The sequence below is a fragment of the Rhizobium sp. WYCCWR 11146 genome (genome assembly GCF_013591995.1).
GTDB lineage: Bacteria > Pseudomonadota > Alphaproteobacteria > Rhizobiales > Rhizobiaceae > Rhizobium > Rhizobium indicum.
Window position 1 is genome coordinate 1 of the sequence record NZ_JACCEY010000038.1, and the last position, 56363, is coordinate 56363.

A 56363-nucleotide genomic window follows, 5' to 3' on the forward strand; every position below is an offset into this window, starting at 1 on the left:
TGTCGCCGGTGGCGACCCCGATCACCGCGCCTTCGTCATTGTAGAGCACTTCGGTTGCGGCAAAGCCCGGATAGATCTCGACGCCGAGTTCTTCGGCCTTGGTCGCCAGCCAGCGACAGACGAGCCCGAGCGAGACGATGTAGTTGCCGTGATTGTTCATCAGCGGCGGCATCAGCACATTCGGCAGGCGAACAGAGCCGGCCGGACCGAGCAGCAGGAAGTGATCGGCGGTGACCTTGGTCTTGAACGGATGATCGGCCTCGTCGCGCCAGCCGGGCAGCAGCCGGTCGATGCCGATCGGGTCGACGACGGCGCCAGAGAGAATATGCGCGCCGACTTCCGCGCCCTTCTCCAGCACGACGACGGAGAGTTCCGGATTGACTTGTTTCAGACGGATCGCCGCCGCAAGACCAGCCGGACCGGCGCCTACGATAACAACGTCGAATTCCATGCTCTCGCGTTCGGGCAGCTCAGTCGTCTCGGTCATTCACTCGTCTCCGCTTGGCGGCACGCGGCCGTCATCCCGTCACGGCACTTTCTTGTCAAAACGAGAAAGCATTGTCGAGCCGGGATACGACAGCCAATCTTCCAATTCGCACAATGATGACGCCTCGCGAGACAGAATTACATAACGCTTACGTCAACGTCAATTATCAAACGCTGCCAAACCGGTTACATGCCCTTTCCTTTTCCGCCGCTTGCGCCTTATACATCGCTCAAAGCTATCGGAGGACAATCATGGATCTCGGCATCAAGGGCAAACGGGCACTCGTCCTCGCCTCCTCGCGTGGTCTCGGCCTCGGCATCGCCGTGGCGCTGGCGCGGGAGGGCGCAAACGTGCTGCTCTGCGGGCGCAGTGGCGAACAGCTGGAGGCCAATTGCCAGGCGATCAATGGCGAAGGCAACGGCCGGGCCGACTGGATCTGGGCCGATCTCGGGGACGAACGCTTCGTCGAGATGGTGACGACGGCGGTGAAGGAGAAGTTCGGCGGGCTCGATATCCTCGTCAACAATACCGGCGGACCGACGCCCGGCACGACCGAGGACATGACGGGCGAAAAGCTCGAAAGCTATTTCCTCTCCATGGTCGCGCGCGTGATCACGCTCACCAATGCGCTGCTGCCCGGCATGAAGGCGCAGGGCTGGGGCCGCATCCTGACGGTTGCCTCATCCGGCGTGATCGAACCAATCGCCAATCTGGCGCTGTCGAATACGTTGCGCCCGGCCCTTGCCGGCTGGAGCAAGACGCTTGCCTCCGAAGTGGCGGGCTTCGGCGTCACCACCAACCTGCTCCTGCCGGGCAGTATCCTGACGGCGCGCCTCGACGATCTCGACGGGGCTGCGGCAAAGCGGACTGGCAAGAGCCTCGAGGAGATCCGCACCGACAAGGAAGCGCGCATTCCGGTCGGCCGCTACGGCAGGGTCGAGGAATTTGCCGCAACGGCTGCCTTCCTCTGCAGCCAGCCGGCAAGCTATATCACCGGCTCGCTCATCCGCTGCGACGGCGGCGCGGCACGATCCGTCTGAGATTCCCTCTCAGCCGACGCGGGCTGCCGCCGCCCATGTCGCCACACTTCGGATCATCTGTTCGACGTTAGCCGGATCGTCAGCAAGTTCGGCGAGCTCGGACAGACGATGGAAGCCGGTCAGGATCGCAATGCGCCGCCGATCGAGCCTGCGTCCGGTCAGCATTTCATAGGCCGATACGATGCGTGCGGTCAGGTCGGGCGAGATGAAGTTCGAGTAGATGAACTCCTGGTGCAGCGGGCCGAAGCCTGAATCGGCGAAATCGTAAATGCCGTTCAGCCTCCTTTGCGCATGGTCGAAGGCCATGTTCCAGCCATGACCGTCGAAGAAGCCATAGATGTTGCCGTAGGGATCGGGCGGCAAGGCTTCGAAATCGGAAATAATGGCCTGCGCAAAGCTCTTGATCTCAGGCGGCAGCAGCGGCAAAGCCTTGGTTCGTACCGTCTCGGGCGATTGCCATGGCTGGATAGCCCCGGCACCGGCCGATCGTATGCGATCGGCATCGAGCACATGCAGCTCGGCGTAAAACCGCGCGAGATCTTCCGCGAGGCGCTGACGATCGCCTTCGCCAAGCGCATCGTAATCTTCGGCAATGAGATGTTCGCCGTCGAGCTTGGCATGACTGGAGAAGATCGGCGGCCCGTCGTGAATGCGCATGTCGGGAACCGCCATCGACAGCGACGGCCGAACGATGTCGAGCAAGGCAGCTTCCTTCACAAGCGCTCTTTCCGCACTTGAATGGCGGGGGAACTTGAAGATCAGCGTGTCATCGACGTCGACGGCAAGCGAATCCCAGCCCTTCGCCGCCAGCTTGAAGACGGAGGCCGTGAGTTCAGGAAATATGCTTGTTATGAGAGAGCGAAACTCGCTGGCGTCCAACTCAGTCATGACGACCTGCCTTCTCTTGTTTTTCCGTGTTCTTCCCGCGCAATGGACGGCATACGGGTCGGCATCGTCGCCTTGCGAACCGCCTTCGCCGCCGCCGCCGAACGGCATCGGATTACACTGGCTCTATATTAGTATAGTTTGAATATTACGGAATATTCATTACAAAATTTTAAGCCGTTATAACCACTTAGTGATCGCGCGCCGGGAATTATGTCTTTTTTGCGCCGCAATATAAGCAGCTCAATCAGAGCATAAATTTTGCAACCTTGCTCAAGACCGGTTCTCGCCCATGAAGAAATTTTGGATCACCGTCAGCGTTATCGCAATTGCGGCCATCGGCGTCTGGCAATTCGGGAATCTGATCCCTTATGCCTCGCGAATTCCCTACCTTTCGCAGGTCATCAAACAGCCGGCCGGCGGCAATGGCGGCGGGCAGCAGGCACAGGCCGATCAGCAGGCCAATCAGGCGCAAGACGGTGGCCAACATCAGGGCGGCGGGCGCAGACGCGGCGGCGGCGGCCCGACCGTCGTCAAAACCGTTGCAGCCGTGAAAACGACGCTGCCGATGGATGTGACGGCGACCGGCTGGGCCGATGCCGATGACAACACGACGATTGCCGCACAGGAACAGGGCCTGATCGTCAGCATCGATGCGCAGGATGGGGCGACCGTCAAAGCCGGCGACCTGATCGCCAAGCTGGACGACCGGACGGCCAAGGCGACCGTTGATAAGGACAATGCGATGATCGTGCGCGACGCGGCAACCCTTTCGGAAGCCGAGACCGCATTGACGCGCGCGCAGGATCTCTTCAACCAGAAGGCTGGCACCCAGCAGAGCCTCGACCAAGCGGTGGCCGCCCGCGATACCGCTGCAGCCACGGTCGATGCCGACAAGGCGTCGCTTGCCTCCGATCAGATCATCCTCGAGAACACCGACATCCGCGCTCCTTTCGACGGCCGGCTCGGCGATATCGCGATCAGCAAGGGCGCTTTCCTCAGTGCCGGCTCGGCAATCGTCACCATCGCGAAATACGATCCGATCTATGTGAAATTCCACCTGCAGGAGCGCTATCTGCGCGAGTTGAAGAGCGCTCTGGCAAGCGGTCCGGTCGAAGTCAGCACCGCTCCCAATTCCACCAAGGGGCAAGTGCGGAAGGGTGAGATCAGCTTCTACGACAACACGGTCGACACCGCCTCGGGCACGATCCTCGCCAAGGCGAAATTCGAGAATGCCTCCGGTGCGCTCTGGCCCGGCCAGTCGGTCAACATCGTCGTGCATTTCAACAATGACGAACAGCAGGTGGTGGTGCCGACGGTCGCCGTCAGCCCCGGCCCGGAGGGTTTCTTCGCCTTCGTCGCCAAGGACGGCAAATCGCATCTGACGCCCGTCACCATTGCCCGCGCAAATGGCGGCTTCACCGCCATAGAATCAGGTCTTCAGGCAGGCGATCACGTCGTCGTCGAGGGTCAGGGCCAGCTCAGCGACCAGCAGGCGATCAACGAGCAGTTCGACGAAAAGGCGCTTGATGTCGCCTCCGCCGAAGAGCCTCGGCAACAGCAGCCCTCCGAGACAATCGCGGTGGGAGCTCAGCAATGATCCCGAATTTCTGTATCCAGCGCCCCGTCGCGACGACGCTGCTTGCGATCGGCGTCATTCTGGCCGGTCTTGCCGGTTATCAGCTGGTACCCGTCGCAGCGCTACCGCAGGTCGACTTTCCCACCATCAACGTTTCGGCGCAGTTGAGCGGCGCCTCGCCTCAGACGATGGCGACCTCGGTTTCGACGCCGCTGATCAAGCAGTTCGAGACCATTCCAGGGATCACCGAAATCAGCGCCTCCAGTTCGCTCGGCAGCACCAGCATCGTGCTGCAGTTCGACCTCAGTCGTAATATCGATGCGGCCGCAGCCGACGTGCAGGCCGCGATTTCGCATGCCACCCGGCAACTGCCCGACAATCTGACGACGCCGCCCAGTTATCGCAAGACGAACCCGGCCGATGCGCCTGTCATGCTGCTCTCGGTGCAGAGCAACACCATGCCGCGCAGCAAGCTTGACGACATCGCCGAGAACATCATCTCGCCGTCGCTTTCGACGCTTCCCGGCGTTGCCCAGGTCAGCGTCTACGGTGCGCAGACCTATGCCGTGCGCGTCGAGGTCGATCCCAACAAGCTTTTGACCCGCGGCATCGGCATCGACACCGTCAACAAGGCGCTTGCTGCCGCCAACAGCCAGCAGCCTGTGGGAACGCTGCAGAACAATTCGCAGAGCATGACCATCACGGCGAACACGCAGCGCACCAGCGCCGAACAATTCCGTTCGCTCGTCATTGCCAATCCGAACGGCGCGCCGATCCACCTCGGCGATATTGCCGACGTGCAAGACAGTGTCGAGAATCAGTACACCGGCAGCTGGTATGACGGCCAGCGCGGCATCATCCTCGCCATCCAGCGTCAGCCGGATGCCAATACGGTCGATGTCGTCGATGCGATCAACGCCAAGCTGCCGCAGCTTCACGCCGAAATCCCGCCCTCCGTCAACACGGTCGTCATGAATGACGCCGCAAAGCCGATTCGCGATGCCATCTCCGATGTGAAGTTCACGCTGCTGCTCACGATCGGCCTCGTCGTTCTCGTCATCTACCTCTTTACCGGCCATGCGACCGCAACGATCATTCCCGGGCTTGCCGTTCCACTGTCGCTGATCTCGACCTTCGGCATGATGTATGTGCTGGGCTACAGTATCGACAACATCTCGCTGCTCGGGCTAACGCTCGCGGTGGGGCTCGTGGTGGATGACGCCATCGTCATGCTCGAGAACATTCTGCGCCATGTCGAGGAAGGCATGCCCGTGCGGGAAGCGGCGATCAAGGGTGCGGGCGAAGTCAGCTACACCATCATTTCCATGTCGGTTTCGTTGATCGCGGTCTTCATCCCGATCCTGCTGATGGGCGGCGTTGTCGGCCGCGTGTTCAACGAATTCGGCATGGTGGTTGCGATTGCGATCATCTCCTCGGCAATCGTCTCGTTAACCGTGACGCCGATGCTCGCCTCGCGTCTGTCCAACCACCAGAGCCGCCCGCCGCTCATCATCCGCATCTTCGATGCCGGCTTCGAACGGACGCTGCGCGGCTATGACAGGGCTGTCGGCTGGTGCCTTCGCCACCGCCCCACGATCCTCGGCGTTTTCCTCGCCTCGGTCGCACTGACGATCTACTTCTTCATGACGCTGCCGACGAGCTTCTTCCCACAGGAGGATATCGGCCGCCTGACGATCAGCACGCAGGCCCGGCAGGACATTTCCTATTCCGCCATGGCGGCGCTGCAGCAGCAGGCGGCAGCCGTCGTCAAGGCGAACCCGGCGGTCAACCATGTGATGTCGACGATCGGCGGCAACCCGAACAAACCGCAGAACAACGGCTCGATGTTCGTCGAACTCAAGGACAAGAAGGAACGTGCACCGCTTGACCAGACGCTGCGCGAGCTGCGCACGGCGATCAACAAGATCCCCGGCCTGCAGGCCTTCGTGACACCGAACCAGAGCCTGCGCTTCGGCGGTCGCCAGACGGCCAGCCAATATCAGCTGGTGGTGCAGGCGCTGAGTGCTGATCAGACCAACCTCTGGGCCGGCAAGATCCAGGCGGCTATGCGCAAGGATCGGCTGTTCACCGACGTGACCTCGGACGCCCAGAACAACGCGCTGCAGGCCAATATCGTCATCGATACCGAGCGGGCAGCCGCCTACGGGATCGACAACGATACGCTGCGCACGACGCTGCAAGAATCCTTCAGCGGATATGCAGCGGCGGAAATCCAGTCGACCGGCGACAGCTACGACGTCATCGTCGAATATGACACCAGCAAACCCTGGGATGACCAGAAGCTCTCGGAGATCCGTGTCGCCTCGGCCAATGGCAGCCTGGTGCCGCTTTCCAACTTCGCGCATGTCGAGCGCACGGTCGGCCCTGTGACAATCAACCAGACGGGCCAGCTCGTCTCGACCACCGTTTCCTTCAACCTGCCGGAAGGCGTCTCGCTCAGCGACGCGACCGCGGCAATCGACCAGATCAAGACGGAAATGAGCATGCCGGCCGACGTCTTCACCTCCTATGGCGGTACAGCGCAGATCTTCGAGCAGTCTCAGGGCAATACGCCATACCTCATCCTGGCGGCGGTGCTGACCATCTATGTCGTGCTCGGCGTGCTCTATGAAAGCTTCATCCATCCGCTCACCATTCTCTCCGGCCTGCCTGCGGCGGCATTCGGTGCGCTGCTGGCGCTTGATATTATGGGCTTCGATCTGTCGATCATCGCCCTGATCGGCCTGCTGATGCTGATCGGCATCGTCAAGAAGAACGCGATCATGATGATCGACGTGGCGGTGGAGACCATGCGCACGACGGGCGAAAAGGCGACGGTGGCGATCCACGAGGCCTGCGTGCGACGATTCCGGCCGATCATGATGACGACCTTCTGCGCCCTGCTCGGCGCCCTGCCGATCGCGCTCGGCACCGGCGCAAGCTCGGAACTGCGCCAGCCGCTCGGCATTGCCGTCGTCGGCGGCCTGATCGTCTCGCAGATGCTGACGCTGTTCATCACCCCGGTCATCTTCGTCGAGATGGACCGCTTCGGCAATTTCCTCGGCCGCCTCATCGGCCACAAGAAGGTCGAGGAGCCGGAGGTGCAGGAGGCAAGGGCAATGGCTGCCGAGTGATGACGGCCCTCTGAGTTCGGCATTGCCGATTGACCCTTGCGGCGCACTTCTTCTTCCAACCGGGAGAAGAAGTGCGCCCGTGATCACATCAACTTCCGCTCCTCTTGAATGTGTCACGCCTCTGTGGCATCACCCGCCCTCCTTGATCCGGGCGTTCGCACGCCCTTGCGGAGCAACGCTCCGTCTCCAATAACAATCGGCATGAAGAGGTGCGGGCATGGCTCAGGCGCTGGGTTTCGACTTCGGCACGACGAATACGGTTCTCGCCATGGCGGATGGCGGGGCGACACGCTCGATGGCGTTCACGAGCACGGAGGGTACGGCAGACAGCATGCGCACGGCGCTTTCCTTCATGAAGGATGCCCAGCTCGGCGCTTCGGCGCTAAAGGTGGAAGCGGGCCATGCGGCGATCCGCCAATTCATCGACAATCCCGGCGAATGTCGCTTCCTGCAGTCGATCAAGACCTTTGCCGCCAGCGCGCTGTTCCAGGGCACGCTGATCTTTGCCAAGCGGCATAATTTCGAAGATTTGATGGAGATCTTCGTGCGGCGCCTGCGCAACTATGCCGGCGACCACTGGCCTTCGGATGTCAGCCGCATCGTCACCGGCCGGCCGGTGCATTTTGCCGGCGCCAGCCCCGATCCGGCGCTGGCGACCGAGCGCTACAATGAAGCGCTGTCGCGCTTCGGCTTTCCCGAAATCCACTATGTCTACGAGCCGGTCGCCGCCGCCTTCTATTTCGCGCAGAACCTGAAGCAGGATGCCACCGTGCTGGTCGCCGATTTCGGCGGCGGCACCACCGACTATTCGCTGATCCGCTTCGAGACCGTCGCCGGCAAGCTGACGGCAACGCCGATCGGCCATTCCGGCGTCGGTGTCGCCGGCGACCATTTCGACTACAGGATGATCGACAACATCGTCGCGCCGCTGATCGGCAAGGGCAGCCATTTCAAAAGCTTCGACAAGATCCTTGAAGTGCCGTCCAACTACTATTCCAGCTTCGGCCGCTGGAACCAGCTGTCGATCTTCAAGACGACGCGCGAATTCGAGGATCTGAAGAAGCTGGTGCGCACCAGCCTGGAACCGGAAAAGCTCGAAATCTTCATCGACCTGATCGATCATGACGAGGGCTACCCGCTCTATCAGGCGGTGTCGGCGACGAAGATGGCGCTCTCGGCCTCCGAGGAAGCGGCTTTCGATTTCGCGCCGCTTGGCCGCAGCGGACATCGCAGCATCAAGCGCAGCGACTTCGAAGGCTGGATCGCCGATGATCTCGCCCGCATCGAAGGCGCGCTCGACGACGTGCTCGACAAGACCGAGACGAAACCATCGGAGATCGACAAGGTGTTCCTGACCGGCGGCACCTCCTTCGTGCCGGCGGTGCGCCGCATCTTTACCGAACGCTTCGAGCGCGACCGGATCGAAAGCGGCGGCGAGCTGCTGTCGATTGCCCATGGCCTGGCGCTGATCGGCGAACGCGACGACATCGCACAATGGACTGTGCAATAGAGCCGGCAAGGGCGGGCAATCGGTCGCCCGCCCTTTCAATGCCACTGTCACTCCGCTAAGCTTGCCCGCATGATCTCCGCCAACGACCTTTCCCCAGCCGAGCTCGCAGCGCTTCTGCATTTCCATGCGGATGCCGGCGTGGAATGGCTCTTGGAGGAAGAGGCGATCGACCGCTTCGCCGAGTTCGAGGCGATGAAGGCCGCCCGCCGCCCGGCAGCGGCACCGGCGCAGCAGCAACGTCCCGCCGCTGGGGAACGCTCTGCCCCAGGCCAGGCACAGGTGCGCCCGAATGCAGCGGCACGCCCAGCGCCTGCCGAACGCGCAGCGTCCGGCCCGCAACCGGCAATCCCGGATGGCGAGGCGGTGCAGCAGGCGCGCTTCGTCGCCGAAACCGCGCGATCGCTCGTCGAGCTCAAGACCGCGATCGAAGCCTTCAACGGCTGCAACCTCAAGCACAGCGCCCGCTCGACCATCTTTGCCAGCGGCGATGCCGAAAGCGGGATCATGGTGATCGGCTCGGCGCCGAGCGCCGAAGACGATCGCGAGGGCATGCCCTTCTCGGGAAAATCCGGCCAGCTGTTCGACAAGATGCTGGCGGCGATCGGGCTGACGCGCTCAGCCATTCTGTTGACGCAGGTCATCCCCTGGCGACCACCTGGCAATCGTGCGCCCTCGGCCGCGGAAATGGACATCTGCCGCCCCTTCATCGAGCGGCAGATCGCGCTTGCCGAACCGAAGGCGATCCTGCTGCTCGGCAATTTTTCGGCGCGTTTCTTCTTCGGCGAAAACGATACGATTCACGGGTTACGCGGCCGTTGGAAGGAGATTGCGGCTGCGGACTGTGTCATTCCTGCCATAGCCAGCCTGCATCCGCAGGATCTGTTAACCGCACCTGTAAACAAGCGGCTGGCCTGGAACGACCTGCTCGCCTTTCAAGCGAAGCTTAAGTCCCTCTCTTTGCTTAGAAATTAGCCAAAGTTGAATAATTTGTGAATCAACCTATGCGATTTTCGCATGGCTGCATCCCGCCGTGACGCATTGCGGAATCTATGCTGCATCGCAATATCAGCTGTGTCTTGGGAGGAATCACAGGAACCAAGGCCATGAACAAGCGTTTTCGTCCTATCCATAGCGGGTTTGAAACCCTTCGCCTCGCCGGCGACCAGGTTCGTTCCACTCAAGGCTACAGCCGTTTCGGCTTTGTCACGAACGAACAGATGATTGCCCGCGGCACCGGCATCAACAGCCGCACGGCGCGCCCGAACGCCATTTTTTCGGACTTCCAGCAATATTGAGCAGAGACTCAAAGTGTTGCAGCGTCCTTTGCGCGTCTGAAAAGACGCGCGGCGCTGCAAGCGCTTCGCCTGCCCTTTCGTGTGAAGAGTACCCAACATGTCGACGATCCTGATATCGCTTCTGCGCAACATCGAAACCTTCGAGCACATCCGCGTCGCGGTCTGCGCCGCGCGGGAATATGAACGCGAGCTTTCGATCAAGCCAGCCGATACCGGCGCGCCCATTAGAGCAGACGCTACAGCCATCGTTCTCTGATCACACGGCCATTTCTTCGATCTGGGCCTTCGCCCATTCGAAGGCTTCGTCGACATAGGCGAACTTGACCGCCTGCCAGGCGCAATATTCCTCGACGAAATTCCGCGATATCCAAAGGTGCGTCTTGCGCGGCTCGTCATGCCAGCCGACGCAGCCGCGCTGCGCCGCCTTTGCCAGCACCCGCTGCAGATGGGTGCGCGACATCATGAAATCGGCTGCGAGCGCACGGGTTTCGACCCGGCCGACGGAAAACCTGTCCGGCTCGCTGCTGTCCATATCCATCCGGGCGATGAAATTGTCGACGACGAGGCCGCCAGCTTCCGTCCAGAGGAACAACGCCACCTGCTCCGGCGGCTCGCGCCAGGCGGCATCTTCCAGGCAATGGCGGGCAATGCGCGGCTGAACGAGCCGCATCAAGGATGGATTTGCCTGGAAAAATGCTGCCCTTTGACCGCCGTCGAGCAGGTCGAGCGCACCGAGATTGCCGAGAATCCAGGCAAACATCGCCTGATGGCTGACATCGGCCGGCTCGAAATGACGTGGCCGCCGCCGCTCGTCGCCGGGCGTGTGGGTTATGAAGCGGTAGGTAAAGAGCTCTTCGATGAAGGCGAGCACTGTGTTGCGGCTCGCCACCTTGTGCGCGGTGATGCGCCCAGTCAGCCGCACGGCGGTGAAACCCGATGTCGGGTCGCGCGGGTCATATTCCAGGTTGAGGGCATAGGCAGTCTGGGTCAGAAGCCAGCGCTGATGCGAGGCGAGCAATCGTGCCAATCGTGGGCCGGCATCGAACATGCCGCGCATCTGCCCGGCCAAAAAGCGAATGCTCATCAGGAAGGAAGAGTTCCCCACCAATTGCTCCGCTGTGAATGCCATTATGCTTTTCTCCACCCCCGCTCGCCGGCCAGCGTTCGGAGCAACGACACCGAGAGCTCCTCCGGCATCAGCGGCCATTCAGACATGCACAGCTTGGAATAAATGATACTCTCTCATGTTCAACAATCATATTCCACAGGCCGGCGGTATCCCAAGAATTCACCATTCTTTTCACTCTTTGAGCGCAAGTTTCAAGCCGCCGCAATCCCTGCGTTAAAACCTTGATAAATATGCGCTTGCAGGCGTCAGGCTTGCGGCGTCGTGGCCTTGCGCGCCTCTCTCTGCTCGATGCCCAGCTGATGCTCGCGATAGATGATGAAGATGCCGGCGGCGACGACGATGACGGTGCCGATCAGCATGGTCACGCTCGGCACGTCGCCGAAGACGAAGTAGGCGACAATGCCGCCGAGCAGGATCGACGTATATTCGAACGGCGCGATAGTGGAGACGTCGGCATGGCGATAACTTTCCGTCAGCAGGATCTGTGCGACGCCGCCGCAAAAACCGGCGGCGATCAGATAAAGCGCCGTCGGCCATGCCAGGATGAGCCAGCCGAAGGGAAGAGAAGCCAGCGAGAAGACCGAGGCGGTGATCGAGAAATACAGCACGATCGTCGCCGTCTTCTCTTCCTCGACGAGGCGGCGCACCTGGATCATCGCCACGCCGCCGAGAACGGCCGAGAGCAGCACGCAGAGCGCGCCGACGGCCTGTTCTGCTTCCATGCCGCCGTCGCGAAACAGCGTGAGTTTCGGCCAGGAAACGATGGCGACGCCGACGATGCCGACCAGGACGGCGCTCCAGCGATAGATGCGTACGGTCTCGCCGAGAAAAACGGCAGCGAAGATGACGGCGACGAGTGGCAACGCATAGCCGAGCGCAATCGCCTCGGGCAGCGGCAGATGCAGCAGGCCGTAGAAACCGAAAGCCATCGACATGATGCCGATCGTGCCGCGCTTCAGGTGACCGATTGGATTGGCCGTGTAGAAGGCGGCGCGCAGCTGCCTGTTATAGGCGAGATAGGCCATGATCGGGAAGAGCGCGAAGAACGACCTGCAGAAGGTAACCTGACCCGGCGGGATGTCCGAGCCCGCCAGCTTGATGAAGGTCTGCATGGCCAGGAAGACCACGACCGACGAGACTTTCAGCGCGATGCCTCTCATCGGGTTTCTGAGAACCGAGTGCATGATCCTGGCTCTTAATACTGACTTAACCGAAACGGGGAGACGCGTTCGACTCGGGAACGCAGCAGGTGACGTCACCCATCGTAGCGAAAGAAAAACCCTATTGGCGAAAAAACCGCAAGCAACATCAGAGAATCACAGAATCGCCTCAGCGGCAGGCTCAACCGTGCTGCTTATGCGCCACGGCTGTGAAATTTCTCTTTTTGAGCCATTCACCCCGAAAATGTTCATCTCCCGGTCCTCGGCGTTAACCAATTGAAAACCATAGGCAAGCATCGTTTTTTTTCGCTGATCTCGAAATTTTCTTCACCGCACAAACAATTGCCCGCTCCTTCCAGGATCCATTTGATGAAGCCGCTTAGCGCCGAAACCATTGCCCAGTCGCAGAATGCGACACCGCGCTCCATGCGCGTCGTCACCGACGGCATCAGCACCGACCTCGAGCGCTTCAGCGCCGACAACACCCATATCGTCAAGCAGATCAAGCTGCTGGCGATCAATGCGCTGATCGAGGCGGCCAGAGCCGGCGAGACCGGAAAGGGCTTTGCGGTCGTTGCCAACGAGGTGCAGCGACTGGCGCAGATCGCGACCGACATCACCGGCAGGTTCGAAAGCAACGTGCTCGGCCGCATCGGCCTCAGCCGCGCGATGGCCGATTCGCTGGTCGAGGAGATGGAGGGCGTTCGCCTCACCGATCTGGCGCAGACGCTGGTGCAGCTCATCGTCCGCAATCTTTTCGAGCGTACGGCCGATGTGCGCTGGTGGGCGACGGATCCGGCGCTCTGGCAGTCGCTGCAGAACCCGGGCCGGGAAACCGTCGCCTTTGCGGCGGAGCGTCTCGGCGCCATCAACCGCTTCTACACCGTCTACCTCGATCTCGTCATGACCGATCTCTCGGGCAAGGTGATCGCATCCGCCAATCCCAAGTTTCAGCGCAAGATCGTCGGCACGAGCCTTGCCGGCGATCCGTGGTTCCGCGCAGCGTCGGCCTGCTCCTCCGGCGACGCTTATATCGTCGACGACGTCAAATCGAGCCCGCTCCACGACGCCAGGCATGCGCTCGTTTATGCCACAGGCATCCGCGAAGAGGGTAAGCTCGACGGACGGCTGGTCGGCACGCTCGGCGTCTATTTCGACTGGCAGAACCAGGGCCAGGCGATCGTCGAGAAAGAGGCAAACCTGCCGCCGCAGCTGGCAGAAAAAACGACGGTCATGCTGCTCGACGGCAAGAGCCGGGTGATCGCCACCACCAATCCCGCCTTGCGCTTTTCGCATTTCGCGCTCGCCAATCCGTCCGGTCAGGCGAAAGGCAGCTACTACGACAATAACGGCTCGATCGTCGCCTTCGCGCGCACTCTCGGCTACGAGGATTACGACGGGCTCGGCTGGTACGGCGTCGTCGTGCAGCAGACGGAAAACGACGCGACGATCAAGGCTGTGCTCAACCTTAAGTAGCACCCATCGCCCCACAGTGGCGCTCATCCGTTTCCAATAAGATATTTTGCCCGCGAACTTGGTGTTCGCGGGCAATTTGCTTTAAGTTTAGTTCAGACTTTAATGTAATCATCCCCGGCAAAATTTATGGCAGAGTGCGCCCGCCTCTGTATTCCGCGGTTATCAAATAACGGTCTTCAGGAAACACCATGCGAACAGATACCGGCCAGGTCATTCATCTGGCAGATTACCGTCCCACCGACTTCGTGCTGGAACGTGTGGACCTGACCTTCGAACTCGACCCGACGGAGACAAAGGTCGAGGCACGTCTGATCTTTCATCGTCGCCCGGGCACCGATCCGGCAGCGCCGATCGTTCTCGACGGCGACGAACTGACGCTGTCTGGGATGCTGTTAGACCAGGTGGAATTGGACCCTTCGCGTTACGACGCAACACCGGAAAGCCTGACGGTGCGCGACCTGCCGGAGAGCGCGCCCTTCGAACTGACGATCACCACCGTCATCAACCCTGAGGCCAACACCAAGCTGATGGGCCTTTACCGCACCGGCGGCATCTACTGCACGCAATGCGAGGCGGAGGGTTTCCGCCGCATCACCTATTTCCCCGACCGGCCCGACGTGCTTGCGCCGTTCACGGTCAACATCATCGCCGACAAGGACGCCAACCCGCTGCTTTTGTCGAACGGCAACTTCCTCGGCGGCGCCGGCTACGGCCCCGGCAAGCATTTCGCCGCCTGGTTCGATCCGCATCCGAAGCCGAGCTATCTCTTTGCGCTCGTCGCCGGCGATCTCGGCGTCGTCGAAGATACGTTCACGACCATGTCCGGCCGTGAGGTGGTGCTGAAGATCTATGTCGAGCACGGCAAGGAGCCGCGCGCAGCCTATGCCATGGACGCCCTGAAACGCTCGATGAAGTGGGACGAAGAGAGGTTCGGCCGCGAATACGATCTCGACATCTTCATGATCGTCGCCGTCTCCGACTTCAACATGGGCGCGATGGAGAACAAGGGCCTCAACGTCTTCAACGACAAATACGTGCTTGCCGATCCCGAGATCGCCACCGATGCCGATTATGCCAATATCGAAACGATCATCGCGCATGAATATTTCCACAACTGGACCGGCAACCGTATCACCTGCCGCGACTGGTTCCAGCTGTGCCTCAAGGAAGGCCTGACGGTCTATCGCGACCACGAATTCTCTTCCGACCAACGCTCGCGCGCCGTCAAGCGCATCGCCGAAGTGCGCCACCTGAAATCGGAGCAGTTCCCGGAGGACGGCGGCCCGCTCGCCCATCCGGTGCGGCCGACGACATATCGTGAGATCAATAATTTCTACACGACGACCGTCTATGAAAAGGGCAGCGAAGTCACGCGGATGATCGCGACGCTGCTCGGCAAGGACGGCTTCAAGAAAGGCATGGACCTCTATTTCGACCGCCATGACGGTGAGGCCGTGACGATCGAGGATTTCGTCAAATGCTTCGAGGATGCAAGCGGGCGCGACCTCACGCAATTTTCGCTCTGGTACCATCAGGCCGGCACGCCGCTCGTCACCGCATCGGGCAGCTATGATGCGGCGGCCGGCAGCTTCACCCTGTCGCTCGAACAGATGATCCCGGCAACGCCCGGCCAGCCGAGCAAGGAGCCGATGCATATTCCGCTCAGCCTCGCGCTGTTTGGCGAAAACGGCGGCAAGATCGAGCCGACCTCGGTCGACGGCGCGGAATATGCCGGCGAGGTGCTGCATCTCACAGGCCGCACGCAGACGGCCGTGTTCCATGGCATTGGCTCGCGGCCGGTCGTTTCGATCAACCGCAGCTTCTCGGCGCCGATCAACCTGCATTTCGATCAGAGCCCGGCCGATCTTGCCCATCTCGCCCGCCATGAGACCGATCATTTCGCCCGCTGGCAGGCATTGACCGATCTGGCGCTGCCGAACCTACTGAAAGCGGCCCGCGACGCCCGCGAGGGCAAGCCTGTGATCTGCGAGGCGACCTTCGTCGAGACGCTGATTGCCGCGGCCGCCGACGAGAGCCTCGAGCCCGCCTTCCGCGCCCAGGCGCTGGCTCTGCCGAGCGAATCCGATATCGCCCGGGAACTTGGCGGCAACAACGATCCCGATGCCATCCATACCGGCCGCCAAGCGGTCCTGAAACAAATCGCCGATGCCGGAAAGGATGTCTTTGCCGGCCTCTACGCCGCGATGACGACAACAGGCGATTTCAACCCGGATGCGAAAAGCGCCGGCCTGCGGGCACTGCGCAATAGCGCCCTCACCTACCTATCACATGCCGAAGAAACGTCGGCCCGCGCCAAGGCCGCCTTCGATGCGGCCAACAATATGACCGATCTCAGCCATGCGCTGACGATCCTCGCCCATCGTTTTCCCGACAGCGCGGAGACGAGCGAGGCGCTCGCCACCTTCCGTGACCGCTTCGCGGAAAATGCGCTCGTCATCGACAAATGGTTCGCGATCCAGGCCGGCATTCCGGGCGTAAAAACCCTGGGACGGGTCCGCGCCCTGATGGACGATCCGCTCTTCAAGCGCACCAATCCGAACCGGATGCGGTCGCTGGTCGGCACCTTCGCCTTTGCCAACCCGACGGGATTCGGCCGCGCCGATGGCGAAGGCTATCGCTTCCTCGCGGATCAGATTCTCGATATCGACAGGCGCAACCCTCAGCTTGCCGCCCGCATCCTCACCTCGATGCGCTCCTGGCGCTCGCTCGAACCCGTGCGTGCCGATCACGCCCGCTCGGCGCTGATCGAGATCGAGCGAGCCGCCGATCTTTCGACCGACGTGCGCGATATCGTCGAGCGCACGCTTAAAGGGTAATTTGCTTCGACCGGCCATCAGGAGAAAATCGGCGGCCGGTCGCCCAGCACCTCGAATCACCTGGAAAAACCCGAAATTATAAATAGTTAACGGATTTTTACCTTTGCCTCTGGACAAGGCGAATCACCCATGATTCTCTAGGTCAGGTTCGAGCGAGCGGCGCGCGAATCACATGAGGGACAGGCGAAGAGATGATGGACGTGCGGCGGGCAACCGTGGCCGGAGGACGGCTGCGTGTCGATTTTGACGGGCTCAAAGCCTGGCGCGACAGCCTTTCGGGCCATGCGACATCGGAACCACTTCTCCGTTATCTGCCGAAGGCCGAGCTGGTCTTGAAGCGGGCCATCCCGGCGCTGATCGTCGCCTTCCTCTCCGTCGTCGCCGCCTCGCACTTCTTCGGCATGATGAGCGAATACGGGCGTCTGGAGGCCTCGGCGCGCCATGCCACCGCACTTTCGGCGGCGACCGCCTCTGCAGTGTTTGCCGATGCGGCCGACATCTTCGACAGCGGCGATATCACCGGGGCGCAGGCCCGCCTCGCCAAATACCTGCCGCAGGACCGGCTGGACAGCGGCGCTTTCGTGCTGCTCGTGCAGGCAAGCGGCAAGGTTTTTGCCGCGACCACCGCCGGGCTTTCGCATGTTGGCAGCAATGTCGGCGATTTCTTCCCCGAGGTCTCGGCGATCCGCCGCTTCGGCGATCGCGCCGGCGTCATCGAAACGACGATCGGCGGCGTGCCGCATTATGCCGAGATCACGCTGATGGGCAATGCCGGCGGTTATATCGTCGCCGCCACCTCGCTTGACGAGATCGACCGGCTCTGGCGCGAGGAACTGGCGCTCAACGTCACGCTGTTTGCCGGCATCTCCTCCATCCTGCTCGTCATCCTCTATGCCTATTACACGCAGGTAAAGCGCGCCCGCGACGCCGACGACATCTTCCTGGAATCGAACCTGCGCGTCGAGACGGCGCTGTCGCGCGGCCGCTGCGGCCTCTGGGACTTCGATTTCGAGAACCGCGAATTCTTCTGGTCGCGCTCGATGTACGACATGCTCGGTCTGCCGGGCTCCGACAAGACGATGGGTTTCGGCGAAGCCGCCCGACTGATGCATCCCGATGACGGCGGGCTCTACGAGATTGCGCGAGCTATCGGCAAAGGCGCTTCCGGCCAGGTCGATCAGATCTTCCGCATGCGCCATGCCGGCGGCCACTATGTCTGGATGCGGGCGCGTGCCCAGGTGATCCGCAGCAATTCCGGCCGGATGCACCTGATCGGTATCGCCATGGACGTGACCGAACAGCATCGGCTCGCCCAGCGCTACGCAGAAGCCGACCAGCGCCTGGCCGACGCCATCGAATGCACCTCGGAAGCCTTCGTGCTCTGGGACAAGAACGATCGGCTGGTCATGTGCAACACGCATTTCCAGCAGGCCTATGGCCTGCCGGACAGCGTGCTCGTGCCCGGCACCGAGCGCTCGACCGTCAATGCCGCCGCCGCCCGGCCTGTCATCGAACGGCGGATTTCCGATGCCGACGGCTCCGGTTATTCGCGTACGACGGAGGTGCAGCTTGCCGACGAGCGCTGGCTGCAGATCAACGAGCGGCGCACCCGCGACGGCGGCAGGGTCTCGGTCGGCACCGACATCACGCTGATGAAACGCCATCAGGAGCGGCTGCGCGAATCCGAGCGCCGGCTGATGGCGACGATCGGCGATCTGTCCGCCTCGCGCCAGACGCTGGAGATCCAGAAATCCGAGCTTTCGACGGCCAACGCCAACTACCAGGCGGAGAAGGAACGCGCCGAGGCCGCCAACAAGGCGAAATCGGAATTCCTCGCCAACATGTCGCATGAGCTGCGCACGCCGCTCAACGCCATCCTCGGCTTCTCGGAAATCCTGCAGAACCAGATGTTCGGTCCGCTCGGCTCGCTGAAATACGACGAATATGCCCGCGATATTCATGACAGCGGCAAACATCTGCTCAACGTCATCAACGACATTCTCGACATGTCGAAGATCGAAGCCGGCCATGTCAGGCTGCATTGCGAGCGCATCGATCTTGTGCCGCTGATCGAGGAAAGCCTGCGCTTCACCGCCATGCCCGCGGCTGAAAAGAACATCGTCATCGAACAGCGCATCTGCTCCGGCCTAACGCTGATGGCCGACCGCCGGGCGATGAAACAGGTGCTGCTCAACCTGCTCTCCAATGCGGTGAAGTTCACCGACAATGGCGGCCGCATCGCGGTGCGCACCCGCCGCGTCGACGGCGCCGTCGTCGTCACCATCGCCGACACCGGCATCGGTATTCCACGCTCGGCGCTGTCGAAGATCGGCCAGCCCTTCGAGCAGGTGCAGAGCCAATATGCCAAGAGCAAGGGTGGCTCCGGCCTCGGGCTCGCCATCTCCCGCTCGCTGACCTCGCTGCATGGCGGCCGCATGAAGATCCGCTCACGCGAAGCGGTCGGCACCGTGATCTCGCTGCGCATTCCTGACGATATCTAAGCTCAGGCCAGAGCCGGTCTTTTTCAACCGGCCGATGCGGCGGTGAAAACCGCCAGCTGAGCGGCGAAAGCACGCTTGTATGCCGGCCGCGTTTCGCCGCGGGCGACATAGGCGGAGAGGTTCGGATATTCCCCCAGTATAGCAGATCCCTTCAACCTGAGCAGCACCGACACCATCAGCAGGTCACCGGCGCTGAACGCACCATCGAGCCAGTCGGCATCGCCAAGACGGTGGGAGAGGTCGGCCAGCCGTTTCCGGATGCTGTGCTCAAGGGCGGAAAGGCGATGGTCGTACCAAGGCTTGTCGCGCTCGAGGATCATGACGAGAGCGCGGTCGAAGATCGGCGGTTCCACCGTGTTGAGCGCGGCAAACATCCATGTGAGCGCGCGCGCCCGGGCATTCGCATCGTTCGGCAGCAGGCCCGCTTGGTGCTCGCCGATATGGAAGACGATCGCGCCGGACTCGAATAAAGCGAGATCGCCTTCCTCATAGGTCGGGATCTGCCCGAAAGGCTGAAGTGCGAGATGCGCGGGTTCTCTCATCGTCTTGAACGAAACAAGACGAACGTCGTAAGGCTGGCCCACTTCTTCGAGCGCCCAGCGAACGCGCATGTCACGCGCCAGACCCCTGCCGCGATCGGGCGACCGTTCAAAAGCGGTAATGGTAATCGTCATTGGTGTTCTCCATAGCTTTGTCCTGAAGACGACTGGCTAAACGAGAATCCGACAGGCGACGCTCGAGATAATCCTCGCGGTCGTTCCATCTGATGTGAGATCAGGCTTTCACGACATTCAGGAATATTTTCCGAACCGCTTTCGACAGCCGCTTCACCTCCGCTTCCAGCGTCTTGATGTCAGGGCAGTCGCCGGCGCGGCAGACGAGTTCGACGAGACCCGCGGGCGCCTCCTTCGGATCGAACAGGCCGTCGATGGAGAGGCGGATCAGTTGCGAAAGGCCGGTATAAAGCGTGAAGGCCTCGAGGCATATGTCGAGATCGACTGTTGTCATCAGCGGCTCGCCAAGCACCTTCAGGGCTTCGCCGGTGCTCACCCCATTGACGGCAATGCCGACGCCCTTGGTCGGCGCGATCAGCGCCAGATACTGGGCGATGAATTCGAGATCGATGACGCCGCCGGGAATGAGCTTCAGGTCCCACGGGCCGGAGGGCGGCTTTTCCTTGTCGATCAGTTCGCGCATTTCGGCGACATCATGCGCCACCTTGGCGATGTCGCGATCGGCCGACAGCACCTCGCGGACGATATGTTCCGCCTCGGCGATCAGGCTCTCATCGCCGCAAATCAGCCGGGCGCGGCTGAGCGCCATATGCTCCCAGGTCCATGCCTCTTCACGCTGATATTTGCCGAAGGCATTGATGCGGGTGGCGACCGGCCCCTTGTTGCCGGATGGGCGCAGCCGCATGTCGACCTCATAGAGCACGCCTTCGGCGGTCGGCGCCGACAAGGCGGCCATCAGTCTCTGGGTGATGCGGGTGAAGTAACGCGTCGCATCGAGCGGCTTCGGCCCGTCGGATTCGGAAGCCGCATCGTCATAATCATAGAGCAGGATCAGATCGATGTCGGAACCGGCCGTCAGCTCGAAGCTGCCGAGCTTGCCCATGCCGGCGACCGCGATGCGCCCGCCGGGATAGTCGCCGTGTGCTGCCCGCATCTCGCCGACCACGGCATCGAGTGCCGCCGCAATGATGAGGTCGGCGAGATGGGTGAAGGCACGTGCGGCCATCCCGCCGTTGATCGCACCGGTGAGCAGGCGGATGCCGATCAGAAAGCGCTGCTCGGCGGCGAAGATGCGCAGCCGGTCGAGCACCTCTTCATAGTGGCGGGCCTGGGCAAGCGAGCCCTTCAGCCGTTCGCCGAGATAGTCGCGCGTCGGCAGCTCGGCCATCAGGCCGGGATCGAGCATGCCGTCGAAGACATGCGGCCTGGCGGCAATCACCTCGGCAAGCCGGGGCGCCGAGGACATGATGTTGACGATCAGCGACAGCAGCGCCGGGTTGCTGCCGAGCAGCGAAAACAGCTGGATGCCGGAGGGAAGGCCGGAGATGAAGCTGTCGAAGCGCAGCAGCGCCTCGTCGGCGCGCTTGCTTTCGCCGAAGACCCGCAGGAGCTGCGGCGCCAGCTCCGTCAGCCTTTCGCGCGCCTCGACTGATTGCGTCGCCCGGTAGCGGCCGTAGTGCCAGGTGCGGATGATGCGCGAAATGTCGGACGGTCTGGTGAAGCCGAGCTTCTTCAGCGTCTCCAGCGTATCCGGGTCGTCGCCCTGGCCGGTGAAGACGAGGTTGCCGGTGTCGGTCGAGAGCTTGCTCTCCTGCTCGAAGAGGTGGGCATAACGCCGCTCCACGGTCTTCAGCACGCCGACCAGCCGTTCGGTGAAGCTCGGCGTGTCGCTGAATCCCATCATGAAGGCGATGCGCTTCAGGTCGGCATCTGTCTCCGGCAGCAGGTGGGTCTGCTCGTCGCGCACCATCTGGATGCGATGCTCGACATCGCGCAGGAACCAGTAGGCCTCCGTCAGTTCGTCACGGGTTTCCGCGTCGATCCATTTCGCCTTGGTGAGTTCACCGAGCGTCTCCTCCGTCGCCCGGCCACGCAATGCCGGCATGCGGCCGCCGGCGATCAGCTGCTGCGTCTGGACGAAGAATTCGATCTCGCGAATGCCGCCGCGGCCGAGCTTGACGTTATGACCCTTGACCGCAATGGCGCCGTGGCCCTTATGCGCATGAATCTGCCGCTTGATCGAATGGATATCGGCAATCGCCGCGTAATCGAGATATTTGCGGAAGACGAACGGGGCTAGCCCGCGCAGGAATTCGCCGCCCGCGGTCAAGTCGCCGGCAACCGCGCGCGCCTTGATGAAGGCCGCCCGCTCCCAGTTCTGGCCCCTGCCCTCATAGTAGATCATCGCCGCATCGACCGGGATCGCCAGCGGTGTCGAGCCGGGATCGGGGCGCAGTCTGAGATCGGTGCGGAAGACGTAGCCGTCCGCTGTCCGCTCCTGCAGGATGCGCACCAGCCGCCGCATCATCCTGGGGAAAATCTCGATCGCGTCATCCGGGTCGGGCACGATTCCTGCCTGTTCGTCGAAGACGACGACGAGGTCGATATCGGAGGAATAGTTGAGTTCGGATGCGCCGAGTTTGCCCATGCCGAGCACGATCAGCCCGGAGCCGTCGCTCGGCGCCGCCATATCCGGCAGCCGCAGCTTTCCACCCTCATGCGCCGCCAGCAGCAGATGGTCGATCGCGGCGGCAACCGAAGCTTCGGCAAGCTCGCTCAGCCAAGCCGTCGTCGCCCGGCCGTCGAAGATACGCGCGAGATCGGCGAGCGCAACGAGGAAGGCCACCTTGCGCTTGATGACGCGCAACCTGCTCATCACCACGGATTCCGAGGGAGCTGCCCCCTCGCCGTCCGGTTGCCAGCAGCGCCGCGCCTCGGCAACCAGCGCCTCGATCTGCGGCTCCAGCGGTTCAGTGATGGCGCCAGCGAGGACGACCGGGTCGAGATTGACCATTTCGCGCAGATAAGGCGACAGCGTCAGCACGGCCGCAATGAAATCGCGAAGCGGGCTCTCCGTCTTCAGCATCGCAGCCACCGACGGCTCGTGTCTGCCGGCCTCCTGAAGGTCGGCCAGCGCCAGCTTCAACTCCGTCTGGTTCAGCGGACGCAGCAGCCCTTCGGCCACATCCTTCAGACCATGCGTCGATTTCGTCAGCATGCGCTCTCCCTGCCTTAGCGCCTAAAGCGCATCGCGATCTTTCAGATTCGCTCCTTGCGCTTTAGGCCTTTGTTTTACGCATGCCGTTATCGCAAAACCGCTGCACACTTTGGCGCGACATGCTCGAGGGAAACGACCACGCAGAATCGCGGGAACGCCTCCTTCGATCGGCATTAAACTAGGGTCTAGGTGGAAAACCGCCAATACGCGATTCAGCCGATCATCGGTCTCGGCAATCAGGCAGCCTTGGCGGGGAAGATCATGCTGACGGTCAATCCGCGCTTTTCGGGCTTGTCGGGATCGGTATCGGAGAGTTCCAACCGACCGTTGTGCAGTTCCATCACCGCTTCCACCAGTGAAAGCCCGAGCCCCGTTCCCGGCTTCGACCGGCTTTCGTCGAGGCGGACGAAGCGCTTCACCACGTCGTCGCGCCTGTCGGCCGGAACGCCCGGCCCATGGTCGGCCACCGAAAGGCAGATGCCATCCGGGCGGCGGGCGAGCTTCAGTGTTACCTTGCCCGCCCCTTCCGTATCGGAAGAATATTTGATGGCATTGTCGAGCAGGTTGAAGATCGCCTGGCCGATCAGTTCGCGATTGCCCTGCACCTCGACATCGGGTTCGATGCTGGAGCTCAAGCCAAGCCCCGCCTCCTCCGCCGCCGGTTCGTAAAGCTCGGCGCTATCGGAGACGATGGCCGAAAGCTCCACCGGCGACATCTCGGCGGCGACCGATCCGGCCTCGACGCGGGAGATCATCAACAGCGCGTTGAAGGTGCGGATCAGCTGGTCCGATTCGGAAATGATGCCTTCGAGCGCGGTGCGCCGCGTCTCGCCATCGGCGATATCGAGCGCATCGGCCGCCTTGTTGCGCAGCCGCGTCAACGGCGTCTTGAGATCGTGGGCGATGTTGTCGGAGACCTGCCGCAGGCCTTCGTTCAGCTTCTCGATGCGCTCCAGCATGGTATTCAAAGACATCGACAAGCGGTCAAATTCATCGCCGGATCCGCCCACCGGCAGGCGCTGCGACAGGTCGCCGGCCATGATCTTCTTGCTCGCATCCGACATGCGGTCGATGCGTTTCAGCGCGTTGCGGCCGATGCCGAACCAGATGATGATGGCGCCAAGCCCCATGATCGCCAAGGCCACCATCAGCGCCTGGCGCACCAGCAGACGGAAACGCTCGGGGTCGCCGAGGTCGCGGCCGATCAGGATTCTGAGGCCATTGTCGAGTACGAAGATATTGGCAATCGCCTTGTGGCGGCGCTCGACGCCGCTGTCGGTATAACGCTGGTAGCCGAAGGGCGCGGAGGTCCAGCCGATCTCCTCGAAGACACCCGGCTGCACCGACGCGACGTTGCCGGCGAGAATATCGCCCGAGGGACCGGCAATGATGTAGAGGTTGGCGCCCGGCTGGCGGGCACGCCGCTCCATCGTGCGCAGGAGAAGGTTCATGCCACCGGAGTCATAGGCGCGTTGCACCTGCTCCACCTCCTGCCTGACGGCGTCGCGGATCTGGCCCGTCAGCAGCCGCTCCGACATTGCCGTCACATAGAAGACGAGCGTCGCGGCGCAGATGGCGAAAAGCAGGATATAGAGTGCCGAAAGGCGGACTGCGGTGGACTTGAAGAGAACCTTGAAACGGCTCATCCCTCATCCTTGATCATATACCCCGCGCCGCGAATGGTCTTCAGGAGCGGCTGGCTGTAGTCCTTCTCGATCTTCGAGCGCAGGCGCGAGACATGGACGTCGATGACGTTGGTCTGCGGGTCGAAGTGATAGTCCCAGACGTTTTCGAGCAGCATGGTGCGGGTCACCACCTGGCCGGCATTCTTCATCAGATATTCGAGCAGGCGGAATTCGCGCGGCTGCAGCGGGATCTCCTTGCCGCCGCGGCGCACCTCATGGGAGAGCCGGTCGAGTTCGAGATCGCCGACGCGATAGACGACGTCCTGATCCGGCGTGCCCTTGCGGCGGCCGAGCACCTCGACGCGCGCCAGCAACTCGCTGAAGGCATAAGGCTTCGGCAGGTAATCATCGCCGCCGGCACGAAGACCGGTCACGCGGTCGTCGACCTGGCCGAGCGCGGAGAGGATGAGGACCGGCGTATGGATGGCCTTGCGGCGCAGCTCGCTGATGACGGAAAGCCCATCGCGTCGCGGCAGCATGCGGTCGATGACGATGACGTCGTAGGCATTTTCCGACCCCATGAACAGGCCGCTCTCGCCGTCGCTGGCGTGATCGGCGACGATGCCCGCCTCGCGAAAGGCTTTCGTGAGGTAGACCGCGGCTTCGAGATCATCTTCGATGATGAGAATCTTCATGCGGCCGACATTACCCGCCGGCTGCGTTTCGGCAAGGCTCAAAGCATCTTCCTGCGGGGTGGCGCTCATCGCGATCATCCTTCAAAGGTCAGAAGAATAGAGCCGTGCGGAGTTTCGTCCGCACGGCTCTCGTTTTCTTAAGGATCAGCCCTGGCCGTTGATCGGAAGCGCTACGAAACGGCTCCCCTCACTGGACTGGATCTGGAAGAGCGCGCGGGTGCGCCCGTCCTTCTTCGCCTGGTTCAGCACCTTGACGATATCGTCGGCGCTGGAGACCTCCTGGTTGTTGACCGAGGTGATCGTCTCGCCTTCCTTGATGCCCTTGTCGGCGGCATCGGAGTTCGGGTCGATGCCTGTTATCGCCAGACCCTTGCCGTCATCGGAGGGTCCGACCGTCAGGCCGAGATCGGCAAGCGCCTTCTCGGAAGCCGGTGCCTCAGGCTGCTGCTGCGGCTGGTTGTTGTCATCGGCGGACGCATCCTTCTGGTCGATCGGCAGCGTGCCGAGTTCGACGGTGAGAGGCTGGGCCTTGCCGGCGCGCCAGACCGAAAGCTCGACCTTGCTGCCCGGCTGCATCGCGCCGATGCGGCGGCTGAGATCACGGGCATCCTTGATCGTCTCACCGTTCAGCGCGGTGACGACGTCGCCGGCCTTCATGCCGGCCTTGTCACCCGGCGATCCGGCCTGCGGGGCGACGACGAGGGCGCCGCTCGGCTCGGAAAGGCCGATGGATTCGGCGATGTCCTTGGTCACCGGCTGGATCTGGACACCCAGCCAGCCGCGCGAGACCTGGCCGTCCTTCATCAGATCGGCGACGACGTCCTTGGCAGTCGAGGCGGGAATGGCGAAGGCGATGCCGACGCTGCCGCCCGACGGCGAGAAGATCGCGGTATTGATGCCGACGACTTCGCCGCTGAGGTTGAAGGTCGGGCCGCCGGAGTTGCCGCGGTTCACGGCGGCATCCACCTGCAGGTAATCGTCATAGGGACCGGAGCCGATATCGCGGCCGCGAGCCGAGACGATGCCGGCCGTGACCGTGCCGCCGAGGCCGAAGGGGTTGCCGACGGCAACGACCCAGTCGCCGACGCGGACGTTATTGTCGTCGGCCCAGTTGACGTAGGTGAACTTCTTGCCCTTGCCGTCGACCTTCAGCACGGCGAGGTCGGTGCGCGGATCCTTGCCGATCAGCTTGGCATCAAGCTCGGTGCCGTCATTCATGACCGCGACGAAGGCCTGGCCATCGGAAACGACGTGATTGTTGGTGACGATGTAACCATCCTCGGAGATGAAGAAGCCGGAGCCCTGAGCGACGGGGCGGAGGCGACCCTTGCCGCCCGGACCATTCGGGCCGCCATTCGGCCCGTTCTGGCCGAAGCGCCGGGAATGGCCCTGCTGATCGTTCGGATCCTGGCCGAACTGCTTGAAGAACCGCTTCAGCGGATGATCATCGGGAAGGTCGTCGAAGCCGCGGCCGTTGAAATCGAAGGAGAAGCCGTCATTGTTGTTGTCGGAGACGGGATTGACGCGGTTTTCGACCCGGACGGAAACGACAGCCGGTGAAACGGCGTCGACGACGTTGGCGAAGCTCGGAACGGCAGGCGCCTGAACTTTGACAGCTTCGGCATAAGACCGGGTGATTTCGAGCGGAACGCCGGTTGCAAGCACAGCGGCTGCGATACCGGCGACGGTAGAAGCCTTGAGCACAGTGGCGAGGGACGGACGTCCGTTGAAATTCTTCAGCATTGGAGCACCTTCTCTTGTTCTTAAATCTTCAGACCGGCGGCGCCGGATCAGTCGATGAGTAAAGATATAGGACGCCGCACCTTACTGCGAACTGTCCGGCCAATGAAAAGTTGGTAATGTTTGCAATGTTTGCTTTCGCCCAGAACGCGCCGCTGGTTTCTCCGGCGGCCTGGATGCGGCAACTGGCTCGGCCCGATCGGCTATTTCTTCAGTAGCTCGCTCAGCTTCGCCTGTTCATCAGCCGTCAGCTTGCTGCCGGTCGGCTTGCCCGCCCTCTTGCGCGCAAAAACCAGCAGCGACAGCCCGCCGGCGAGCACCAGCAGTACCGGTGCGCCCCAGAGCAGCACCGTCTTCATGCTGACACGCGGCTTCAAGAGCACGAACTCGCCGTAGCGCGAGACGATATAGTTCAGCACCGCCTCGTCGCTGTCGCCATCGGTGATGCGCTCGCGCACCAGCAGGCGCAGGTCCTTGGCGAGATCGGCGTTGGAATCGTCGATCGACTGGTTCTGGCAGACCATGCAGCGCAGTTCCGCCGAAAGGGCGCGGGCGCGCGCCTCGAGCGCCGGATCGGCCAGCACCTCGTCCGGATTGACGGCGAAGGCGGGGGCCGCCATCAGCAGCAAAGCAAGAGCCAGGAGCAGACGCCGCATCATTCCGCCGGCTCCATTGCGGGAGCTGCCGGCCTTGCCGGCTTCGCCTTGCGGCGCGGGGCGCCGACACGCAGGCGCCGGTCGCTGAGCGAGACGAGGCCGCCGAAGGCCATGAATACCGCTCCGCCCCAGATGCAGAGAATAAACGGCTTCCACCAGATACGCACGACAATGCCACCGTCCTTGGTGGCGTCACCCAGGGAAACATAGAGCTGGCTGAGCCCGAAGGTCAGGATGCCCGCCTCCGTCGTCGGCATCTGCCGAGCGGTATAGAGGCGCTTGGCCGACCAGGTATCGGCAACCGCGACGCCGGCACGCCGGATGGTGAAGTGGCCGCGGTCCTCGGTATAATTCGGCCCGGTCGCCGGCTGCATGCCGTCGAAATGCAGGCTGTAACCGCCGGCCTCGGTCACCTCACCGGGCTTCATCTCGATGACATACTCGCTCTCGAACGTCGTCACCGCAACGATGCCGAGCACGGTGACGCCGAGCCCGGCATGGGCAAGAGCCGTGCCAAAGGCCGAACGCGGCAGGCCGGAAAGCCGGCGCCAGGCGAGACGGCCTGCGACCTTGCCGATGCCGGCGCGGTACCAGAGATCGGCTACCGCACCGAGGATCAGGAACAGCCCGGCAGCGAGGCCGAGCACCGAAAGCACCGGCCCGCCATGTTGGATGTAGAAGAAGACCACCGCGGCAAGGAAGGCCAGACCTGCGACGACATAGAGCCGCTGCAGGGCGCCGAGCAGATCGCCGCGCTTCCAGGCCAGCATCGGCCCGAAGGGCACGATGACGACCAGCGGCGCCATCAGCAGGCCGAAGGTCAGGTTGAAGAAGGGCGCTCCGACGGAAATCTTGTCGCCGGTCAGCGTTTCCAGCAGCAGCGGATAGAGCGTGCCTGTGAGCACCGTGCCGCAGGCGACGGTCAGGATCAGATTGTTGACGACGAGCGCGCCCTCGCGTGAAATCGGCGCAAACAGCCCGCCGGTCGACAGCTTCGGCGCGCGGAAGGCGAAGAGCGACAGCGCCCCGCCGATGAAGATCAGCAGGATGCAGAGAATGAAGACGCCGCGGGAGGGATCGCTGGCAAAGGCATGCACCGAGGTCAGCACGCCGGAGCGCACCAGGAAGGTGCCCATCAGCGACAGCGAGAAGGTGAGGATGGCGAGCAGCACCGTCCAGATTTTCAGCGCCTCGCGCTTTTCCATGACAAGCGCCGAATGCAGCAGTGCGGTGCCGGCGAGCCACGGCATGAAGGAGGCGTTTTCCACCGGGTCCCAGAACCACCAGCCGCCCCAGCCGAGCTCGTAATAGGCCCAGTAGGAGCCCATGGCGATGCCGAGTGTCAGAAAGGTCCAGGCAGCCAGCGTCCAGGGCCGCACCCAGCGCGCCCAGGCGGCGTCGATGCGCCCTTCCAGGAGGGCCGCAACGGCAAAGGAGAAGCAGACGGAGAAGCCGACATAACCGAGATAGAGCAGCGGCGGATGGATCGCGAGGCCGACATCCTGAAGAACCGGGTTGAGATCGCGGCCCTCGGCCGGCGCCGGATCGAGTCGGAGGAAGGGATTGGAGGTCAAAAGGATGAACAGCGTGAAGGCGACCGAAATCCAGGCTTGCACGGCCAATACGTTGGCTTTCAGCGTCTCCGGCAGATTGCGGCCGAAGATGGCGACCAGCGCGCTGAACAGCGTCAGGATCAACAGCCAGAGCATCATCGATCCCTCGTGATTGCCCCAGACGCCGGAATATTTGTAGAGCAGCGGCACCAGCGAATGCGAATTCTCCCAGACGTTCTCGACCGAGAAATCCGAGACGACATGGGCATAGGTCAGCACACCGAAGGAGAAGGCCACGAGCGCAAACATCGCCAGCGAGCCGATCGTCGCCACATCCATCATCGCCCGGTCATGACGACGGGCTCCGATCACCGGCACGATGGAGAGGATGAGCGCAGTTGCCAGCGCCAGCACCAGCGCGTAATGGCCGATCTCGATGATCATGGCGTCGCCTTCACTTGCTGTCCCTTTACTTCCTGGCCCTGAGCTTCCTTCCCCGGGTTTTCCTGGCCTTGGCCTTCCTTCCACAGCCCCTGGGATTTCAGCCTGTCGGCCACATCCTTCGGCATATAGGTCTCATCATGCTTGGCAAGTACGGTGTCGGCGACGAAGACGTTCGTTCCAGCGGCGAACATGCCTTCGGTGACGACACCCTGCCCCTCGCGGAAGAGATCGGGAAGGATGCCGGTATATTTGACCTTCACGGCATTGGTGCTGCCGTCGGTGACGGCAAACTCCACCGTCGAGCCGGTGCCGCGCACGACACTGCCCTCACCGACCAGGCCGCCGAGGCGGATGCGGGTTTCCGGCGCCACCGGCGTCTTGGCGAGATCGGCCGGCATGTAGAAGTAGGCGACCGACTGGCTGAAGGCGAACATCACCAGCAGCACGGCGGCGAGGATGAAGCCCATCCCGCCCGCAATCACCGCGAGGCGCTTCTGCTTGCGCGTCATTGCGTCGCTCCCTCCGTGGCTATGCCGAATTCCCTGGCAAGCGCCAGCAATTGCCTGCCCTGTTCGCCGGGCGGCGGAAAGGCCGCAAGCCCACGCTTCAAGGCGCCGGCGGCGCGATCCTTGTCGTTTAATACGGCGTAAGAGCGGACGAGCCGTATCCAGCCCTCGAAATTGTTCGGATCCTCGCTGAGCTTGGCGTCGAGGCTCTCGACCATGCCGCGGATCATCAGCTGCCGGTCGCCGGCGCTCATATTCTCTGCCGCCGCCACGTCTTGCTGCGTGGGATTGCCGGGGGTCGCCGGATTCGCGCCCGGGGCAGCAGGATTGGCGCCCGGGGCAGCCGGATCAGTGCCGGCCGGCGCGCCGCCGTTCATGGCGATATGCTGGTTAACCAGCGGCAGCCAGGGCGCATCTGATGGCGATTGTTTTGCCAGCGCCTCGAAGGCCTGGCGCGCCTCGTTCGGCAGTCCCGCCTGCTCCATGCTGAGGGCGATATAGAAGCGGGCGCGCGGATTGTCAGGTTCGAGCGTCAGCGATTGTTCCAGCACCTGCCGCGCCTCTTCCGTCACCACGCCGTCGGAGACCGCCATCAGCGTCTCGGCAAGGCCGTCGAGCCGGACGGGGCTCGGGCCGAGAAGCCGGATGGCATTGCGATAGGCCAGTTGCGCATCGTTGACGCGCATCGTGCGGAAATAGATCGGCGCCAGCACGTCCCAGCCCTTGCCGTCATCGGGCTTCTCAGCCAAGTGCCGTTCCGCCTTGGCGATCAGCACCGCCACGTCGTTGCCAGGATTTTCCAGCCGCGCTTCGAGCGGCTGCGAGGGCAGGTCCGGCCTGCCCGTCGTCAAATAAAGACAGAGCCCGAGAACCGGCAGGACCAGGAGAACGAAGGCTTCGGTGAAACGGTGATGCCGGGCGGGTTTCGGCGTTTGCTCCGGCTCGTCGGCAGAGACGGCGATCAGCCGCCGGCCGATTTCCGCCCTGGCGTAATCAGCCTCCTCCGGGGTGATCAGCCCGCCATTGAGATCGCGGTCGAGTTCACGCAACTGGTCGCGATAGACCGCCGCCTCCCCCGCACGGATATTATCCGCCGCCTTCGCTCCGCGCAGAAGGGGGTAGAGCAGGATGACGGCGAGGGCTGCCGTCAAAGCGGCAACGAGAATCCAGAACAGCATGTCGCCCAAATACGTGAAGCGCGCCTTCATTCCAACTGCCAAAGCCGGAATGACGAAGATTTGAGGCTAGCGCATAACCCCGAGAATCGGAATCGATTTTCGGAAAGGATTATGCGCCATTTAAAGTGATAGAGCGTCCTGTCGGACGCGCGGCGCTCTATTGGCCGCAATTCAGAGCGGCGACCAGCTGCCGTCGTCGTTGCGGCAGGCAGCGCCGCGCGCCACCGTGTCCTTGCCGTCGACGGTCAGCGTGTGGGTATATTGCCGGCAGTTCTGCGAACCGACCTGATAGGGTGCCGCCGCCACCACCTTGCCGGTCACGTCCTTGCCGGTCCAGAGCACCGGCTGGCCGACGGCGGCGCCTTCCAGCGCCCGATATTCCGCCTCGAGCGCCCGCTGCTTGTCGCTGTCGTTCAAGCTCACGCCGCTGCGGCCGACGATGCCGCCCTGCAGCGCGGTGATGAAGGCGGCCGATGCCGAGGGCTTGCTCGAAAAAACGCCGCGCGAAGCAGCACTCTTCGTCGTCGTGCAGCCGCATAGCGCGACGGCGACGAGAAGAGCGGAAGCGATCATGCCTTGCGAGCGTAAAATCATTGCGTCGAACCACGATCAGGGGTCAATTTCAGCCGATCGAAGTGCAGCGTCCCCGTGTCAGCATTAAGGCAAAGCATGCTATACATTTGCCAGTATCTTTGTGACATCAAGCAGTTGCTCATGCAACATCCTTTGTGACGCCAGGCAGGATAAGCTTGGCCTTCAGCCCGCCCCATTCACCACGGGAAAGCTCGAGCCGTCCCTGGTACTCATTGGAAATCTCGGTGACGATCGAAAGGCCGAGCCCGGTTCCAGGCTTGCTTTCGTCGAGCCTGCGGCCGCGCTTCAGCGCCTCGCGGATCTGGTCCGGCTCCAGGCCCGGCCCGTCATCCTCGACGGCGAGTTCCACCCAATGGCGGCGCCCGCTCGCCTCCACCCCCTTCACATCCTCGCCGGCCTCGATGGCCGAAAGCCGCACCCGGCTTTTGGCAAAACGCGCCGCATTTTCCAGGAGATTGCCGACGGTCTCCTCGAGATCCTGCTGCTCCATGGCAACGGCCAGATGCGGCGGCGAGACGACGAGATCGAATTCGGTATCGACGTTCAGCCGGCGCATGACGCGCACCAGCCGCTCCAGCGCCGGCTCGGCATCGGTGCGGGCAAGCACGGATTCGCGCTGCGCGGCGATACGCGCCCGATTGAGATAGGACTGCACCTGCCCCTGCATCGCTTCCGCCTGGCTGCGCACCAGCTCACCATGGGATTTCTCCAGCACGCGCGCCTCGTTGAGAAGCACGGCGATCGGCGTCTTCAGCGAATGCGCGAGATTGCCGACCTGCATGCGGGCCCGCTCGACGATGCGCCGGTTGCTGTCGATCAGCGCATTCACCTCGTTGGCGAGCGGCAGGATTTCACGCGGGAAGTCGCCTTTCAACTGTTCGCTTTCACCGGCGCGGATGCGCTCCAGCGCGGCGCGTGCCTTGTCGAGCGGCTTCAGGCCGTAGAGAATCGCCAGCGCGTTGACGATCAGGCTGCCGACGCCGAAACCGGCGAGCGCCAGATAGAGGCTGTGGGAAAAGGTGCGCACGTCGTCTTCGACGACATCGACATTGCCGGTGACGCGGACGCGCGCCGCGCGGCCGTCGGTATCGAGCACCACTTCGGTCTCGGCCACCTGCACGCGGTTTCCGGAAGCATCCGTCACCTGATAGTAGCGCTCGTAATTCTTGTCGAAGGGCGCCTCGACGACCGAGGGAACCGGAATGAGCGCCGAGCCGAGCGAAGGCGAGACCAGCGGTGCGGTCGTATAGGTGCCGAGCGGCTCCACCACCCAGTACCAGCCGGTCTTCGGCTGGGCAAAACGCAGGTCGCCGAGCTGCGGGCTGCCGCTCAGCGCGCCCTGATCGCCGATCGTCACCGAATTGATGACGTTATAGAGCTGCGCCCGCAACAGATCCTGGAAACCGCGTTCGGCGCTCTTGCGGTAGAGGGTGGAGATCAAGAGGCCGATCACCACCAGCGCCACCGTCGACCAGACCGTGGTCAACAGCAACACACGTGCGGTGAGCGACTTAATTCGCATGTTTCGGGGCTTGGATACGATAACCGAGACCGCGCACCGTTTCGATCAGATCGACCCCCATTTTCTTGCGCAGGCGGCCGACGAAGACCTCGATCGTGTTGGAATCACGGTCGAAATCCTGGTCGTACATATGCTCGACCAGTTCCGTGCGCGAAACGACCTCGCCCATGTGGTGCATGAGATAGGAAAGCAGGCGATATTCGTGCGAGGTCAGCTTCAGCGTCGCGCCGTTGACCGTCGCCTTCGAGGATTTGGTATCGAGCCGCACCGGTCCGCAGATGATCTCGGATGAGGAATGCCCGGCCGCACGCCGGATCAGCGCCCGAATGCGGGCCAGCACTTCCTCGACATGGAAGGGCTTGGTGACGTAGTCGTCGGCACCGGCGTCGATGCCAGCGACCTTGTCGCTCCAGCGGTCGCGGGCCGTCAGGATCAGCACCGGCACGCCGCGGCCGGCGCCACGCCATTTTTCTAGAACGGTGACCCCGTCCAACTCCGGCAGGCCGATATCGAGGATGATGGCGTCATAGGGTTCGGTGTCGCCGAGGAAATGGCCTTCCTCGCCATCGAACGCCTGGTCGACGACATAGCCCGCCTCCTTCAGCGTGTCGGCCAGCTGCCGGTTCAGATTAACGTCGTCTTCGACTACCAGGATGCGCATCGGTCCGCCTTCGTCCGCTTCAAATCAATCAATGTCCTGAATAAGCCGATTCCGCCTACATCGGAACCTTTACCGTGACTTTGCGTGGGCGCTGTCCATTGCCCTGCACAAGAACGGTGATGATGCAGGTATCGCCCACCGGTTGCACGGACAGCAGCTGGCCGCCGGTCTGCTCGACGACCTGGGCTGCGGCGGCGCTGCAATCGCCTCCGATACGCACGACAAAAGTGCTCGTGGCGTCCGGTGAGGGCGCCGATACCACCAGTCCGGCGGCCAATGCTGCGACGCTCAGAGGAAAGGCCATGTGTTATGCTTTCAAGGTAATGCCAACTTGCCCCGAATATGTACTCACGCGACCTGAATGGCAAATGAATGCGCTGTAATGCAGGGTGTTTAGAACTGTTCTCGACTGTTCGGGAGAGCCTGTTTCAACGCCTGGCAACCGCCGCCACGGCAAGCTCCGGCGGCCGCCGTCGCGTCTAAAAACGATGCCCTCCAGGCTTGGGATCCACGCGTTCTTCATCACCTCTCATGAAGGCGGGAAGCCGCGGGACCGACACCACAGTCTTTGTCTGCGAATCGGCCGCGCCGTTCCGTTTTGCGCCGACCGCAGCTTTCACCGGCCGGTTGAACCTGTTATGTCCTTGCTGCCCCCATTTCAGACCGTTTCAGCACCAATGCCAGAATCCTCCCGCTTCCGCTCGGCGCAGACGGTCTCCGTCCTTGCCGTTACCCAGCTGATCGGCTGGGGCACGACGTTCGACATGCTCGGGGTCATGGGCCGCGTCGTGGCGCCGGATCTCGGCCTGGCGAACGAAGTGGTGTTTGCCGGCCTGACGATCATGATGGTGGTCAGCGCCATTGTCAGTCCGGCGACCGGCCGATGGCTCGGCCGCTATGGTGCTGCCCGGGTGCTTTCGGCCGCCTCGCTGACCTTTGCGCTTGGCCTGCTTCTGCTTGCCGCCGCAAACGGCATCGTGCTTTATGCCAGCGCCTGGATCATCATCGGCATCGGCGGCGCATTTGGCCTGTCGGCGCCGGCCTATACCGCCGTCGTCGAGCGCGAAGGAGCGAACGGCAAACGCGTCATCGCCATCCTGATGCTGTTCACCGGGCTTTCGAGCGCCATCTTCTGGCCGATCCTCAGCCTGCTCAACGAGGCGGTCGGCTGGCGCCTCACCTTCCTGGTCTGTGCGGCGCTACAATTCTTCATCTGCCTGCCGCTGCATCTTTTCGCCCTGCCGAAGCCGATTGCAACACATGTCGATGGCGGCACAGCCGAAATCGCTCCGGTGCCGCTGTCGAAGGCCAAGAAGCGCAAAGCCTTCCTGCTGATCGCCGCGGCAACGACGATCTCGACCTTCGTCACTTTCGGCATCTCGCCATCGCTGCTCGAAATCTTCCGCCAGTCCGGCGCTTCGCCGGTCTTTGCGCTACAGCTCGGCTCGGCACGCGGCATCCTCGGCATCTCGGCACGTTTCCTCGACATGCTGCTCGGCCGGCGCGGCAACCCCATGCTCAGCGCGGCGATGGGCATCAGCCTGATGATGATCAGCTTCGTTATTATGCTGGTTGCCAGCCCGTCGACGCCGCTGCTCGTCACCTTCGTCCTGTTCTACGGGTTCGGCACCGGCGTCATGACCGTCGCCCGCGCGCTGCTGCCGCTGGCGCTGTTCTCACCGCGCGAATTCGGACTGCAATCGGCCCGGCTGTCGCTGCCGCAGAATCTCGCCAACGCCATCGCCCCCGTCATCTTCACCGCCATCCTCGACCGCGCCGGCACCGGCCCGGCGCTCGCCGCCTGCGCCGTTCTGGCGGCATTGTCGCTCATCTTCGTGCTGATGCTGATGGCGCTGGTGCGCGGCGCCCACGCATCGGAATCAACCATTCTTAATGTCTCCTGATTATCATCCACGCATGGACGAGAGCGGCTTTTCGCCCGCGCGCCGCAACCGCTGCGGCAGCCAGACCATGAACCAGCAGCCCCTTTTGACGAATCTTTTGAATCGCTTGCCGCCGCTTTTTCGAAAGTTGAATCCGGTGGCTCAGAAGCCGAGTCAGCTTCGCAGCGATCCGAATCCGGAAAATCATTCATCCATTTGAAATTTTACTGGAATACGGCGTGGCCGAACGCTTGCGCCAGTCAGAGCGGCCGCGTCACTGCCGTGCGGTTATCGTAGTCGGCGGCGATGCGCTTTTCCCGGAGCGGCCGCACGCGATCGATCGAGAGCTGATAATCGGGATGCGCCTTGTAGGCGGCAAGGGCCGCCTCATCGTCGAATTCGCCATAGACCACGAGATCGATCTCGGTGCCCAGCTGATCGGTCTTCACATTGGTGCCGATTTCCAGCAGCCGCGCATGCGGAATGCCGGTCAGTATAGAAAGCCCGGCCCTCACCTCCTGCAGATGTTCCTCCTGCACGGTGAAGAAGACGATATGACGGATCACGCTGAAGCTCCTGTCAGATTTATCAAAATGATGGAGCGCCCCTGGCGCATCCTATCGGACGCGCCGTGCTCCAGCTATCAGCCGGGCGATAACATGCGCGCCCCAGGCCTTCAACCGCGCGAGCATGCTACGGGCCGCATCGGGACGTATCGCCGCATCGAAGACCATGGCATAGGCGGCGAGCTTTTCCGCCCGGTCGGTGCCGTTGACGATGCGGCGCGCATTCACCCAATCCGCGGTCGTCGCGTTCAGGTGATCGGCGAGCTTGTGGCCGGTAAAGCTGCCCTGCAGCATGCCCTCGATCAGGATCGTCACCGCCGCATCCATCTCCATCGCCCGGTCGGGATCGGCAACGAGGTCGATCCCCGTCAGCACACTCATCGCCTCGTAGTTCCGCTTATGGGTGAGCTGCACCAGGCCGCGTCCGAGCCAACTGCGACCATCCTCGTCCGGCCGCCAGTAGGGCGTCCTCACCCAGGAGAGCCGGCCTGCGGCAAAGGCCGTCTCGAGGATCTCGACCGCGCGCCCATCGCTTTCCGCCAGCGTCTCGCGCACCGGCTGCATCGTATAAGCGGTCTCGTGGTAAGCGGTTGCGAGGATATAGGCGAGCCACCGCCGGTCGGCATCGGCAAACCGTTCTTCCCAGGCGTCGAGAATCGCCGTGATACCCACTACCTGAGGATGAGTCAGCTTTCCTTTGAAGAGCCCGTCCCCCACAGCCTCGAAAAAGAACCTTCGGTCCAAGTGGACAACCATTCCGCGCTTCCCAAAAATATCATGGTTAAAACCGTGTTAATCGATTAAAATTCATTTAATCGTTTAAAGTGTTTAAACCACTGATTTACACGCCTTTTGTCTTGTGCAATGCATCTTCCTGCCCTGAAGCCTTGACCCCGAAAGAGGAGACTTCCGATGCAGACGCCCGCCAATACCCAAACCACCATTCCCCAGCATGTCGTCGACCAGATGGAAAACGAATGGCGCCAGATTCGCCCTGAACGGGAAAATACGCGTCCGGCCCAGCAGCCTCAACAACAACGCTGAAATAGACGCAAAGCAGTACCGATGTAAGCTCGAGCGCTGTCCAGCGCCCGATCAATGCCCCGGCCAGTCACTCGTGGCCGGGTGAATTTTTCAAAGGTGCAATAAACGTCCCAGCGGTTGACCGCCCCTCATCGTAGTACAGCCCCCTCATCGCATCACAGCATCTAGCCGTTTCGCCAGCGTGTTCAATGATCGGGTGAAAACCATCCTGTCGTCGAGCGCACGCGACAGCACCAGCGCGCCCTGAATACCCGCGACGCCCTCCTCGGCGAGCGTTTGCGCCTCCCCCTCAGGGCAGCCTGCCCGCATCAGCGCCGAACGCAAGGCGTCGATCCAGCGGACGAAATAGTCGCCGATCGCTGCCGAAAACCGTTCCCGGGTCTCGTCAACCGCGAAGGCGCCGACGAGGCAGATGCGGCCCCCGGAGCGGAAATAATCGTTCACATCAGTCCACATCGCCGCGATCGCCTGATGGGCGTCGCCCTCTCTCAACGGCTGATAGATCGCATGTTCGAACCAGGCATCGACGTCGGCGAGCACTGCGCCCGCCATCTCCTCCTTGCCGCCGGGGAAGAAGTGGTAAAGGCTGCCCTTGCCGATGCCGGTGCGTTCGGTGATGCGGCTGAGCGACGTGCCCTCATAACCGAGCTCGCGGAAGATTTCCGCGAGCAACGGCACGATGTCGGCGCGTTCGTAGATGGTCTTCACCCGCGGCTTCCTTGGCTTGTTTAGAGGCCGAGCTCGGTCAGACCGGGATGGTCGTCCGGCCGCCGGCCGAGCGGCCAATGGTACTTGCGCTCCGATTCCCGGATCGGCAGGTCGTTGATGCAGGCGAAGCGGCGCTGCATCAAGCCGGCGGCGTCGAATTCCCAGTTCTCGTTGCCATAGGAGCGGAACCAGTTGCCGCTGTCATCGTGCCATTCATAGGCGAAGCGCACGGCGATGCGATGATCGGTGAAGGCCCAGATCTCCTTGATCAGTCGGTAATCCAGCTCCTTTGCCCATTTGCGGGCGAGGAAGGCGACAATCTCGGCGCGGCCGGTGATGAATTCGGCGCGGTTCCGCCAGCGGCTGTCCGGCGTATAGACGAGCGAGACGCGCTCGGGATCACGGCTGTTCCAGCCGTCCTCGGCAAGACGGACTTTCTGGGTGGCGGTCTCAAAGGTGAAAGGCGGGACGAGGCTGGACATAGGTTCTCCTATACTGAATGGTTTTCATTGTACCTATCGGTACACTGATTAACAAGCCGCCTCGAAGCGACGTTTCGCCTCAGAGGTCGCGATGCTGGCTCCATCGAAGCGGCAGGGCATCCGGGCGAAGCACGATCGCTTCGGGCGTGAAACGCCACAGCCTTTCCGCCCGTTGAAAGGTGGCGACCTCAGGTGAATCCAGCAGCACCTCGACCCTTCCCGTCATCTGCAGCATGTCGCCGGTTTCGAAATCGATGAAGACCAGCCCCGCCTTCGGATTGACGAGGAAATTGCCCAGCGTGTTGAAGAACCGATTGCCGGGAAAATCGGGAACGGTCAGCACGCCGTCGGCGCCGACACGCACGAAGCCGGTATTGCCGCCGCGATGGGACACGTCCACCTGCCGCTCGCCATTCTCCCGGTCGACATAGGAGGCGACAAAGAAGGTATCGGCGCCCTCGATCATCCGCCGCGCCCGATCGTCGAGTTGGCCGGAGTGAAGCGGCGGCATCGCTGTGGGCACATCAGGGTCGCGGACGAAGGCGGAAGAGCGAAGCTGGATATATTGCGGGCAATTGCCGAAGCTCTGGCCGACGCGTACCTGGAAAGCTCCAGCATCCGTCCTGTGGATCGCGCCGTTCAGCCGGTTGCGCCGCCGGGTCTCGAGCTGGATACCGAGCATTCCGATCGCGTCGCCATCCTCCATGCCGGCATCGGCAGGATCGGCTGCGTCACGCGGCAGGTGCACCTCGAGAATTTCCGGCTCCGGCGAGGCCATGAAACCCGGGCGCTCGGCCCTGACCGTTGCCCAGACATCGCCCTTCGCATCGACGGCGCCGAGCACAACGAAAGGCAGCATCGGAAAGAAGGCGCGATGCTGCTCCGGCATGGCCTTGCGGACGAAATTCCGGCCCGGCCCGTCCATGCGTTCGGCGACACCGACGCTGCGCTGCATGGCGAGTTCGCCCGCATGCCAGGGCGATGTGGCGTCCTGTCTTGTCTGTTCCAGCATCACGGCCTCCTTCAGGGCAACATTTGGGGGAACCGGGGCAGCGTCCCTGCCCTGGCGGTTTCTCACGCGGCAAGGCCGATCTTGGTCTTGCGAAAACCGACGAAACCCGGCAGCGCCTCGATGCGCGCAAGCCAGGCACGAACGCTTGGATAGGCCGAGATATCGACATTGCCTTCCGGCGCATTGGCGATGTAGCTGTAGAGCGCGATGTCGGCGATCACAGGATTGTCGCCGAGCAGGAAGCTGCGGCCGTGGAGCTCCGCCTCGATCAGCGCCAGAATGCGGTGCGCCCGGGCGATCACCTCGTCGGTGCGGAAATCGGCGCCGAAGACGGTGACCAGGCGCGCGGCACAGGGTCCGTAGGCGATCTCGCCTGATGCAACCGAGAGCCATTTCTGTATCCGCGCCGCGGCCACCGCCTCTTCCGGCAGCCAGTCGGTGCGGCCGTATTTGCGCGCGAGATAGACGAGGATGGCGGAGGAATCGGCAATGACCGTGCCGTTGTCGTCGAGCACCGGCACCTGGCCAAAGGGATTGAGCTTCAGAAAGTCCGGCGCCTTGTGAGCGCCAGCCGCCAGGTCGACCTCGACCAGTTCATAGGGCACGCCAAGCAGCGACAGGAACAGGTGAGCCCGGTGCGCATGGCCGGAAAGCGGGTGATGGTAGAGTTTCATGATGGTTCCTCTGGTCTTCTAATCGACGGGATGCGGTTGGCGATGGCCGCTTCGAACCATCTGCGGTGCAATTTACTGCCTTCCACCTGGCTGCAGTAGAATGCTAATCTGGAAGGCATCTTACCAATTCATGGAAGGATAACATGGACCGCCTCGACGCCATGACCGTGCTTCTTGCCGTTGTCGAACAGGGCAGCCTGTCGGCCGCCTCACGGCATCTTCGATCGCCGCTCGCAACCGTCAGCCGCAAGGTTTCGGAACTGGAAACACATCTCAACGCCCAGCTGCTGCAGCGGAGCAACCGGAAGATCACGCTGACGGAAGCCGGCCGCTCCTATGTCGAGGCGGCGCGGGAAATTCTCGATCGGGTGGAAGAGGCGGAGCGGACGGCGGCCGGCGAATACAGCGCCCCGAAGGGCGAGTTGACGATGACCGCGCCGATCGTCTTCGGGCGGCTGCATGTCCTGCCTGTGGTGGTGGATTTCCTGAAAGCCTATCCCGATATCAATCTGCGGCTGATGCTTGGCGACCGGCTGTCGAACCTCGTCGAGGATCATATCGACGTGGCGCTGAGGATCGGCAACCTGCCGGACAGCAACCTGATCGCCACAAGGCTCGGCGCGATCCGCCGTACGGTCTATGCCAGCCCGGATTATCTGACGCGGCACGCCCACCCCCGGCATCCAGGCGATCTCGCTCGGCATGACTGCGTCAGCTTCGAGGGTATGGCCTCGATGCTGAGCTGGACATTCACCGAGGGGAAACATGATCTCGCCGTGCCGATCCGCTCACGGCTTGCGGTCAACACCGCCGAGGCCGCGGTCGATGCGGGTGTCGCCGGCCTCGGCATCACCCGCGTGCTCTCCTACCAGGCCGCAGGCGCCGAGATGGCCGGCCTGCTGGTGCCGCTGCTCCAAGATTTCGAACCGCCGCCGGCCCCGGTGCATCTCGTCTATCCCGCGCAGGGACTGGTGCCGCTGAAACTGCGGGCGCTGCTCGATTTCGCGACGCCGCGCCTGCGCGCGACGCTGAAATAGGCACTAAAGCGCGCGATTGCGCGACATGCTTTAGGCAAGCTTACCCTCTTCCGCCTTGTAGAAATACTGGCTGGCGACCAGCCAGCCCTTCAGCGGCCGCAGCGGCGGAATGCAGGTGGCGAGCATGAAGGGACCGGTGACCAGAAGCTGTACCCAGATCGGCGCCGAAAAGGCCACCTCCAGCCAGACGCCGAGCAGTACGCTCGGGACGCAGGCGAAGCAGATGACGAAGAAGGCCGGACCGTCAGCCGGATCGGCGAAGGAATAATCGAGACCGCAGACCTCGCATTCCGGCTGCAGCGTCAGGAAGCCCTTGAACATATGGCCCTGGCCGCAACGCGGGCAGCGCCCCCTGATGCCGGTCTGTATCGGAGGAAGTGGGGGATATTCCGTGTCCATGACGATTTCGCTTTCCTGTACCGCGAACATTGATGCATTCAATGCCTCTAATGTATGCATGCAATATAATTACATTTCAAAGACATTACCAGTCAATTCGTCAGAATGCCGCAGATCTCCCAGCGCAGGCTGGCGGCAAGCTGACTGCAGATTTCTGAAAAAGCATTTGGGGCGCAGCCAGGCCTGGCAGCCTGGGCGGATCAAACGTGAGCGTGACGGATATGCTTCGCCATGCCCGAACAGCTTAGGGTGCGACCGATCTGATTCCCGACCGCTTCCGGATTTCGTCCGTGCCTGATCAGCTCGAGGCGGGGTTCTGCGTCAGAAGAACGACGCCGCCATTTCGGGCGGGCCTTCCAGCGCATGGGCCATGAATTCCAGTGCGCTCTGCAGTTTCTCCCGGGTGATCGGTCCGCCAAGGCAGACGCGCACGGCCTCGGGCGCCGTGCCCTCGACCGTGAAGGCATCGCTTGCGACGACGCCGATGCCGGAAGAACGGGTATGGCTGCCGAAGGTGGAGCGGGTCCAGCCGTTGGAGAGCGGCAGCCAGATGTTGAAGCTGATCGGATCGGCGCGGTAGCTGCCAGCCGGCAGGATGGCAGCTACCATTTGCTGGCGGGCGGCGGCCTCGGCGCGAATGAAACGCAGGATCGTATCGGCAGTGCCGTCCTCGACCCAGCGGGTGGCGAGCGCCACGGTCAGTGGCGAGGCCATGACATTGTTGGCGCGCATGGCGCTGACGAAAGGCCACACGGCCTTGCTGTCCGGCGCCACGACATAGGCAAGGCGCAGACCCGCGCCGATGCATTTCGCCAGTCCGCCGATATGCCAGGTGAGATCCGGCGCTGTTGCGGCGAGCGGCGCCGGGCCGTGCTGCGGAATGAAGCCATAGGCATCGTCCTCGACGATCGGCACATGATATTTGCGGGCAACGGCGCAGATCTCCTCGCGACGCCTGGCCGGGATGGTCAGCGTCGTCGGGTTCTGCAGCGTCGGATTGAGATAGAGCGCCTTCGGCTTCAATCTTTCGCAGGCCTCGGCAAAGGCGTCCGGCAGGATACCGTCCTCGTCCATCGGCAGACCGGCCAGATTGAGCCGCAGCTGGGCGGCGATCGAACGCATGCCGGGATAGGTGATGATTTCCGAAAGCACGGTTTCGCCCGGTTTTGCCAGCAAGCCGAAGATCGCCAGCAGGGCCGGATGGGCGCCGGGTGTGACGAAGATGCGCTCCTGCGAGGGCACCAGCCCGCGACGGCTGAGCCAGGAGGCGGCAGCCTCCTTGTCCATGCTGGAGCCGCCGAAACCCTGGTAGCGCAGGAGCGGAATGAGGTTCGCCGTCACCGCCGACATGCCCTCGCGCATGCGGGCGATCAGCTCGGGGTCGTCCGTTTCCGGCGGCATGTTCATCGAGAAATCGACGATCGAGGCGCGGCGGGGATCGGGCGCAGCGTCGGGCGCGAATCCCTGGCGCTCCTTGTCCGCGCCACCGGTAACGAAGGTGCCTCGGCCGACATGCGAATCCACAAGCCCGCGCTTCTGCGCCTCGACATAACCTCTCGCCACCGTCGTGAAATCGACGTTCAGCCGCTTGGCGAGTTCGCGTTGCGGCGGCAGCCGGTCCCCAACCACCAGATGCCCGCTGCGCAGATCCATTTCGATCACATCGGCGATCGCCATATAACGTGGGCTGCTGCTGCGGCTGAGATCGGGATGCCAGTCTTTCATGTCGTGATCCGTGTCGGTCTGATTCCTGATGAGATTGACCGTATATTGTTGCACAATGCCGCTGTCACGAAAAATGTCGCGCGCCAAGTCCGGCGAACGACGCAGGACGGAATGGCGCAGCTTTTGCGTACGCCTTGATACGTTTTAATGACGGATTGTCGCCGGATTTGACTGCTATCTGCGCAAATACAATTTGGCACGGCGACCGCGCTGTCGCAGGCCGATTTCGACAGCGTGTGCGCCAATGACGTGCTGACGATCCGCTCGGCTTGCCGATCGGGCTTTCACCCGGGAAGGCCCGGGTGAGGCGCGAGGACGGCAAGACAATCGGCAGCGTCTTCAGCGCGCCTTGATGAGGGTTTGCCGCGCGCTATGGCTTCAGGCGTACGCCGCGAAAGCGTCAATGCCGGTCAGCCTTGCCGACAAGATCCACAGGCGTGCCGCCTCCTCGGGATCGGCTGCATGGTCGCTGACGCCGCCCGGTTCTCCAGCCGTTGCGCGGATGGCGATATCGCAGTCCTCACAATAGAGGCCTCCCATACCGTCGAGTTGCGGCGAGGTCGCCGCCCAAACCTGCGTGGCGGCCCCCTGGGATGGCGTCTTGAATGTCGGATCAATCGGATTGCCGTCCGCATCGATCCAGCCGGCACTGACCATTTCCTCCTTTGCGAGATGGCGCTGCAAGGGGGTAAGGATCTTGCCCGGGTGCAGCGAGAAGGCGCGGATGCCGGTGTCGCGCCCGAGCCTGTCCAGATGCACGGCGAAAAGTGCGTTGGCGGTCTTCGACTGACCGTAGGCCCGCCATTTGTCGTAACCGGTCTCGAATTGCACATCCTTCCATCGTATGGCCGAGTTGTGATGGCCACCGGAGGAAACCGAAACGATGCGAGCGCCGGGCGAGATCGTCGGCCAGAGGCGGTTGACCAAGGCGAAATGGCCGAGATGATTGGTCGCGAACTGTGCCTCCCATCCGTCGCCGACACGCGTTTCCGGGCACGCCATGATGCCGGCGCTGTTGATCAGGATGTCGATGCTGCGGCCAGACGCGACGAACCGCTCGGCAAAGGCGCGAACGCTTTCGAGGTCGGAAAGGTCGAGCCGATCAATTTCTACGCCATCGATACCGGCGACCGCGCTACGCGCCGCCTCGATGCTCCTTGCGCCGATGGTCACCTTCGCGCCGGCGCCCGCCAGAGCGCGCGTGGTCTCGAGCCCGAGGCCGGAATGGCCGCCGGTGACGATGGCGCGCTTGCCGGAAAAATCGAGACCGGCCAGAACCTCGCCGGCCGTCGTGTGGGCTCCAAATCCGGAGCCGATGGGGACTTGTTTGTCATTCATGATAATTACCTTTGTTCTGCGACGTTGCCGTCGCTCGGGATGACGTCGCGAGAATAAGGCGTGGTCTCTAGACGATCCATGCGCTAAAGTCCGACATCTCTTCGCCATCGTCCGGATTTTTACATGGACCCGTTATCCGATGTTCTCGCATTGCTCAAACCGCGCAGCTATGTTTCCGCGGGGCTTGACGCTGGCGGCGCTTGGGCGATCGATTTTCCGCCCCCGGATGGCATCAAGTTCAACGCGGTGATTTCAGGCGGGTGCTGGCTGAGCGTCGATGGCGTTGCCGAAGCTGTCCGCCTGGAGGAAAGCGACTGCTTTCTGCTGACGCGCCGCCGAGCCTTTCGTCTCGCCAGCGATCCGGCGCTCGAAGCGATCCCGTCCGATGCGATCTATTCGATCGCCCGCGACGGCATTGCGACTTGCAATGGCGGCGGCGATTTCTTCCTGATCGGCAGCCGTTTTTCCTTTTCGGGAGGAAATTCGGACATCCTTCTCGGAATCCTCCCACCGATCGTCCATGTGAAGAGGGATTCCGATCACGCCACCGTGCTGCGCTGGTGCCTCGATCGGATGACGCGCGAATTGCGCGACCAGCAGCCGGGCGGCTTTCTGATGGCGGAGCATTTTGCTCACGTCATGCTCATGCAGGTGCTGCGCCTCCATATCGCATCGCCGAATGCGCGCGGCGTCGGCTGGCTTTTCGCGCTTACCGACCGGCGGATCGGCGCGGCTATCGGTGCCCTGCATGCCGATCCGGCCCGCAAGTGGACCTTGCAGTCGCTGGCTGAACGGGCCTCGATGTCCCGGTCCAGTTTTGCTCTCCACTTCAAGGAAAAGGTCGGGCTTGCGCCGATGGATTATCTGACGCGCTGGCGCATGCTTCTCGCAGGTGACCGATTGACAAACTCGGCCGAAGCAATTGCCGGTGTCGCCCTGTCGCTCGGTTATGAATCCGAAAGCGCATTCAGCACCGCTTTCAAGAGAGTGATGGGATGCTCGCCGCGGCAATATGGTCGCGCTCAGCCGCCCGCCGGTGCCATGCGAGATAGGCTCGGGGCTCAGTGAAACCTTGATTGGTGCAGGCATCGGAGGGCGGTCGCGCGTTGGCCTGCCGAAATTCCCTCCGATACGGTCTTGCACCCGCCGTCCATTCTCTTACCTATTCAAGGAAGAATGCGCCGGCTTTCGGCCTTTCGCGCCGGCACCCATCGGGATGAAAGCATGAATATCGATCCGATTTTGCGGTCAGTCGTGGCCGTCCGTTCCTCCATTCCGGAAGATGCCTTCACAGCGGAGACGCTGGGCACTGTCCGGGAAGGCAGCGGCGTGGTCATTCGCGACAACGGGCTGGTGCTGACCATCGGTTATCTCATCACCGAGGCCGAAGAGGTCTGGCTGACGACCCATGACGGGCGTGTGGTTCCCGCGCACGCGCTTGCCTATGATCAGGAAAGCGGCTTCGGCCTGGTCCAGGCGCTTGGGCCCCTGAATGCGCCTGCGGTGGATCTCGGCGACGCGGCGACAGCCAAGGCGGGCGATCCCGTCGTGCTGGCCGATGGCATCGGAGAATTCGTCGAGGCAAATATCGTCGCCCGGCAGGAGTTTGCCGGCTATTGGGAATATCTGCTCGACGAGGCGATTTTTACGGCACCTGCCCATCCCTCATGGGGCGGTGCGGCGCTGATCGGTTCGGATGGCAAGCTTCTCGGCATCGGTTCGCTTCGCCTGCAGATGAGCGATGGCGACGAGGTTGCCGATATCAACATGGTGGTGCCGATCGACCTTTTGCCGCCGATCCTTGACGATCTCTTGAACCGCGGCCAGGTCAACAAGCCGCCGCGGCCCTGGCTCGGCGCGTTCTCCGCCGAGAGCAATGGCGGCGTGGTGGTCATGAGCGTGGCCGAAGGCGGTCCAGCCGCCCAGGCGGGCCTGCGTCAGGGCGACATCATTTCGGAGATCCGCGACGAAGAGGTCGATGGCCTGGCCGATTTCTACCGCAAGATCTGGAGCAGCGGCCCGGCCGGCGCCGAAATCCCCATGCGGATCCTCAGGAACGGCCGGGAAGCCTGGCTGCGCATCAAATCCGCCGACCGCAACAGCTTTCTCAGAAAGCCGCAGTTGCAGTAAGGTCGCGCCAGCATCGTGAAAGCCGCTGGCGTTCATTCGAGCGGATTGTCCGGGCATCCTTATCCCGCCTCAAAGATTTTCGGGTGTGATTGTCAGGAAGCGCACTGGTTCGGCGCTGACCTCCACCTCCATGAGACCGAGCCTGTTCAGGGCAAGGTCTATCGATCGCCTCGCCTGCACCTCCGGCGCCTGGTCGAGCACAATCGACATGATGCCGCGGCGGAGATAGTCCTGCGTCTCTCCCGTCAATTCGTGGCCGACCCAGAATGGCCGCCCAGCCTTCTTTGCCTCGAGCACCCTGGCCACACCCTTGTTATCGCCGCCCGCACTATAGACGCCGATGATGCCGGGCTCGCGCCGGAGGGCCGCGTGCAGCAGTTCCATGGCATTGTGTTCGTCATCGAGGTCGAACATGACCTCGATGAAACGATGGTCGTTTGAACCCTTCTCCGAGAGATAGCTGGAGAAGCCGCGGATCCGCTCCTTATGGTTCTCATAGGCGCCGCTGTGGCAGAGAGCGACGAACGAACCGGGGCGCTGCGCCAGCATGCCCGACATGTAGTGAGCCGCGGTGCGTCCGGCAGCATAGTTGTCGATGCCGACATAGGGCAGTTCGGGGGCCGGACGGGTCATGATCTGAACGACGGGAATGCCGAGACCGGCCGCTTTCCGCACGCTGGTGACGACATCGGCATGGTCGGGCGCAACCACGATCAGCGCCGACCGGCGTGCCGTCGGATTGGTGATGTAACGGGCAAATTGCGCTGGCTCGTTCTCGCGGACGAAGGTGCGGTGAACGGTGATGCTGTCGCCGAGCGAAGCAGCGATGCGCTCGAACGCCCGGTTCAGACGCGAATAGAAGCTGGTCTCCGGGCGAACGAGGATCACCTCTATCCGGATCAGGCCGCGATGGGCGACCGGCAGGCTCTTCCGGTATTCAAGCCGTCTTGCCGCCAGGAGGACCTTCTCCACCGTCTCCGGCCGCACGCCGCCGCGGCCGTTAAGGACGCGCTCGACGGTCGCGGTGCCAACGCCGGCTTGGCTTGCGACATCCTTCAAAGTCACCTTCATCAGGGCTCACTCACTCTCAAAGCTGACACAGCAGAGCATCGGCCTGCTGTGAGGTCAATGATCAAATTTGATCAAGGAAGCAGTGGAGCATGAGGGCGCCGCAGCAGTATCGTGCCAGCAATCCGGGAGGAGCACCGGACGGTCCAAAACAACCGAGATCAAGGATCGTTCGCCGGCGCGAAGCGGCCGGGGATGACGGAGGAGCCAGATGAAGATCGCACTCGACCCGCATATGCACCGTCACCTCAACCTGCGCGACCTCTGCCGCAAGGCAGCGGAGCTCGGTTATGAGCATATCGAGCTTTCACCGCGCGACGATTTTCTGCCCTGGTGGGTGCGCCCGCGGGCACACAAGGAACGCATCGCGGAATTCAAGGCGGCCCTGAAGGATCACGGCGTCCAGCTCGCCTCGATCCTGCCGATGTATCGTTGGGCGAGCCCGCATGAGGACGAGCGGCAGGCCGCGGTGCGCTACTGGAAGGAAGCAATCGCGATCGCCGCCGAAATGGGCTGCGATACGATGAACTCGGAATTCGGCCGCGGGCCGTCGCCGGATCGCAGCCACCGCGCCAGCTGCTGCGGCGGCATACATACCCACGAACACAGCGAGGCTGCCTGGTGGCGCTCGATAGAAGAGCTCGTTCCGGTGTTCGAGCGCGAGGGCGTCACGCTCAACATGGAACCGCATCCGGAAGACTGGTGCGAAACGCTGCATCCGGCGATCGACATGCTGAAGACCATCGGCTCGAAGAACGTCAAATTCCTCTACTGCGCGCCGCATACCTTCTATTTCGGCGACGATATGGCGCGGATGATCCGCGATGCCGGCCCGCTGATGGCCCATGTGCATGTGGCCGATACCTATAATCACAAGGCCTCATCCGGGCTGCGCTACATCATCAATCCGCCGGGCGCGAAGGTCACCATCCATCAGCACATGGATATGTACCAGGGCGAGATCAATTGGGATGTCTTCTTCTCCTCGCTCGCCGCGGTCGGGTTCGACGGCATCATTACCGCCTGCGTCTTCGGCTGGGAGGAGCGCGCCGACGATTCAGGCCGCTTCATGCGCTCTGAAATCCAGAAATATGTCGACAAATACTGGCCCGGGAAACTTGGCTGATCGTCAACATCCGCCCCGGCACCCAATATCAGGAATAAAACCGTGACCATCACGATTACGACAGCCCCCTGCTGCTGGGGCGTGGACGACGTCAACAATCCAAACCTTCCCGCCTGGGAACGCGTCTTCGACGAGGCGGCAGCGGCCGGCTACGGCGGCCTCGAACTCGGGCCTTATGGTTACGTGCCGCTCGACGATGCGCTCGTTACAAAGGCGCTCACCGAGCGCAATCTCTTCATCGTCGCCGGCACGATCTTCGACGATCTCGTCTCTCCTGAAAATCGGGAGACGTTGCTGCGGCAGACGGAGGAAATCTGCGCCGTCATCACCAGGCTGCCGCAGCCAGAACAGGTGGCAGGCCAGCGGTTCAGGACCCACTATCTCACGGTCATGGACTGGGGGCACGACGAACGGGACTATGCCGCCGGCCATTCCGATCGTGCGCCGCGTCTCGACGACAAGGCTTGGGCCGGGATGATCGCCAATATCACGGCGATCGCCGAACTCGCTCAGCGCAAATACGGCGTGCGCGCCGTCATCCACCCGCATGCGGGTGGCTATATCGAATTTGCTGATGAGATCGAGCGGGTGGCAGGTGACATTCCGCAGGAGGTCGCCGGCTTCTGCCTCGACACCGGCCATAGCTATTATGCCGGCATGGATCCCGTCGAGATGCTTCGCCGCTATGCTGACAGGCTCGACTACGTCCACTTCAAGGACATCGACCAGACAGTCTTCGACCGTGTGCTTGGCGAGAAGATCCGCTTCTTCGATGCCTGCGGACAGGGCGTGATGTGCCCGATCGGCCGCGGCGTCATCGATTATCCCGCCGTCAAGCGAACGCTCGAGGAGATCGGCTATCACGGCTTCATCACCGTCGAGCAGGAGCGTGATCCGAGGAATGTCGCCGGCAGCCTCGAAGATGTGAAGCAAAGCCGCGATTACCTCAGGTCGGTTGGTTTTTAGGGAAAAGATGATGACGAATGACAGGCGAAAGCCGATCCGTTGGGGCATGGTCGGCGGCGGCAAAGGCAGCCAGATCGGCTACATTCATCGCTCGGCGGCGCATCGCGACGACGTTTTTGCCCTTGCGGCGGGCGCCTTCGATATCGATCCGGAACGCGGCCGCGCCTTCGGCGTCGATTTCGGGCTCGACGAAGCCAGGAGCTACCGGGACTATGCGGCGATGTTTGCGACTGAGGCCAGGCGGGCTGACGGCATCGAGGCCGTGTCGATCGCAACACCCAACAACACCCATTTCGCGATCTGCCAGGCAGCACTCGAACATGATCTGCATGTGATCTGCGAAAAGCCGCTCTGCTTCACGATCGCCGAGGCCGAAGAACTGAAGACGCTGTCCCAGGCGCGCGGCCGGATCGTCGGCGTGACCTATGGCTATGCCGGCCACCAGATGATCGAGCAGGCGCGCGCCATGGTCAGGAATGGCGATCTCGGCGAGATCCGCATCGTCAACCTGCAATTCGCCCATGGCTTCCATAGCGCTGCGGTGGAGGAGCAGAACCCCTCGACGCGCTGGCGCGTCGATCCGAAATTCGCAGGCCCCAGCTATGTGCTCGGCGATGTCGGGACCCACCCGCTTTATATCGCCAAGGTCATCCTGCCGCACCTGAAGATCAGGCGTCTGCTCTGCACCCGCCAGAGCTTCGTCAAAAGCCGAGCGCCGCTCGAAGACAATGCGGTGACCCTGATGGAATATGATAATGGCGCGATCGCCACCATCTGGTCGAGCGCCGTCAATGCCGGCTCCATGCACGGCCAGAAGATCCGCATCGTCGGCTCGAAGGCCAGTATCGAATGGTGGGACGAGCGGCCGAACCAGCTCTCCTACGAGATCCAGGGCGAACCGGCCCGTATTCTCGAGCGTGGCATGGACTATCTCTATCCCGAGGCCAGGATCGACGACCGGATCGGCGGCGGCCACCCGGAAGGTCTCTTCGAAGCCTGGGCGAACCTCTATCGCCGCTTCGGCTTTGCCATCAACAGAGAGCGCGGCCTCGCCCCTGCGGGGATCGAAGAGCTCGTCTTTCCCGACGTCGATGCCGGACTGGAAGGCGTGCGCTGGGTCGAAAACTGCGTACGGTCCGCCGACGCCGGCGGGATCTGGCTGGACTATCGCTAAGTCGTGAACTGCGGTGCGGCGCTGTGCTCAGATAAGCGGGTCGTCATCTTCCGCCGCCTGCGGCGCGCGGCGACGCGTGCTGTCGTTGGCGGCTTTCTTAGGCCCCTCGGCGGCTGCCTCGCGGATTTTCTTGACGCTTTCGCCGGCGTCTTCTGCGGCTGGCTGCGGGTCGTTCTTTTTCACGAAACGGATCATGGGTCATTTCCTACTTTAACAGTGGGCGCGCTCCGCACATACATCGGAGCGCTCTGGAAAAACGGTGTCAGACGGCAAGCGCAGTGGCGCAGCCTTGGACACTTCGGCTATCGGCTGAAGTCTGGCCGGGCATGGTCGCCCAACCGCCGGCTTCAACGAACTGACGCTGCTTGTAGCCTTCGGTAATCGCCTTGAACTCGATCAGTTTAGCGCTCGCATCCGGCGCCGCCTTGAATCGCTCGACGCAGATGGCCGACGCCAGTTCTCCGCGTGCGGTTTCGCTGGCGGCGGCTGCCGCTTTGCTTGATGTGCCGCCTGTGACCCAACCTCCCCAGCTGAAGCCGATGATCATCGTGGCGATCGCCGTGACGACGCAGGCCCAGGCGAGAAGCGTCTTGGACGGCTGGTAACTGTCGAAACGCTGGGTAATCGATGTCTTGCTGCTGCTCTGTAAGGACATTGGAATTCTCCCTGTCTGTTATTCGGGTTGTGCCGTCCGGCGACGCCGGAACGGTCAAGCTGGCCTCAGTATCCCATAGCGCCCATGCCGCCATTTCCGGCAGCAGGCGCAGAATCTTTCGCGGGAATGTCGGCGATCATCACCTCGGCGGTGATCAGCAGCGCCGCGATCGAACCAGCGTCCTGCAGAGCGGTGCGCACGACCTTGGCAGGATCGACGATGCCGGCCTCGATCATATCGACATAGGTCTCCGTCTGTGCGTCGAAGCCCTGATTGTGATCATTGCTGTCGGCGAGTTTGCCGACGACGATGGAGCCTTCGAACCCGGCATTGTCGGCGATCTGCCGGATCGGGGCTTCGAGCGCCCTCAGCACGATCGAGATGCCCGCCGTCACGTCGGCGTTCTCCCCGGTCAGGCCCATGAGCGCCGACTTGGCGCGCAACAGTGCCACGCCGCCGCCGGGCACGATGCCCTCTTCGACCGCCGCACGGGTGGCATTCAGCGCATCGTCGATGCGGTCCTTCTTTTCCTTGACCTCCGTCTCGGTCGCGCCACCGACGCGGATGACCGCGACGCCGCCGGCGAGTTTCGCCAGGCGTTCCTGCAGTTTTTCCTTGTCGTAGTCGGAGGTGGTGTCCTCGATCTGCGCCTTGATCTGCTGGATGCGCGCCTGGATGGCCGCTTTGTCGCCGGAGCCGTCGATGATCGTGGTGCTTTCCTTGTCGATCAGCACGCGCTTGGCGTGGCCGAGCATATCGAGCGTGACGTTCTCGAGCTTGATGCCGAGATCCTCGGAAATCATCTGGCCGGCGGTCAGCACGGCAATGTCTTCGAGCATCGCCTTGCGGCGATCGCCGAAGCCCGGTGCCTTGACGGCTGCGACCTTCAGGCCGCCGCGCAGCTTGTTGACGACAAGCGTCGCCAGCGCCTCGCCTTCAACGTCCTCCGAGATGAGGAGCAGCGGTTTGCCGGTCTGTACGACGGCTTCCAGGATCGGCAGCATCGCCTGCAGGCTGCCGAGTTTCTTCTCGTGAACGAGGATATAGGGTTCCTCCAGTTCCACGCGCATCTTCTCGGCATTGGTGACGAAATAGGGCGAGAGATAGCCACGATCGAACTGCATGCCCTCGACGACATCGAGTTCGGTCTCGGCGGTTCGCGCCTCTTCGACTGTTATGACGCCCTCATTGCCGACCTTGTCCATCGCACTGGCGATCATCTCGCCGATGGCGGCGTCGCCATTGGCGGCAATGGTGCCGACCTGCGCGATCTCGCCTGATGACTTGACCTTCATCGCCCTCGCCTTGATTTCCTTGACGACGGCGATAACGGCGAGATCGATGCCGCGCCTCAGATCCATCGGGTTCATGCCGGCAGCGACGAGCTTTGCGCCTTCGCGGAAGATGGAGGCGGCGAGCACCGTTGCCGTCGTCGTGCCGTCGCCGGCAAGGTCATTGGTCTTCGAAGCCACCTCGCGCACCATTTGCGCGCCCATGTTTTCGAACTTGTCTTCGAGCTCGATCTCCTTGGCGACGCTGACGCCGTCCTTGGTAATGCGCGGTGCGCCATAGGCCTTGTCGATGACGACGTTGCGACCCTTCGGGCCAAGCGTCACCTTGACGGCATTGTTGAGCAATTCGACGCCGCGCAGCAGGCGGTCGCGCGCGTCGGTGGAGAACCTGATTTCCTTGGCAGACATGATATTTCTTCCCAGTTCGGTCTTGAGTTGCGGGTCACAAATTCGACCCTCAGGCGGCTTTGCCGGCGGCCGCTTCGGTCTTTTCGACGATGCCCATGATGTCGGTCTCCTTCATGATCAGAAGGGTTTCGTCATCGATCGTGACCTCGTTCCCCGACCATTTTCCAAACAGAATGAGATCGCCGACCTCGACATCGAGCGGGACGAGATTACCGCCTTTGTCGCGCAGGCCCGGGCCGACTGCGACCACTTCGCCTTGCTGCGGCTTCTCCTTGGCGGTGTCTGGAATGATGATCCCGCCCTTGGATTTGACATCGCCTTCCGCACGTCGAATGACGACGCGGTCGTGAAGTGAACGGAATTTCATAGAGGTCTTTCTGCTGCCGGCGCGTAGGGCGGCTGCAATTCATAAATAGCACTCGTGGCACTCGATTGATAGGAGTGCCAAGAAATATTGTTCACGCGGGGAATTTCTTTAAAAATTCAGGAAATCAATTTGAGCGGATATTTTGTAATAATCAGGAAATGAATAGAATTTTCACGCCATCGCGCTCAATTTTATTTAACGTGTCGTTGAGTTAATTTAGCGTTTTTCATAGATAAATCCGAATTATCTTGATTTAAACTCAATCGAGGCGCAATGATAGGTCTCGTCGATTTGGCCGACTTGGCTTCGCGGTGTCAGAGACCTACGACCCGCCATCACCACTGAATTTTCGATAGCAATCTATGACGTCGTTCCGGCGTTGATTTCGCCTATTCCGATCCGGAATGAGCTTGGCGCTGACCGCGGATGTACCGGCAGCATCGAGTTCGTCCGGTTCGGATCTCAACGATACAGGAAACGCATCGGTGTCTTCCTGCAGAGGCCTCAGCCGTGACCAGTCGCACCACACAAACCGTCGTCCGCTTTTCATCCCCGTTCCGCCTGCCCGGTTTCGACGGGGCGCAGCCAGCCGGAGAATACCGCGTCGATTATGACGAGGAATTGATCGATAGCGTTTCCAGGCTTGCCTGGCGACGGGTCGGCGCCTTCATCCACCTGCCGGCGATCGCCACGCAGAGTTCGACGCAGCAGATGATGCCTATCCCCCTGTCAGCTCTCGAAACCGCGCTCGAAAAGGACCACAAACCGTCATGACCGCTACGCGCATCCCGCAACGCAATGGACGCTCGATCCGGCGCGAGGCAGCAACGCATATCTTCAAAGTGGGGCAGACTGTCCGAGTGAAGGACGGGTTCCTGGTCGTTCCCTCGAAGCTCCCCGACACATACCGCATTACCGCCACGCTGCCTCCGAGAGGAAATGTGCTGCAATACCGCATCCGCAGCGACGATGAACGTCATGAGCGCGTCGCGACGGAAGACAGTCTGGAACTGGTAAACCTATCGCCCGCCGGCAGCGGCGCAACACTGATCGAGAGGACGTTTGGCCATGGCCACGGCCCGAATGACGAAAGGTTGACATCGTGAACAGCCATGAAGACGAAGCCGAACGAAGACGGAATGCCTTTGCCGTCGGCACATGGGAAAACAAATGTGGCGCTTCCGGCCGCTACTCCATGGAGATCGAACACGACCGCCGGATCGAATCCGCCCGTTCGTCGACCGTCTATCGTGTCTCAGCAAACGTTCCAGTGCATGCCGACCATGCCGTGCCCGGCAAGAGCCGTTCGCAGGCCGGGAAAGACATGATGTCCTTCAATCTTCTCAACATAGGATACCGGAAGGAATGGCTGAGGCTGTCGGACGCCGCCCGGAGTGAGACCCCGCCGGTTCAACCATGGCGCTAGCCTTTCTGAACCAAAGCCGCAGCTTCGATGCGGCGAGAAATGCTGTGCGCTTCGTCGGCCATGACGGCATGTTCCAGGTGTTGTTCTTCATCGAGGTTGGCGCGCTGGCGAAATCCGACATGACATTGCAAAGAACCGAACCCTCGGAAACGAGGTGGCTTTCGGCGTTCGACGCCCTGCGCAACTCCATTCAGGACGTGGCACACAAAGCCTATTCCTACCACCGCCGCGCCTTCTATACTCTAACTGCGGCGGATTTCCGCTAAGCGGATCCGGACGCGCGGGAACGCTCCATGTTGATCCGTTACGGCTATGAAATCACGCTGACCTGCCCGCAGCCGACCGCATTGGTATGCCTGTTGTCGGTTCATGATGATCGTGCGGCCGACATCAGAATTCCGGAAACGGTCTTCACCACCCCTGATGTTCCAACTTCGACTTATCGCGACCTCTTCGGTAACCGGTGTCTTCGGCTGGTTGCCCCGGCGGGCGACCTGACCATATGGGGCGATGCGACGATCGAAGACGACGGCGAACCGGACAGGTCGCTGCCAGGCGCCAGGGAACTCCCGGTTTCGGAGTTGCCGGATGATTGCCTCGTCTACCTGATGGGCAGCCGCTATTGCGAGACGGATCGTCTCAGTCAAATTGCTTGGGATATGTTCGGCACCGTCTCACCCGGCTGGGGCCGCGTTCAGGCGATCTGCGACTTCGTTCACGGCCATATCCAATTCGACTATCTGCAGGCGCGATCGACGCGGACAGCCTTCGAGGCGTTTCACGAACGTGTCGGCGTTTGTCGCGACTTTGCGCATCTCGCGGTGGCGTTGTGCCGGTGCCTCAACATTCCTGCCCGATATATCAATGGCCATCTCGGCGACATCGGTATTCCCGTCGTCGATCCGATGGACTTCAGCGCCTGGATCGAGGTCTTCCTCGACGGT

The 56363-nt window shown here is 62.2% G+C and carries 55 protein-coding genes (1 of these 55 running past the window's edge); 24 read left to right on the plus strand and 31 right to left on the minus strand.

Features of this window, described 5'->3' with window-relative positions:
* On the minus strand, nt 1-487 hold a 487-nt coding region (locus HX899_RS29275), incomplete at its 3' end, for an NAD(P)/FAD-dependent oxidoreductase (protein WP_181294019.1).
* Nucleotides 488-738: 251 nt separating this feature from the next.
* Between HX899_RS29275 and HX899_RS29280 the strand changes: the two genes are divergently transcribed.
* Nucleotides 739-1527, plus strand: coding sequence for an SDR family oxidoreductase (locus tag HX899_RS29280; RefSeq protein WP_138328450.1), 789 nt, complete (start codon nt 739-741; stop codon nt 1525-1527).
* 9 nt (nt 1528-1536) lie between these two features.
* Here the strand turns inward: HX899_RS29280 and HX899_RS29285 are convergent, their stop codons facing one another.
* The gene (locus HX899_RS29285) at nt 1537-2415 is read right to left on the minus strand and encodes a phosphotransferase family protein (RefSeq protein WP_171599383.1); all 879 of its coding nucleotides are present in this window, start codon (nt 2413-2415) and stop codon (nt 1537-1539) included.
* 289 nt (nt 2416-2704) lie between these two features.
* Here HX899_RS29285 and HX899_RS29290 point away from each other — a divergent pair, with 289 nt between their 5' ends.
* From HX899_RS29290 to HX899_RS29315, 6 genes are all read left to right on the plus strand, one after another.
* On the plus strand, nt 2705-4012 hold the full coding sequence (locus HX899_RS29290) for an efflux RND transporter periplasmic adaptor subunit (protein ID WP_171599382.1): 1308 nt from the start codon (nt 2705-2707) through the stop codon (nt 4010-4012).
* Complete coding sequence (locus HX899_RS29295) at nt 4009-7125, plus strand: efflux RND transporter permease subunit (RefSeq protein ID WP_171599381.1); 3117 nt, start codon at nt 4009-4011, stop codon at nt 7123-7125. The genes HX899_RS29290 and HX899_RS29295 overlap by 4 nt, the downstream gene beginning before the upstream one ends.
* Nucleotides 7126-7342: 217 nt before the next feature.
* A complete protein-coding gene (locus tag HX899_RS29300; RefSeq protein WP_138328454.1) occupies nt 7343-8635 on the plus strand; it encodes an Hsp70 family protein in 1293 nt (430 codons plus the stop codon).
* A 69-nt stretch (nt 8636-8704) separates the two neighbouring features.
* Complete coding sequence (locus HX899_RS29305; protein WP_181294020.1) at nt 8705-9607, plus strand: uracil-DNA glycosylase family protein; 903 nt, start codon at nt 8705-8707, stop codon at nt 9605-9607.
* Between the two features lie 131 nt (nt 9608-9738).
* Complete coding sequence (locus HX899_RS29310) at nt 9739-9930, plus strand: hypothetical protein (RefSeq protein ID WP_138328456.1); 192 nt, start codon at nt 9739-9741, stop codon at nt 9928-9930.
* Between the two features lie 97 nt (nt 9931-10027).
* Nucleotides 10028-10186: a hypothetical protein gene (locus HX899_RS29315; RefSeq protein ID WP_181294021.1), complete on the plus strand. Its 159-nt coding sequence runs from the start codon at nt 10028-10030 to the stop codon at nt 10184-10186.
* On the opposite strand, the gene HX899_RS29320 is transcribed toward HX899_RS29315, so the two are convergent.
* Both HX899_RS29320 and HX899_RS29325 read right to left on the minus strand, forming a co-directional pair.
* Nucleotides 10187-11059: a hypothetical protein gene (locus tag HX899_RS29320; protein WP_171599377.1), complete on the minus strand. Its 873-nt coding sequence runs from the start codon at nt 11057-11059 to the stop codon at nt 10187-10189. It abuts the gene before it with no gap.
* Nucleotides 11060-11304: 245 nt separating this feature from the next.
* Nucleotides 11305-12243, minus strand: coding sequence for a DMT family transporter (locus HX899_RS29325; RefSeq protein WP_171599376.1), 939 nt, complete (start codon nt 12241-12243; stop codon nt 11305-11307).
* Nucleotides 12244-12588: 345 nt separating this feature from the next.
* On the opposite strand from HX899_RS29325, the gene HX899_RS35505 reads away from it, so the two are divergent.
* From HX899_RS35505 to HX899_RS29340, 3 genes are all read left to right on the plus strand, one after another.
* On the plus strand, nt 12589-13695 hold the full coding sequence (locus HX899_RS35505) for a methyl-accepting chemotaxis protein (RefSeq protein ID WP_181294022.1): 1107 nt from the start codon (nt 12589-12591) through the stop codon (nt 13693-13695).
* 188 nt (nt 13696-13883) lie between these two features.
* A complete protein-coding gene (gene pepN, locus HX899_RS29335) occupies nt 13884-16532 on the plus strand; it encodes an aminopeptidase N (RefSeq protein WP_181294023.1) in 2649 nt (882 codons plus the stop codon).
* A 191-nt stretch (nt 16533-16723) separates the two neighbouring features.
* The gene (locus HX899_RS29340) at nt 16724-19033 is read left to right on the plus strand and encodes a PAS domain-containing sensor histidine kinase (protein ID WP_138328461.1); all 2310 of its coding nucleotides are present in this window, start codon (nt 16724-16726) and stop codon (nt 19031-19033) included.
* A gap of 23 nt (nt 19034-19056) precedes the next feature.
* Here HX899_RS29340 and HX899_RS29345 read toward each other — a convergent pair whose 3' ends face one another.
* The 13 genes from HX899_RS29345 to HX899_RS29405 form a co-directional block, all read right to left on the minus strand.
* A complete protein-coding gene (locus tag HX899_RS29345; RefSeq protein ID WP_181294024.1) occupies nt 19057-19707 on the minus strand; it encodes a glutathione S-transferase family protein in 651 nt (216 codons plus the stop codon).
* A 100-nt stretch (nt 19708-19807) separates the two neighbouring features.
* A complete protein-coding gene (locus HX899_RS29350; RefSeq protein ID WP_180195788.1) occupies nt 19808-22765 on the minus strand; it encodes a bifunctional [glutamine synthetase] adenylyltransferase/[glutamine synthetase]-adenylyl-L-tyrosine phosphorylase in 2958 nt (985 codons plus the stop codon).
* Between the two features lie 236 nt (nt 22766-23001).
* Nucleotides 23002-24411: a HAMP domain-containing sensor histidine kinase gene (locus HX899_RS29355; protein WP_138328464.1), complete on the minus strand. Its 1410-nt coding sequence runs from the start codon at nt 24409-24411 to the stop codon at nt 23002-23004.
* Nucleotides 24408-25163, minus strand: a complete 756-nt coding sequence (locus HX899_RS29360; RefSeq protein ID WP_407073939.1) for a response regulator transcription factor — start codon at nt 25161-25163, stop codon at nt 24408-24410. The genes HX899_RS29355 and HX899_RS29360 overlap by 4 nt, the downstream gene beginning before the upstream one ends.
* 66 nt (nt 25164-25229) lie before the next feature.
* Complete coding sequence (locus HX899_RS29365; protein WP_138328466.1) at nt 25230-26828, minus strand: Do family serine endopeptidase; 1599 nt, start codon at nt 26826-26828, stop codon at nt 25230-25232.
* A gap of 200 nt (nt 26829-27028) precedes the next feature.
* The gene (locus HX899_RS29370) at nt 27029-27484 is read right to left on the minus strand and encodes a cytochrome c-type biogenesis protein (protein WP_138328467.1); all 456 of its coding nucleotides are present in this window, start codon (nt 27482-27484) and stop codon (nt 27029-27031) included.
* Nucleotides 27481-29478, minus strand: a complete 1998-nt coding sequence (locus HX899_RS29375; protein ID WP_181294025.1) for a heme lyase CcmF/NrfE family subunit — start codon at nt 29476-29478, stop codon at nt 27481-27483. Before HX899_RS29375 ends, HX899_RS29370 begins: the two co-directional genes overlap by 4 nt.
* Nucleotides 29475-29987 carry a cytochrome c maturation protein CcmE gene (gene ccmE / locus HX899_RS29380; RefSeq protein WP_138387701.1) on the minus strand — a complete coding sequence of 171 codons (513 nt, stop codon included), beginning with the start codon at nt 29985-29987 and terminating at the stop codon, nt 29475-29477. Before ccmE ends, HX899_RS29375 begins: the two co-directional genes overlap by 4 nt.
* Nucleotides 29984-31192 (minus strand): c-type cytochrome biogenesis protein CcmI, encoded by a 1209-nt coding sequence (gene ccmI / locus HX899_RS29385; protein ID WP_181294026.1) that lies wholly within the window; start codon nt 31190-31192, stop codon nt 29984-29986. The genes ccmE and ccmI overlap by 4 nt, the downstream gene beginning before the upstream one ends.
* Before the next feature lie 141 nt (nt 31193-31333).
* A complete protein-coding gene (locus HX899_RS29390; protein ID WP_181294027.1) occupies nt 31334-31756 on the minus strand; it encodes a hypothetical protein in 423 nt (140 codons plus the stop codon).
* Nucleotides 31757-31874: 118 nt separating this feature from the next.
* Nucleotides 31875-33278, minus strand: a complete 1404-nt coding sequence (locus HX899_RS29395; RefSeq protein ID WP_138328472.1) for a HAMP domain-containing sensor histidine kinase — start codon at nt 33276-33278, stop codon at nt 31875-31877.
* Nucleotides 33268-33939 carry a response regulator transcription factor gene (locus HX899_RS29400; RefSeq protein WP_011651134.1) on the minus strand — a complete coding sequence of 224 codons (672 nt, stop codon included), beginning with the start codon at nt 33937-33939 and terminating at the stop codon, nt 33268-33270. The genes HX899_RS29395 and HX899_RS29400 overlap by 11 nt, the downstream gene beginning before the upstream one ends.
* Before the next feature lie 55 nt (nt 33940-33994).
* Nucleotides 33995-34243, minus strand: coding sequence for a hypothetical protein (locus HX899_RS29405; protein ID WP_003557930.1), 249 nt, complete (start codon nt 34241-34243; stop codon nt 33995-33997).
* A 373-nt stretch (nt 34244-34616) separates the two neighbouring features.
* On the opposite strand from HX899_RS29405, the gene HX899_RS29410 reads away from it, so the two are divergent.
* A complete protein-coding gene (locus HX899_RS29410; RefSeq protein ID WP_181294028.1) occupies nt 34617-35843 on the plus strand; it encodes an MFS transporter in 1227 nt (408 codons plus the stop codon).
* Nucleotides 35833-36042, plus strand: coding sequence for a hypothetical protein (locus HX899_RS29415; protein WP_246413098.1), 210 nt, complete (start codon nt 35833-35835; stop codon nt 36040-36042). The genes HX899_RS29410 and HX899_RS29415 overlap by 11 nt, the downstream gene beginning before the upstream one ends.
* 40 nt (nt 36043-36082) lie before the next feature.
* Here HX899_RS29415 and HX899_RS29420 read toward each other — a convergent pair whose 3' ends face one another.
* Entirely contained in the window at nt 36083-36388 is a 306-nt protein-coding gene (locus tag HX899_RS29420; RefSeq protein WP_012756708.1) for a Dabb family protein, read from the minus strand.
* Between the two features lie 51 nt (nt 36389-36439).
* Nucleotides 36440-37144 (minus strand): hypothetical protein, encoded by a 705-nt coding sequence (locus HX899_RS29425; protein WP_138328474.1) that lies wholly within the window; start codon nt 37142-37144, stop codon nt 36440-36442.
* Between the two features lie 156 nt (nt 37145-37300).
* Here HX899_RS29425 and HX899_RS35510 point away from each other — a divergent pair, with 156 nt between their 5' ends.
* Nucleotides 37301-37432, plus strand: a complete 132-nt coding sequence (locus HX899_RS35510) for a hypothetical protein (RefSeq protein ID WP_018241303.1) — start codon at nt 37301-37303, stop codon at nt 37430-37432.
* A 147-nt stretch (nt 37433-37579) separates the two neighbouring features.
* Here HX899_RS35510 and HX899_RS29430 read toward each other — a convergent pair whose 3' ends face one another.
* The 4 genes from HX899_RS29430 to HX899_RS29445 form a co-directional block, all read right to left on the minus strand.
* On the minus strand, nt 37580-38140 hold the full coding sequence (locus tag HX899_RS29430; RefSeq protein ID WP_181294029.1) for a TetR/AcrR family transcriptional regulator: 561 nt from the start codon (nt 38138-38140) through the stop codon (nt 37580-37582).
* A gap of 20 nt (nt 38141-38160) precedes the next feature.
* Nucleotides 38161-38622, minus strand: a complete 462-nt coding sequence (locus HX899_RS29435) for a nuclear transport factor 2 family protein (protein WP_138328476.1) — start codon at nt 38620-38622, stop codon at nt 38161-38163.
* Between the two features lie 79 nt (nt 38623-38701).
* Nucleotides 38702-39634 (minus strand): pyridoxamine 5'-phosphate oxidase family protein, encoded by a 933-nt coding sequence (locus HX899_RS29440; protein ID WP_181294030.1) that lies wholly within the window; start codon nt 39632-39634, stop codon nt 38702-38704.
* A 62-nt stretch (nt 39635-39696) separates the two neighbouring features.
* Complete coding sequence (locus tag HX899_RS29445; RefSeq protein ID WP_138387707.1) at nt 39697-40308, minus strand: glutathione S-transferase family protein; 612 nt, start codon at nt 40306-40308, stop codon at nt 39697-39699.
* A gap of 143 nt (nt 40309-40451) precedes the next feature.
* On the opposite strand from HX899_RS29445, the gene HX899_RS29450 reads away from it, so the two are divergent.
* The gene (locus HX899_RS29450) at nt 40452-41345 is read left to right on the plus strand and encodes a LysR family transcriptional regulator (protein ID WP_181294031.1); all 894 of its coding nucleotides are present in this window, start codon (nt 40452-40454) and stop codon (nt 41343-41345) included.
* Between the two features lie 30 nt (nt 41346-41375).
* On the opposite strand, the gene HX899_RS29455 is transcribed toward HX899_RS29450, so the two are convergent.
* The 3 genes from HX899_RS29455 to HX899_RS29465 all read right to left on the minus strand — a co-directional run bounded on the left by HX899_RS29455 (nt 41376) and on the right by HX899_RS29465 (nt 44807).
* Nucleotides 41376-41744 carry a DUF983 domain-containing protein gene (locus tag HX899_RS29455; protein WP_033180699.1) on the minus strand — a complete coding sequence of 123 codons (369 nt, stop codon included), beginning with the start codon at nt 41742-41744 and terminating at the stop codon, nt 41376-41378.
* 321 nt (nt 41745-42065) lie between these two features.
* A complete protein-coding gene (locus tag HX899_RS29460; RefSeq protein ID WP_138328480.1) occupies nt 42066-43469 on the minus strand; it encodes a PLP-dependent aminotransferase family protein in 1404 nt (467 codons plus the stop codon).
* A 378-nt stretch (nt 43470-43847) separates the two neighbouring features.
* Nucleotides 43848-44807, minus strand: coding sequence for an SDR family NAD(P)-dependent oxidoreductase (locus HX899_RS29465; RefSeq protein ID WP_138328481.1), 960 nt, complete (start codon nt 44805-44807; stop codon nt 43848-43850).
* Nucleotides 44808-44930: 123 nt separating this feature from the next.
* On the opposite strand from HX899_RS29465, the gene HX899_RS29470 reads away from it, so the two are divergent.
* Together HX899_RS29470 and HX899_RS29475 are read left to right on the plus strand one after the other, a co-directional pair.
* Nucleotides 44931-45875, plus strand: coding sequence for an AraC family transcriptional regulator (locus HX899_RS29470; RefSeq protein ID WP_181294032.1), 945 nt, complete (start codon nt 44931-44933; stop codon nt 45873-45875).
* Between the two features lie 156 nt (nt 45876-46031).
* On the plus strand, nt 46032-46937 hold the full coding sequence (locus tag HX899_RS29475) for a S1C family serine protease (RefSeq protein WP_181294033.1): 906 nt from the start codon (nt 46032-46034) through the stop codon (nt 46935-46937).
* Between the two features lie 69 nt (nt 46938-47006).
* Here the strand turns inward: HX899_RS29475 and HX899_RS29480 are convergent, their stop codons facing one another.
* Nucleotides 47007-48008 (minus strand): LacI family DNA-binding transcriptional regulator, encoded by a 1002-nt coding sequence (locus tag HX899_RS29480; protein WP_181294034.1) that lies wholly within the window; start codon nt 48006-48008, stop codon nt 47007-47009.
* Between the two features lie 208 nt (nt 48009-48216).
* Between HX899_RS29480 and HX899_RS29485 the strand changes: the two genes are divergently transcribed.
* Genes HX899_RS29485 through HX899_RS29495 form a run of 3 tightly spaced genes read left to right on the plus strand, consistent with a single transcriptional unit; the run spans nt 48217 to nt 51271 of the window.
* Nucleotides 48217-49131, plus strand: a complete 915-nt coding sequence (locus HX899_RS29485; RefSeq protein WP_181294035.1) for a sugar phosphate isomerase/epimerase family protein — start codon at nt 48217-48219, stop codon at nt 49129-49131.
* A 42-nt stretch (nt 49132-49173) separates the two neighbouring features.
* On the plus strand, nt 49174-50097 hold the full coding sequence (locus HX899_RS29490; RefSeq protein WP_181294036.1) for a sugar phosphate isomerase/epimerase: 924 nt from the start codon (nt 49174-49176) through the stop codon (nt 50095-50097).
* Between the two features lie 7 nt (nt 50098-50104).
* A complete protein-coding gene (locus tag HX899_RS29495; RefSeq protein WP_181294037.1) occupies nt 50105-51271 on the plus strand; it encodes a Gfo/Idh/MocA family protein in 1167 nt (388 codons plus the stop codon).
* 27 nt (nt 51272-51298) lie between these two features.
* On the opposite strand, the gene HX899_RS29500 is transcribed toward HX899_RS29495, so the two are convergent.
* From HX899_RS29500 to groES, 4 genes are all read right to left on the minus strand, one after another.
* Complete coding sequence (locus HX899_RS29500; protein ID WP_017959667.1) at nt 51299-51466, minus strand: hypothetical protein; 168 nt, start codon at nt 51464-51466, stop codon at nt 51299-51301.
* Nucleotides 51467-51533: 67 nt separating this feature from the next.
* Nucleotides 51534-51926: a hypothetical protein gene (locus HX899_RS29505; RefSeq protein WP_181294038.1), complete on the minus strand. Its 393-nt coding sequence runs from the start codon at nt 51924-51926 to the stop codon at nt 51534-51536.
* Between the two features lie 65 nt (nt 51927-51991).
* On the minus strand, nt 51992-53626 hold the full coding sequence (groL, locus tag HX899_RS29510) for a chaperonin GroEL (RefSeq protein WP_138328488.1): 1635 nt from the start codon (nt 53624-53626) through the stop codon (nt 51992-51994).
* Nucleotides 53627-53675: 49 nt separating this feature from the next.
* Nucleotides 53676-53993, minus strand: coding sequence for a co-chaperone GroES (gene groES / locus HX899_RS29515; protein ID WP_138328489.1), 318 nt, complete (start codon nt 53991-53993; stop codon nt 53676-53678).
* Nucleotides 53994-54503: 510 nt separating this feature from the next.
* On the opposite strand from groES, the gene HX899_RS35310 reads away from it, so the two are divergent.
* The 5 genes in view from HX899_RS35310 to HX899_RS29540 are tightly spaced (at most 27 nt apart) and all read left to right on the plus strand, a layout consistent with a single transcriptional unit that may run on beyond the window.
* Nucleotides 54504-54767 (plus strand): hypothetical protein, encoded by a 264-nt coding sequence (locus HX899_RS35310; protein ID WP_138328490.1) that lies wholly within the window; start codon nt 54504-54506, stop codon nt 54765-54767.
* Entirely contained in the window at nt 54764-55099 is a 336-nt protein-coding gene (locus tag HX899_RS29525) for a hypothetical protein (protein WP_138328491.1), read from the plus strand. The genes HX899_RS35310 and HX899_RS29525 overlap by 4 nt, the downstream gene beginning before the upstream one ends.
* A complete protein-coding gene (locus HX899_RS29530; protein WP_138328492.1) occupies nt 55096-55419 on the plus strand; it encodes a hypothetical protein in 324 nt (107 codons plus the stop codon). Before HX899_RS29525 ends, HX899_RS29530 begins: the two co-directional genes overlap by 4 nt.
* Entirely contained in the window at nt 55410-55685 is a 276-nt protein-coding gene (locus HX899_RS29535) for a DUF1488 domain-containing protein (protein WP_138328493.1), read from the plus strand. The genes HX899_RS29530 and HX899_RS29535 overlap by 10 nt, the downstream gene beginning before the upstream one ends.
* 27 nt (nt 55686-55712) lie before the next feature.
* Nucleotides 55713-56363, plus strand: partial view of a transglutaminase family protein gene (locus tag HX899_RS29540; RefSeq protein WP_138328494.1) — the 5' portion only. Its footprint extends 192 nt past the window's final position; the window shows 651 of its 843 coding nt (coding positions 1-651); it begins with the start codon at nt 55713-55715; its stop codon lies off the right edge, out of view.

Bases quoted from the DNA above. Each gene is read 5' to 3' on its own strand.
- HX899_RS29370 (WP_138328467.1), bottom strand. From the start codon at position 27,484: ATGATGCGGCGTCTGCTCCTGGCTCTTGCTTTGCTGCTGATGGCGGCC.
- HX899_RS29285 (WP_171599383.1), bottom strand. From the start codon at position 2,415: ATGACTGAGTTGGACGCCAGCGAGTTTCGCTCTCTCATAACAAGCATA.
- HX899_RS29535 (WP_138328493.1), top strand. From the start codon at position 55,410: ATGGCGCTAGCCTTTCTGAACCAAAGCCGCAGCTTCGATGCGGCGAGA.
- groL (WP_138328488.1), bottom strand. From the start codon at position 53,626: ATGTCTGCCAAGGAAATCAGGTTCTCCACCGACGCGCGCGACCGCCTG.
- HX899_RS29350 (WP_180195788.1), bottom strand. From the start codon at position 22,765: ATGCTGACGAAATCGACGCATGGTCTGAAGGATGTGGCCGAAGGGCTG.
- HX899_RS29300 (WP_138328454.1), top strand. From the start codon at position 7,343: ATGGCTCAGGCGCTGGGTTTCGACTTCGGCACGACGAATACGGTTCTC.
- HX899_RS29310 (WP_138328456.1), top strand. From the start codon at position 9,739: ATGAACAAGCGTTTTCGTCCTATCCATAGCGGGTTTGAAACCCTTCGC.
- HX899_RS29360 (WP_407073939.1), bottom strand. From the start codon at position 25,163: ATGATCGCGATGAGCGCCACCCCGCAGGAAGATGCTTTGAGCCTTGCC.
- HX899_RS29425 (WP_138328474.1), bottom strand. From the start codon at position 37,144: ATGGTTGTCCACTTGGACCGAAGGTTCTTTTTCGAGGCTGTGGGGGAC.
- HX899_RS29355 (WP_138328464.1), bottom strand. From the start codon at position 24,411: ATGAGCCGTTTCAAGGTTCTCTTCAAGTCCACCGCAGTCCGCCTTTCG.
- HX899_RS35505 (WP_181294022.1), top strand. From the start codon at position 12,589: ATGAAGCCGCTTAGCGCCGAAACCATTGCCCAGTCGCAGAATGCGACA.
- HX899_RS29445 (WP_138387707.1), bottom strand. From the start codon at position 40,308: ATGAAACTCTACCATCACCCGCTTTCCGGCCATGCGCACCGGGCTCAC.
- HX899_RS29295 (WP_171599381.1), top strand. From the start codon at position 4,009: ATGATCCCGAATTTCTGTATCCAGCGCCCCGTCGCGACGACGCTGCTT.
- HX899_RS29365 (WP_138328466.1), bottom strand. From the start codon at position 26,828: ATGCTGAAGAATTTCAACGGACGTCCGTCCCTCGCCACTGTGCTCAAG.
- HX899_RS29505 (WP_181294038.1), bottom strand. From the start codon at position 51,926: ATGTCCTTACAGAGCAGCAGCAAGACATCGATTACCCAGCGTTTCGAC.
- HX899_RS29405 (WP_003557930.1), bottom strand. From the start codon at position 34,243: ATGGCCTTTCCTCTGAGCGTCGCAGCATTGGCCGCCGGACTGGTGGTA.
- HX899_RS29465 (WP_138328481.1), bottom strand. From the start codon at position 44,807: ATGAATGACAAACAAGTCCCCATCGGCTCCGGATTTGGAGCCCACACG.
- HX899_RS29525 (WP_138328491.1), top strand. From the start codon at position 54,764: ATGACCGCTACGCGCATCCCGCAACGCAATGGACGCTCGATCCGGCGC.
- HX899_RS29340 (WP_138328461.1), top strand. From the start codon at position 16,724: ATGATGGACGTGCGGCGGGCAACCGTGGCCGGAGGACGGCTGCGTGTC.
- HX899_RS29450 (WP_181294031.1), top strand. From the start codon at position 40,452: ATGGACCGCCTCGACGCCATGACCGTGCTTCTTGCCGTTGTCGAACAG.
- pepN (WP_181294023.1), top strand. From the start codon at position 13,884: ATGCGAACAGATACCGGCCAGGTCATTCATCTGGCAGATTACCGTCCC.
- HX899_RS29470 (WP_181294032.1), top strand. From the start codon at position 44,931: ATGGACCCGTTATCCGATGTTCTCGCATTGCTCAAACCGCGCAGCTAT.
- HX899_RS29400 (WP_011651134.1), bottom strand. From the start codon at position 33,939: ATGCGCATCCTGGTAGTCGAAGACGACGTTAATCTGAACCGGCAGCTG.
- HX899_RS29415 (WP_246413098.1), top strand. From the start codon at position 35,833: ATGTCTCCTGATTATCATCCACGCATGGACGAGAGCGGCTTTTCGCCC.
- HX899_RS29480 (WP_181294034.1), bottom strand. From the start codon at position 48,008: ATGAAGGTGACTTTGAAGGATGTCGCAAGCCAAGCCGGCGTTGGCACC.
- HX899_RS29345 (WP_181294024.1), bottom strand. From the start codon at position 19,707: ATGACGATTACCATTACCGCTTTTGAACGGTCGCCCGATCGCGGCAGG.
- HX899_RS29390 (WP_181294027.1), bottom strand. From the start codon at position 31,756: ATGATTTTACGCTCGCAAGGCATGATCGCTTCCGCTCTTCTCGTCGCC.
- HX899_RS29460 (WP_138328480.1), bottom strand. From the start codon at position 43,469: ATGAAAGACTGGCATCCCGATCTCAGCCGCAGCAGCAGCCCACGTTAT.
- HX899_RS29410 (WP_181294028.1), top strand. From the start codon at position 34,617: ATGCCAGAATCCTCCCGCTTCCGCTCGGCGCAGACGGTCTCCGTCCTT.
- HX899_RS29440 (WP_181294030.1), bottom strand. From the start codon at position 39,634: ATGCTGGAACAGACAAGACAGGACGCCACATCGCCCTGGCATGCGGGC.
- HX899_RS29320 (WP_171599377.1), bottom strand. From the start codon at position 11,059: ATGGCATTCACAGCGGAGCAATTGGTGGGGAACTCTTCCTTCCTGATG.
- HX899_RS29395 (WP_138328472.1), bottom strand. From the start codon at position 33,278: ATGCGAATTAAGTCGCTCACCGCACGTGTGTTGCTGTTGACCACGGTC.
- HX899_RS29315 (WP_181294021.1), top strand. From the start codon at position 10,028: ATGTCGACGATCCTGATATCGCTTCTGCGCAACATCGAAACCTTCGAG.
- HX899_RS29485 (WP_181294035.1), top strand. From the start codon at position 48,217: ATGAAGATCGCACTCGACCCGCATATGCACCGTCACCTCAACCTGCGC.
- HX899_RS29325 (WP_171599376.1), bottom strand. From the start codon at position 12,243: ATGCACTCGGTTCTCAGAAACCCGATGAGAGGCATCGCGCTGAAAGTC.
- ccmE (WP_138387701.1), bottom strand. From the start codon at position 29,987: ATGACGCGCAAGCAGAAGCGCCTCGCGGTGATTGCGGGCGGGATGGGC.
- ccmI (WP_181294026.1), bottom strand. From the start codon at position 31,192: ATGAAGGCGCGCTTCACGTATTTGGGCGACATGCTGTTCTGGATTCTC.
- HX899_RS35510 (WP_018241303.1), top strand. From the start codon at position 37,301: ATGCAGACGCCCGCCAATACCCAAACCACCATTCCCCAGCATGTCGTC.
- HX899_RS29435 (WP_138328476.1), bottom strand. From the start codon at position 38,622: ATGTCCAGCCTCGTCCCGCCTTTCACCTTTGAGACCGCCACCCAGAAA.
- HX899_RS29500 (WP_017959667.1), bottom strand. From the start codon at position 51,466: ATGATCCGTTTCGTGAAAAAGAACGACCCGCAGCCAGCCGCAGAAGAC.
- HX899_RS29290 (WP_171599382.1), top strand. From the start codon at position 2,705: ATGAAGAAATTTTGGATCACCGTCAGCGTTATCGCAATTGCGGCCATC.
- HX899_RS29305 (WP_181294020.1), top strand. From the start codon at position 8,705: ATGATCTCCGCCAACGACCTTTCCCCAGCCGAGCTCGCAGCGCTTCTG.
- HX899_RS29280 (WP_138328450.1), top strand. From the start codon at position 739: ATGGATCTCGGCATCAAGGGCAAACGGGCACTCGTCCTCGCCTCCTCG.
- HX899_RS29475 (WP_181294033.1), top strand. From the start codon at position 46,032: ATGAATATCGATCCGATTTTGCGGTCAGTCGTGGCCGTCCGTTCCTCC.
- HX899_RS29455 (WP_033180699.1), bottom strand. From the start codon at position 41,744: ATGGACACGGAATATCCCCCACTTCCTCCGATACAGACCGGCATCAGG.
- HX899_RS29495 (WP_181294037.1), top strand. From the start codon at position 50,105: ATGATGACGAATGACAGGCGAAAGCCGATCCGTTGGGGCATGGTCGGC.
- HX899_RS29375 (WP_181294025.1), bottom strand. From the start codon at position 29,478: ATGATCATCGAGATCGGCCATTACGCGCTGGTGCTGGCGCTGGCAACT.
- groES (WP_138328489.1), bottom strand. From the start codon at position 53,993: ATGAAATTCCGTTCACTTCACGACCGCGTCGTCATTCGACGTGCGGAA.